51 protein-coding genes, 1 pseudogene and 2 riboswitches (2 of these 54 cut by a window edge) are annotated in these 56,534 nt (G+C 71.6%); of the genes and pseudogenes, 21 read left to right on the top strand and 31 right to left on the bottom strand.

Annotated elements, in window-relative coordinates; all coding sequences use genetic code 11:
• From ABC271_RS15555 to ABC271_RS15565, 3 genes are all read right to left on the bottom strand, one after another.
• Positions 1 to 387: the 5' end (the start) of a cytochrome b/b6 domain-containing protein gene (locus ABC271_RS15555; protein WP_412925743.1), read on the bottom strand. It extends 579 nt beyond the left edge of the window; the window shows 387 of its 966 coding nt (coding positions 1-387); the start codon lies at positions 385 to 387; the stop codon falls past the left edge of the window.
• A 119-nt stretch (positions 388 to 506) separates the two neighbouring features.
• Positions 507 to 1,310, bottom strand: coding sequence for an enoyl-CoA hydratase (locus ABC271_RS15560; protein WP_412925744.1), 804 nt, complete (start codon positions 1,308 to 1,310; stop codon positions 507 to 509).
• A gap of 91 nt (positions 1,311 to 1,401) precedes the next feature.
• Entirely contained in the window at positions 1,402 to 2,124 is a 723-nt protein-coding gene (locus ABC271_RS15565) for a VIT1/CCC1 transporter family protein (RefSeq protein ID WP_412925745.1), read from the bottom strand.
• A gap of 173 nt (positions 2,125 to 2,297) precedes the next feature.
• On the opposite strand from ABC271_RS15565, the gene ABC271_RS15570 reads away from it, so the two are divergent.
• A complete protein-coding gene (locus ABC271_RS15570; protein ID WP_412925746.1) occupies positions 2,298 to 5,789 on the top strand; it encodes a choice-of-anchor I family protein in 3,492 nt (1,163 codons plus the stop codon).
• Between the two features lie 219 nt (positions 5,790 to 6,008).
• Here ABC271_RS15570 and ABC271_RS15575 read toward each other — a convergent pair whose 3' ends face one another.
• On the bottom strand, positions 6,009 to 7,193 hold the full coding sequence (locus ABC271_RS15575; RefSeq protein ID WP_412925747.1) for a thiolase family protein: 1,185 nt from the start codon (positions 7,191 to 7,193) through the stop codon (positions 6,009 to 6,011).
• A gap of 76 nt (positions 7,194 to 7,269) precedes the next feature.
• A protein-coding gene (locus ABC271_RS15580; protein WP_412926097.1) for an IS5 family transposase occupies positions 7,270 to 8,125 on the bottom strand; the annotation gives its coding sequence in 2 pieces (ribosomal slippage) (positions 7,270 to 7,806 and positions 7,808 to 8,125; 855 coding nt in all).
• A 139-nt stretch (positions 8,126 to 8,264) separates the two neighbouring features.
• Between ABC271_RS15580 and ABC271_RS15585 the strand changes: the two are divergent.
• Positions 8,265 to 8,562, top strand: a pseudogene (locus ABC271_RS15585) (YbjQ family protein).
• 315 nt (positions 8,563 to 8,877) lie between these two features.
• Here ABC271_RS15585 and ABC271_RS15590 read toward each other — a convergent pair.
• On the bottom strand, positions 8,878 to 9,456 hold the full coding sequence (locus tag ABC271_RS15590; RefSeq protein ID WP_412925748.1) for a TetR/AcrR family transcriptional regulator: 579 nt from the start codon (positions 9,454 to 9,456) through the stop codon (positions 8,878 to 8,880).
• A 68-nt stretch (positions 9,457 to 9,524) separates the two neighbouring features.
• Here ABC271_RS15590 and ABC271_RS15595 point away from each other — a divergent pair, with 68 nt between their 5' ends.
• Positions 9,525 to 10,499: a zinc-binding dehydrogenase gene (locus ABC271_RS15595; protein ID WP_412925749.1), complete on the top strand. Its 975-nt coding sequence runs from the start codon at positions 9,525 to 9,527 to the stop codon at positions 10,497 to 10,499.
• A gap of 242 nt (positions 10,500 to 10,741) precedes the next feature.
• Here the strand turns inward: ABC271_RS15595 and ABC271_RS15600 are convergent, their stop codons facing one another.
• From ABC271_RS15600 to rlmN, 4 genes are all read right to left on the bottom strand, one after another.
• Positions 10,742 to 11,206 carry an NUDIX hydrolase gene (locus tag ABC271_RS15600; protein ID WP_412925750.1) on the bottom strand — a complete coding sequence of 155 codons (465 nt, stop codon included), beginning with the start codon at positions 11,204 to 11,206 and terminating at the stop codon, positions 10,742 to 10,744.
• Positions 11,206 to 12,870 (bottom strand): DUF4407 domain-containing protein, encoded by a 1,665-nt coding sequence (locus ABC271_RS15605; RefSeq protein ID WP_412925751.1) that lies wholly within the window; start codon positions 12,868 to 12,870, stop codon positions 11,206 to 11,208. The genes ABC271_RS15600 and ABC271_RS15605 overlap by 1 nt, the downstream gene beginning before the upstream one ends.
• 273 nt (positions 12,871 to 13,143) lie before the next feature.
• Positions 13,144 to 14,157 (bottom strand): aldo/keto reductase family protein, encoded by a 1,014-nt coding sequence (locus tag ABC271_RS15610; RefSeq protein WP_412925752.1) that lies wholly within the window; start codon positions 14,155 to 14,157, stop codon positions 13,144 to 13,146.
• A 79-nt stretch (positions 14,158 to 14,236) separates the two neighbouring features.
• Complete coding sequence (rlmN, locus tag ABC271_RS15615) at positions 14,237 to 15,550, bottom strand: dual-specificity RNA methyltransferase RlmN (RefSeq protein ID WP_412925753.1); 1,314 nt, start codon at positions 15,548 to 15,550, stop codon at positions 14,237 to 14,239.
• Positions 15,551 to 15,691: 141 nt separating this feature from the next.
• Between rlmN and ABC271_RS15620 the strand changes: the two genes are divergently transcribed.
• The 4 genes from ABC271_RS15620 (at position 15,692) to ABC271_RS15635 (ending at position 20,979) form a co-directional block, all read left to right on the top strand.
• Positions 15,692 to 16,600 (top strand): PRD domain-containing protein, encoded by a 909-nt coding sequence (locus tag ABC271_RS15620; protein WP_412925754.1) that lies wholly within the window; start codon positions 15,692 to 15,694, stop codon positions 16,598 to 16,600.
• Between the two features lie 189 nt (positions 16,601 to 16,789).
• The gene (locus ABC271_RS15625) at positions 16,790 to 18,640 is read left to right on the top strand and encodes a beta-glucoside-specific PTS transporter subunit IIABC (RefSeq protein ID WP_412925755.1); all 1,851 of its coding nucleotides are present in this window, start codon (positions 16,790 to 16,792) and stop codon (positions 18,638 to 18,640) included.
• A 19-nt stretch (positions 18,641 to 18,659) separates the two neighbouring features.
• Positions 18,660 to 20,075, top strand: coding sequence for a glycoside hydrolase family 1 protein (locus ABC271_RS15630; protein ID WP_412925756.1), 1,416 nt, complete (start codon positions 18,660 to 18,662; stop codon positions 20,073 to 20,075).
• Between the two features lie 58 nt (positions 20,076 to 20,133).
• Complete coding sequence (locus ABC271_RS15635; RefSeq protein ID WP_412925757.1) at positions 20,134 to 20,979, top strand: Cof-type HAD-IIB family hydrolase; 846 nt, start codon at positions 20,134 to 20,136, stop codon at positions 20,977 to 20,979.
• Positions 20,980 to 21,115: 136 nt separating this feature from the next.
• On the opposite strand, the gene ABC271_RS15640 is transcribed toward ABC271_RS15635, so the two are convergent.
• From ABC271_RS15640 to ABC271_RS15655, 4 genes are read right to left on the bottom strand one after another with little or no spacing between them, the layout of a single operon-like run.
• The gene (locus ABC271_RS15640; RefSeq protein WP_412925758.1) at positions 21,116 to 21,946 is read right to left on the bottom strand and encodes an SDR family oxidoreductase; all 831 of its coding nucleotides are present in this window, start codon (positions 21,944 to 21,946) and stop codon (positions 21,116 to 21,118) included.
• The gene (locus tag ABC271_RS15645) at positions 21,943 to 22,719 is read right to left on the bottom strand and encodes an enoyl-CoA hydratase/isomerase family protein (protein WP_412925759.1); all 777 of its coding nucleotides are present in this window, start codon (positions 22,717 to 22,719) and stop codon (positions 21,943 to 21,945) included. The genes ABC271_RS15640 and ABC271_RS15645 overlap by 4 nt, the downstream gene beginning before the upstream one ends.
• Positions 22,716 to 23,477, bottom strand: coding sequence for an SDR family NAD(P)-dependent oxidoreductase (locus ABC271_RS15650; protein ID WP_412925760.1), 762 nt, complete (start codon positions 23,475 to 23,477; stop codon positions 22,716 to 22,718). Before ABC271_RS15650 ends, ABC271_RS15645 begins: the two co-directional genes overlap by 4 nt.
• A gap of 46 nt (positions 23,478 to 23,523) precedes the next feature.
• On the bottom strand, positions 23,524 to 24,468 hold the full coding sequence (locus ABC271_RS15655) for a hypothetical protein (RefSeq protein WP_412925761.1): 945 nt from the start codon (positions 24,466 to 24,468) through the stop codon (positions 23,524 to 23,526).
• Positions 24,469 to 24,633: 165 nt separating this feature from the next.
• Here ABC271_RS15655 and ABC271_RS15660 point away from each other — a divergent pair, with 165 nt between their 5' ends.
• Positions 24,634 to 25,119, top strand: coding sequence for a GNAT family N-acetyltransferase (locus tag ABC271_RS15660; RefSeq protein ID WP_412925762.1), 486 nt, complete (start codon positions 24,634 to 24,636; stop codon positions 25,117 to 25,119).
• A 287-nt stretch (positions 25,120 to 25,406) separates the two neighbouring features.
• Here the strand turns inward: ABC271_RS15660 and ABC271_RS15665 are convergent, their stop codons facing one another.
• The 3 genes from ABC271_RS15665 to ABC271_RS15675 all read right to left on the bottom strand — a co-directional run bounded on the left by ABC271_RS15665 (position 25,407) and on the right by ABC271_RS15675 (position 28,272).
• The gene (locus tag ABC271_RS15665) at positions 25,407 to 26,195 is read right to left on the bottom strand and encodes an energy-coupling factor transporter transmembrane component T family protein (RefSeq protein ID WP_412925763.1); all 789 of its coding nucleotides are present in this window, start codon (positions 26,193 to 26,195) and stop codon (positions 25,407 to 25,409) included.
• Positions 26,192 to 27,643, bottom strand: a complete 1,452-nt coding sequence (locus ABC271_RS15670; RefSeq protein WP_412925764.1) for an ABC transporter ATP-binding protein — start codon at positions 27,641 to 27,643, stop codon at positions 26,192 to 26,194. The genes ABC271_RS15665 and ABC271_RS15670 overlap by 4 nt, the downstream gene beginning before the upstream one ends.
• Positions 27,643 to 28,272: an ECF transporter S component gene (locus ABC271_RS15675; RefSeq protein WP_412925765.1), complete on the bottom strand. Its 630-nt coding sequence runs from the start codon at positions 28,270 to 28,272 to the stop codon at positions 27,643 to 27,645. Before ABC271_RS15675 ends, ABC271_RS15670 begins: the two co-directional genes overlap by 1 nt.
• Positions 28,265 to 28,374: riboswitch (TPP riboswitch) on the bottom strand. Its footprint overlaps the gene before it by 8 nt.
• Positions 28,375 to 28,411: 37 nt before the next feature.
• Between ABC271_RS15675 and ABC271_RS15680 the strand changes: the two genes are divergently transcribed.
• The 6 genes from ABC271_RS15680 (at position 28,412) to thiD (ending at position 35,297) form a co-directional block, all read left to right on the top strand.
• A complete protein-coding gene (locus ABC271_RS15680) occupies positions 28,412 to 30,073 on the top strand; it encodes a D-alanyl-D-alanine carboxypeptidase family protein (protein ID WP_412925766.1) in 1,662 nt (553 codons plus the stop codon).
• Positions 30,074 to 30,220: 147 nt separating this feature from the next.
• Complete coding sequence (locus ABC271_RS15685; protein ID WP_412925767.1) at positions 30,221 to 31,570, top strand: HNH endonuclease signature motif containing protein; 1,350 nt, start codon at positions 30,221 to 30,223, stop codon at positions 31,568 to 31,570.
• Between the two features lie 80 nt (positions 31,571 to 31,650).
• Positions 31,651 to 32,316, top strand: a complete 666-nt coding sequence (locus ABC271_RS15690; protein ID WP_412925768.1) for an SDR family oxidoreductase — start codon at positions 31,651 to 31,653, stop codon at positions 32,314 to 32,316.
• Positions 32,317 to 32,354: 38 nt separating this feature from the next.
• A riboswitch (TPP riboswitch) is annotated at positions 32,355 to 32,446 on the top strand.
• Positions 32,438 to 33,229 (top strand): hydroxyethylthiazole kinase, encoded by a 792-nt coding sequence (gene thiM, locus ABC271_RS15695; protein WP_412925769.1) that lies wholly within the window; start codon positions 32,438 to 32,440, stop codon positions 33,227 to 33,229. (Overlaps the previous riboswitch by 9 nt.)
• Positions 33,226 to 33,867 carry a thiamine phosphate synthase gene (gene thiE / locus ABC271_RS15700; RefSeq protein WP_412925770.1) on the top strand — a complete coding sequence of 214 codons (642 nt, stop codon included), beginning with the start codon at positions 33,226 to 33,228 and terminating at the stop codon, positions 33,865 to 33,867. Before thiM ends, thiE begins: the two co-directional genes overlap by 4 nt.
• Positions 33,864 to 35,297: a bifunctional hydroxymethylpyrimidine kinase/phosphomethylpyrimidine kinase gene (gene thiD / locus ABC271_RS15705; RefSeq protein WP_412925771.1), complete on the top strand. Its 1,434-nt coding sequence runs from the start codon at positions 33,864 to 33,866 to the stop codon at positions 35,295 to 35,297. Before thiE ends, thiD begins: the two co-directional genes overlap by 4 nt.
• 254 nt (positions 35,298 to 35,551) lie before the next feature.
• On the opposite strand, the gene ABC271_RS15710 is transcribed toward thiD, so the two are convergent.
• The 5 genes from ABC271_RS15710 to ABC271_RS15730 form a co-directional block, all read right to left on the bottom strand.
• Positions 35,552 to 35,734 (bottom strand): DUF5302 domain-containing protein, encoded by a 183-nt coding sequence (locus ABC271_RS15710; RefSeq protein ID WP_412925772.1) that lies wholly within the window; start codon positions 35,732 to 35,734, stop codon positions 35,552 to 35,554.
• Between the two features lie 38 nt (positions 35,735 to 35,772).
• Positions 35,773 to 36,696, bottom strand: coding sequence for a DnaJ domain-containing protein (locus tag ABC271_RS15715; RefSeq protein WP_412925773.1), 924 nt, complete (start codon positions 36,694 to 36,696; stop codon positions 35,773 to 35,775).
• Between the two features lie 108 nt (positions 36,697 to 36,804).
• The gene (locus ABC271_RS15720) at positions 36,805 to 37,326 is read right to left on the bottom strand and encodes a hypothetical protein (protein WP_412925774.1); all 522 of its coding nucleotides are present in this window, start codon (positions 37,324 to 37,326) and stop codon (positions 36,805 to 36,807) included.
• Positions 37,323 to 38,189: an LssY C-terminal domain-containing protein gene (locus ABC271_RS15725; protein WP_412925775.1), complete on the bottom strand. Its 867-nt coding sequence runs from the start codon at positions 38,187 to 38,189 to the stop codon at positions 37,323 to 37,325. Before ABC271_RS15725 ends, ABC271_RS15720 begins: the two co-directional genes overlap by 4 nt.
• A gap of 4 nt (positions 38,190 to 38,193) precedes the next feature.
• A complete protein-coding gene (locus ABC271_RS15730) occupies positions 38,194 to 39,258 on the bottom strand; it encodes an enoyl-CoA hydratase/isomerase family protein (RefSeq protein WP_412925776.1) in 1,065 nt (354 codons plus the stop codon).
• Positions 39,259 to 39,345: 87 nt separating this feature from the next.
• On the opposite strand from ABC271_RS15730, the gene ABC271_RS15735 reads away from it, so the two are divergent.
• Together ABC271_RS15735 and ABC271_RS15740 are read left to right on the top strand one after the other, a co-directional pair.
• The gene (locus ABC271_RS15735) at positions 39,346 to 40,605 is read left to right on the top strand and encodes an ABC transporter ATP-binding protein (protein ID WP_412925777.1); all 1,260 of its coding nucleotides are present in this window, start codon (positions 39,346 to 39,348) and stop codon (positions 40,603 to 40,605) included.
• Positions 40,602 to 41,420, top strand: coding sequence for an ABC transporter permease (locus ABC271_RS15740; RefSeq protein WP_412925778.1), 819 nt, complete (start codon positions 40,602 to 40,604; stop codon positions 41,418 to 41,420). Before ABC271_RS15735 ends, ABC271_RS15740 begins: the two co-directional genes overlap by 4 nt.
• Positions 41,421 to 41,635: 215 nt before the next feature.
• Here the strand turns inward: ABC271_RS15740 and ABC271_RS15745 are convergent, their stop codons facing one another.
• A complete protein-coding gene (locus tag ABC271_RS15745) occupies positions 41,636 to 42,025 on the bottom strand; it encodes a hypothetical protein (protein ID WP_412925779.1) in 390 nt (129 codons plus the stop codon).
• Positions 42,026 to 42,582: 557 nt separating this feature from the next.
• Between ABC271_RS15745 and cofG the strand changes: the two genes are divergently transcribed.
• The 4 genes from cofG to cofC all read left to right on the top strand — a co-directional run bounded on the left by cofG (position 42,583) and on the right by cofC (position 48,628).
• Positions 42,583 to 45,285: a 7,8-didemethyl-8-hydroxy-5-deazariboflavin synthase CofG gene (gene cofG, locus ABC271_RS15750; RefSeq protein WP_412925780.1), complete on the top strand. Its 2,703-nt coding sequence runs from the start codon at positions 42,583 to 42,585 to the stop codon at positions 45,283 to 45,285.
• The gene (locus tag ABC271_RS15755) at positions 45,282 to 46,745 is read left to right on the top strand and encodes a flavin-containing monooxygenase (RefSeq protein WP_412925781.1); all 1,464 of its coding nucleotides are present in this window, start codon (positions 45,282 to 45,284) and stop codon (positions 46,743 to 46,745) included. The genes cofG and ABC271_RS15755 overlap by 4 nt, the downstream gene beginning before the upstream one ends.
• Before the next feature lie 39 nt (positions 46,746 to 46,784).
• Positions 46,785 to 47,795 (top strand): glucose-6-phosphate dehydrogenase (coenzyme-F420), encoded by a 1,011-nt coding sequence (gene fgd / locus ABC271_RS15760; RefSeq protein ID WP_412925782.1) that lies wholly within the window; start codon positions 46,785 to 46,787, stop codon positions 47,793 to 47,795.
• A 194-nt stretch (positions 47,796 to 47,989) separates the two neighbouring features.
• Complete coding sequence (cofC, locus tag ABC271_RS15765; RefSeq protein WP_412925783.1) at positions 47,990 to 48,628, top strand: 2-phospho-L-lactate guanylyltransferase; 639 nt, start codon at positions 47,990 to 47,992, stop codon at positions 48,626 to 48,628.
• A 105-nt stretch (positions 48,629 to 48,733) separates the two neighbouring features.
• Here cofC and cofD read toward each other — a convergent pair whose 3' ends face one another.
• The 7 genes from cofD to hemQ form a co-directional block, all read right to left on the bottom strand.
• Positions 48,734 to 49,699 carry a 2-phospho-L-lactate transferase gene (gene cofD / locus ABC271_RS15770; protein ID WP_412925784.1) on the bottom strand — a complete coding sequence of 322 codons (966 nt, stop codon included), beginning with the start codon at positions 49,697 to 49,699 and terminating at the stop codon, positions 48,734 to 48,736.
• Positions 49,700 to 49,737: 38 nt separating this feature from the next.
• Positions 49,738 to 50,220, bottom strand: coding sequence for a DUF2231 domain-containing protein (locus ABC271_RS15775; protein ID WP_412925785.1), 483 nt, complete (start codon positions 50,218 to 50,220; stop codon positions 49,738 to 49,740).
• A 223-nt stretch (positions 50,221 to 50,443) separates the two neighbouring features.
• Positions 50,444 to 51,784 (bottom strand): glutamate-1-semialdehyde 2,1-aminomutase, encoded by a 1,341-nt coding sequence (hemL, locus tag ABC271_RS15780; RefSeq protein ID WP_412925786.1) that lies wholly within the window; start codon positions 51,782 to 51,784, stop codon positions 50,444 to 50,446.
• Positions 51,785 to 51,880: 96 nt separating this feature from the next.
• Entirely contained in the window at positions 51,881 to 52,864 is a 984-nt protein-coding gene (hemB, locus tag ABC271_RS15785) for a porphobilinogen synthase (protein WP_412925787.1), read from the bottom strand.
• The gene (locus ABC271_RS15790) at positions 52,861 to 53,664 is read right to left on the bottom strand and encodes a uroporphyrinogen-III synthase (RefSeq protein ID WP_412925788.1); all 804 of its coding nucleotides are present in this window, start codon (positions 53,662 to 53,664) and stop codon (positions 52,861 to 52,863) included. The genes hemB and ABC271_RS15790 overlap by 4 nt, the downstream gene beginning before the upstream one ends.
• Positions 53,661 to 54,659 carry a hydroxymethylbilane synthase gene (gene hemC / locus ABC271_RS15795; RefSeq protein ID WP_412925789.1) on the bottom strand — a complete coding sequence of 333 codons (999 nt, stop codon included), beginning with the start codon at positions 54,657 to 54,659 and terminating at the stop codon, positions 53,661 to 53,663. The genes ABC271_RS15790 and hemC overlap by 4 nt, the downstream gene beginning before the upstream one ends.
• Positions 54,656 to 55,327, bottom strand: a complete 672-nt coding sequence (hemQ, locus tag ABC271_RS15800) for a hydrogen peroxide-dependent heme synthase (RefSeq protein ID WP_412925790.1) — start codon at positions 55,325 to 55,327, stop codon at positions 54,656 to 54,658. Before hemQ ends, hemC begins: the two co-directional genes overlap by 4 nt.
• Before the next feature lie 139 nt (positions 55,328 to 55,466).
• Between hemQ and ABC271_RS15805 the strand changes: the two genes are divergently transcribed.
• Positions 55,467 to 56,255, top strand: a complete 789-nt coding sequence (locus ABC271_RS15805) for a bestrophin-like domain (protein ID WP_412925791.1) — start codon at positions 55,467 to 55,469, stop codon at positions 56,253 to 56,255.
• 153 nt (positions 56,256 to 56,408) lie between these two features.
• On the opposite strand, the gene ABC271_RS15810 is transcribed toward ABC271_RS15805, so the two are convergent.
• Positions 56,409 to 56,534 carry the 3' portion of a hypothetical protein gene (locus tag ABC271_RS15810; RefSeq protein WP_412925792.1) on the bottom strand. The gene runs 153 nt beyond the window's last position, so only the last 126 of its 279 coding nucleotides appear in the window; its start codon lies off the right edge, out of view — the gene reads right to left on this strand; it ends in the stop codon at positions 56,409 to 56,411.

Consider the following 56,534-nt stretch of genomic DNA (forward strand, 5'->3'; position numbering starts at 1 on the left):
CTGGTGGAACCACAGCGCGAGGCTGATGCGGCGCCGCTTGTTGCCGCGCGGCGACCAGAAGGCATCCGGGCGCTTCTGTCGGCGGAACTGGAGCCCCGAACGGATGACGAGCAGGAGGAACAGGCTGTTCAGGAAGTGCTGCCAGCCGAGCCACGCCGGGATGCCGACGGGTGCGACGTCCGGGAGCGCGTACGTCCCGGGGTAGGCGACGAGGAAGTCGCGGAACGGCCCGAGCGACACGAGCACGCGAGCGATCAGCACGACGAACACCGCGAGCACGAGCGCCGCCGCGCTCAGGAGCACGACGGATCCGATCCATTGCGCGACCGTGAGATCGCCGAGGACGCGCGACGACCCGCGCTGCGGGTTGCGGGGTGTGGAGGCCATCTACTTCTCAGGGCCGGAGCGGGGACTGACCTCCCGACGATACCGAACCCGCCCGTCTCCCGACCGCGCGCGGCGCGGGATTGGTCGCCGAACGCGACGGTGGTAAGCGCCCGTCTCCCTCACCGGTGGGAGAAGTTCGGTCCGCGCTTCTCGCGGAACGCCGCCATGCCTTCCTTCTGGTCGGCGGTGTCGAAGAGGGAGGCGAACGCCTGCCTCTCGAAACGCAGGCCCTCGGCCAGGGTCGACTCCAGCGCCACGTCGAGCGCCGCCTTCGCCGCGTACAGCGCCGGAAGCGACTTCTCGGCGATCGTGCGTGCGACCGCCTCCGCTTCGTCGAGCAGGTCAGCGGCGGGAACGATCCGCGAGACCAGACCCGCGCGTTCGGCCTCGGCGGCGTCGATCATGCGCCCCGTGAGAACCATGTCGGCGGCCTTGTAGGAGCCGATCGCCCGCACGAGGCGCTGCGTGCCGCCCAGTCCCGGGATGACGCCGAGCTGGATCTCGGGCTGCCCGAACTTCGCCCGATCGGACGCCAGGATGATGTCGCACATCATGGCGAGCTCGCACCCGCCGCCGAGGGCGTAGCCCGACACCGCCGCGATGACGGGAGTGCGCACGGCGGCGAAGCGCCGCCACGGCCCGAAGTGGTCGGTCAGGGTCATGTCGAGCCCCGACATCGACTCCATCTCTTTGATGTCGGCTCCCGCCGCGAACGCCTTCTCGGAGCCCGTGACGACGATCGCCCCGATGTCGGGAGCGTCGTCGAACGCCGTGGCCGCCGCGACCACCTCGACCATGGTCTGCGAGTTCAATGCGTTGAGCGCCTCGGGGCGGTCGAGGGTGATCCACCCCACCCGCCCGCGCTGCTCGACCCGGATCGTCTCGTACGCGGCGTTGCGGTCGCCGGCATGCTCGTCGGTCATGTCACTCCCGTCGTGATCGGTGGCCTTCCCTGGCATCGTCGCACGCTCCCCCGACATCGCCGGAGGGCTTCCGCTCACCGTCGACGCGTGATCAACCCGTCGCCACCCCGAAGAGCGCGCCGACCCCGTACGTCGCGCCGAGCGCGAGCGCGCCGCCGATGACGGTGCGCAGGATCGCACGGCCGCGGCGCGCGCCGCCGATCCACGCGGCGAGATAGCCGGTCACCGCGAGCGCGATGAGCACGGCGACGAACGTCAGCGGCACGCGCGCCTCGACCGGGACGAGCAGGATCGTCAGCATCGGCAGGATCGCCCCGATCGTGAACGCCACCGCCGAGGCGAGGGCGGCCGCCCACGGGCTGACCACGTCGTCGACGTCGATGTTGAGCTCGACCGACAGGTGGGCTTTGAGGGCATCGGATGCCGTGAGCTCGGTCGCCACGCGCGTCGCGGTCTCGCGGCTCAGGCCCTGCGCCTCGTACAGCCCGACGAGCTCGGCGAGCTCGGCCTCGGGGTCGTCCGCGAGCTCGCGGCTCTCCTTCTGGATGAGGGCGTGCTCGCTGTCGCGCTGGCTCGACACCGATACGTACTCGCCGAGCGCCATCGAGATCGCGCCACCGACGAGGGCGGCCAGCCCCGCGATGAGGACAGGACCGACCTCGCTCGTCGCGCCGGCGACACCGACGACGACGGCCGCCGTCGACACGATGCCGTCGTTCGCGCCGAGGACTCCCGCGCGCAGCCAGTTCAGGCGCTGCGCGAGTCCCTGGCGGTGCGGTTCATCGGGGTGCGCTCCGGCGGGCGAATCGGTCACGCAATCAGGCTAGTCCCGCGGGGAACCGCGTCGATCCGATCGGTCACATCGCGGCATCCACCCCCGTCCCTTCCCGCCCCGTTCACCGGGATGTCACCCCCACTGGGCACAGTGAAGGCGTTCGGCGCCCCCGCACCGCTCGTTCCACCCCATCCCCGCACCCGAGGACATCCATGCCTTCGACGTTCCTCCGCCGCGCCGTCGCACTGACTGCGACCGCCTCGGCGGTGTGCGCGCTCGCCCTCTCGAGCGCGACGGCGGCTTCGGCCGCCCTCGTCCCCACACCCATCTCGAACAGCGCGTCCGGCGCGGCGATCGGCCTGACCCCGGTCGGCTCCTACGACACCGGCGTCTACAAGGAGTCCGCCGCCGAGATCGTGCAGGCGTACCGCGATCGCCTCTTCGTCGTGAACGCCCAGGCCGGCACCGTGACGGTGCTCGACAACAGCGACCCGAAGAACCCCACGAAGCTGTTCGACATCGCCTCGACCGGTGTCGCCAACTCCGTCGCCGTCCGCGACGACGGCCTGGGCGTCGTCGCCTTCGAGGCCGAGGACAAGACCGCCGCCGGTCACCTCATGTTCTTCGACGCCAACAAGGACGACGCCTCGAGCGCGAAGCTCGGCGAGGTCACCGTCGGCGCCCTCCCCGACATGGTGACGTTCTCCAAGGACGGGACGTCCGTCGTCGTCGCCAACGAGGGCGAGCCGGCCGACGACTTCTCCACCGACCCCGAGGGTTCGGTCAGCGTCGTCGCCGTGGCATCCACCCTCACCGCCCCGGCGCAGTCCGCCGTCAAGACCGCGGGGTTCCGCGCGTTCGAGCCGGGCGGGTCCAAGACGCTCGACCCGAAGGTCCGCATCTTCGGCCCCGACGTCGCCGCGCCCGACCAGGGCACGACGGCGCTGTCGGCGAACCGCGTCTCGCGCAACCTCGAGCCCGAGTACATCACCGTCGATGGCACGGTCGCGTACGTCACGCTGCAGGAGGCGAACGCGGTCGCGACGGTCGACCTGACCAAGGCCGAGGTCACCGGCATCCTGCCACTCGGGTACAAGGACTGGGGCGCCGCCGGGAACGTGCTCGACACGAGCGACAAGGACGGCAAGATCGACATCCGGTCGGTGCCAGGCCTGAAGGGCCTGTACATGCCCGACGGGATCGCCTCGTACTCGGCGAGCGTCGACGGCAAGGCCGCGACCTACCTCGTCACCGCCAACGAGGGCGACGGCCGCGAGTGGGGCGACTTCATCGACGAGGCCCGCATCAAGGACTTCGGCAAGAAGGACCTCGCCGCGATCTGCGAGACCTCCCCGCTGGCCGGCCGCGCGGCCGATGCCGATCTCGGACGCCTCAAGGTCGTCACCGACCTCGGCAAGACCGCCGACGGCTGCTACAGCGAGCTCTACGCCTACGGCGGGCGCTCGTTCTCGATCTGGGACACCAAGGGTGCCCTCGTCTTCGACTCCGGCGACGACTTCGAGCAGAAGCTCAAGGAGGTCGCTCCCGAGCTGTTCAACGTCTCGAACGACAACAACACCGTCGACGACCGCAGCGACGACAAGGGACCGGAGCCCGAGAACGTCGCGATCGGCGTCGTGGACGGCCGCACCTACGCGTTCATCGGTCTCGAGCGCGCGGGCGGCGTCATGGTCTACGACATCACCGACCCGAAGAACGCGACGTACGTGACGTACGTGAACAACCGCGACGCCTCCGCAGACGTGAAGACGGCCGCGGCCGGCGACCTCGGCCCGGAGGGCATCGCCTTCGTCTCCGCGCTGCGCTCGCCCACCGGCATCCCGCTGCTCATCACCGGCAACGAGGTCTCGGGTTCGACCACCGTCTTCGAGGTGCGCCCGACGCAGCCGAAGACCCCCGACCTGCAGATCCTGACGATCAACGACTTCCACGGTCGCCTGCTGCAGGAGACCGGCGGCGTCGCGGGCGCGGGAGTGCTCGCCGGCGCGGTCGAGAAGTACCGCCAGCAGAACCCGAACACGCTGTTCGTCTCGGCCGGTGACAACATCGGCGCGAGCGCGTTCGAGTCGTTCATCGACCAGGACACCCCGACCATCAAGGCCCTGAAGGCTGCGACGCTCGACGTCAGCGTCGTGGGCAACCACGAGTTCGACCGCGGCTTCGCCGACCTGACCGACCGGGTCATCCCTGCCTACGGCGGCAACACCGGCGACTCCAGCGACTTCGCGCTCGGAGCGAACGTGTACGAGAAGGGCACCAAGACCCCCGCCCTGAAGCCGTACACGATCAAGGAGGTCGGCGGCACGAAGGTCGCCTTCGTCGGCACCGTCACCCGCCAGACCGCCGGCATGGTCGACCCCTCGAAGATCACCGAGATCGAGTTCGGCGACCAGGTCGAGGCGGCCAACCGCGAGGCGAAGAACGCCCGCGCGGCCGGCGCCGACGTCGTGATCCTCCTCGCCCACGAGGGATCCGAGGGCACGGATTGCAGCAAGATCGCCACCGAGTCCGGCGACTTCGGCGACCTCGTCCGGGGCGCCTCGAGCGACGTGGATGCCATCGTCTCGGCGCACACGCACCAGAAGTACGCGTGCACCATCGGCGGTCGCTCCGTCATCCAGACGGGCCAGTACGGCACCAACCTCGGCCTGCTCGACATCGACCTCGACGACGCCAGCAAGCTCGTCTCGATCACGCCGGGCGTGCGGGCGCTGAACGACTCCACCGTCTCGCAGTGGATCGCCTACCCGCAGACCCAGGTCGCGAAGATCGTGGCGGATGCCAAGGCCACCGCCGACGTGAAGGGCCAGGTCGAGGTCGGTACCATCACGGGCGACATCACGCGTGCGGTCAACTCCTCGGGCGGCGAGGACCGCGGCGCCTACTCGACGCTCGGCAACACCGTCGCCGACGTGTACCTGTGGGCGACGAGCGAGAACCCCTCGTTCAACGGGGAGGACGCGCAGATCTCGTTCATGAACCCCGGCGGACTCCGCGCCGACCTGCTGTACGGCACCGACAACGGCTCGGTCTCGTACCGCGAGGCCGCGAACGTGCAGCCCTTCGGCAACACGCTCGTGACCCTTTCGCTCACCGGCGCCCAGCTGAAGTCGGTGCTCGAGCAGCAGTGGCAGCCGGCCGGCGCGTCGCGCCCGGTGCTCGCGCTCGGCGTCTCGAAGGGCTTCACCTTCGAGTACGACCCGGCCGCCGCGGCCGGATCGCGCATCCTGTCGATGAAGCTCAACGGCACGCCGATCGACCCGGCCGCGTCGTACCGCGTCGTGACCAACTCGTTCCTCGCGGCGGGCGGCGACAACTTCACCGCCTTCGCTCAGGGCACGGGCAAGGCCGACTCGGGCCAGATCGACCTGCAGGCCACGGCGGACTTCTTCGCCGCCAAGGGCACGGTCGCGCCGTCGCCCCTGGGTCGGGCCTACCTGAAGGGCACGCAGCCGGTCGACGAGGGCACCACGCCGACGCCGACGCCGACTCCCACCCCGACGCCGACCCCCACCCCGACGACGTCCCCGACGCCGACGGCGACGCCGAGCGCCGCTCCCGGGCAGAAGGGCGCGCTGGCCACGACGGGTACCGAGGTTCCGTGGGGTCTGGCCCTCGGGGGCGCGTTCCTCGTGGTTGCGGGTGGTCTGGCCTTCGCCCTGCGCAAGCGCCGCACGGTCTGACGCTCACCGCCGGAACGGCCCTCACCCTTCGGGGTGAGGGCCGTTCCGTCTCGCGTGAGGTGCCACGATTTGTCGCCTCGAGAGGCGCCCAGGCGACAAATCGTGGCGACTCACGCGAAGGCCCGACACCAGGTTGCGGGGCGGTGACCGCTCGCGCGAGGTGCCAGGAATTGTCGCTTCGATCGGTCCCGAGGCGACAAATTCTGGCGATTCACGCGGCTAAAAGCGCCGGAGCAGCGCGGCGAGGGCCTGACCGCCGCCGATGCACATCGTCACGACGGCGTACTCCAGGTCGCGGCGGTGCAGGTCGAGCGCGGCACGCACGGTGAGGATCGCGCCGGTCGCCCCGACCGGGTGCCCGAGCGCGATCGCGCCGCCGTACGGATTGACCTTCTCGGGGTCGAGGCCCGCGTCGCGGATCACCGCGACCGCCTGCGCCGCGAACGCCTCGTTCAGCTCGATCACGTCGACGTCGGCCGACGTGAGACCGGTCTGATCCCACAGCCGTTGGAGCGCCAGCACCGGGGCGTAGCCCATGATCTCGGGGTCGACGCCCGCGGTGGTCACGGCTTCGAGCGTCGCGAGGCCCGTGAGCCCGCGCTCGCGCACGTCCTCGTCCCGCATGAGCACGGTCGCGGCGGCCCCGTCGTTGATCCCCGACGAGTTCCCGGCGGTCACCGTCCCCTCCCGCTCGAAGGCAGGCCGCAGCCCCGCGAGCACGTCGAGCGTCGTTCCGGGCCGCGGATGCTCGTCCACCGCCACCTCGACCTGCCGCTTCCCGCCGGTCGTCACGGGCACGATCTCCTCCGCGAACGCCGCGCGGCTGGCATCCAAGGCCGCCCTGCGCTGGCTCTCGACGGCGAAGGCGTCCTGCTCCTCCCGCGACACCGAGTACCGGGATGCCACGGTCTCGGCGGTCGTGCCCATGTGGCGGCCGCTGAACGGGTCGGTGAGGATCGCCAGCGTGCCGTCGAGGAGCGTCCGGTCGCCCAGGCGCGCGTTTCCGCGGGCACCGTACTCGAGGAACGGGGTGCGCGACATGCTCTCGTCGCCGCCCGCGACGACGACGTCGACGCCGCCCCAACGCAGCTCCTGCGCGCCCGACCAGATCGCCTGAAGTCCCGATCCGCACAGACGGTTCACGGTGAACGCGGGCACCCGGGGCGGCAGCCCCGCGGCGAGCGCGACGCGGCGGGCGTTGTACGCGTCGGGACCGATCTGCGCGATGCAACCCATGACGACCTCGTCCACGGCATCCTTCGACACCCCCGCCCGTTCGAGTGCGGCGGTGACCGCGACGGCCCCGAGTTCGTGGGCGTCGACGCTCGACAGCGCTCCGCCGAAGGAGCCGATCGGAGTGCGCGCCCCCGAGACGAGGACAATGCGGGCGTCGTTCGAAGTCATGCGAACCTCCGGGCGGGGAAGGGGGATGACAGCATTGTGCCCGTCCTCCTCCGCCCCTGCGCGGCGGGAACGTCCCCTAGGCCGTGTTGATCAAGTCTGATTTGATCCAGATCAGCGTGGCGGCGAGGCTGACGGCGGCGCGGTAGGTGCGGACGAGCTTGTCGGAGCGCATCGCGATGCCACGCCACTGCTTGAGCCTGTTGAAGCAGCGCTCGACGACGTTGCGGCCCTTGTATCGCTCCTGCTGCTGGTCGCCGAAGTCGATCGGCCGGCCCGGCTTCTTGCGGCGGTGCGCGATCTGATCGTCGCGCTCCGGGATGGTCGCCGCGATCCCTCGCTCGCGCAGCCATGCCCGGTTCGCCTTCGATGGGTAGCCCTTATCGGCGAGTACCCGGTCGGGGCGGGTGCGGGGCCGGCCCTTCCCGTCGCGGGGCACGCGGATGTCCTCGAGCACGGCGGTCATCATCGTGGTGTCGTTGATGTTCCCGCCGGTGATCATCATCCCCAGCGGCCGGCCGCGACCGTCGCAGACCAGGTGCAGCTTGGTCGTGAGCCCGCCCCGGGAGCGGCCGATCCCGTGATCAGGCGGCTCGAACCACGGATTCTTGTGATTCGGCAGAGCCCCCTGTGTCCCGGGCGAGGGTCGCGCCGTGCTGATGCACACGCGCGATCGTGGAGTCGATCGAGACGACCCAGTCGATCTTCCCGGCAGCGTCAGCCTGCTTCTGCACCTCGGCGAGCAGTCGCTCCCAGGTGCCGTCCTCGGCCCACCGGTTGAACCGCTTGTAGATCGAGTTCCACTTCCCGAACCGATCCGGCACGTCCCGCCACGGCGCCCCGGTGCGGTACTTCCACGCCATCCCCTCAACAGTGAGTCGGTGATCTGTCCACGGCCGCGACCTCCCGGTCGCCGTCGGCATCAACGGCTCCATCACGGCCCACACCTCGTCAGAGATCTCCTGTCGCGTCACCGTTCAAGACTTGCCCACCGAGGAACGAAACCTCTTGATCAACACGGCCTAGCGGGGGCGCGGACGTCGGTGTCACACTGGCCGCATGCTCGTCACCACCATGAACGATGTCCCCGGCCGCCAGATCGTCGAGGTGTACGGCGAGGTCACCGGCCTCACCGTGCGCGCGCAATATCGGCGTCCAGTTCGGAGCCGGTCTCAAGTCGATCTTCGGCGGTGAGCTGGAAGGGCTGACGAAGCAGCTGCAGGAGAGCCGCGACGAGGCGAAGCAGCGCCTCGTCGAGCAGGCGCAGGCGCTCGGTGCCGACGCGGTCATCGCGATGCGCTTCGACACGAGCGAGGTCGCACAGAACTTCCAGGAGGTCGTCGCCTACGGCACGGCCGTCAAGCTCGGCTGATCCGCCCCGGTCGGGGCCGGCCCGGCTCCGTGCACGGGTCGCGTCCCCGGATCCGCCCGGCTCGATCGCCGAGACTTCATCGCGCCGACAACTGCCGCGCACCCCGCGGGGGTTTCGTCAGCGCGATGACGTTTCGCGGAAGCAGACCCGCCGCCGCGGCGCGGACGGCGATCGGGCAGCAGCCCCGAGCCGACGGCGAGCGGAGAGCAGCCCCGAGCCGACGGCGAGCGGGCAGCAGCCCCGAGCCGACGGCGAGCGGAGAGCAGCCCCGAGCCGACGGCGAGCGGGCAGCAGCCCCGAGCCGACGGCCAGGGGTCAGCCCCACGACTCCAGCGTCGCGGGCACGGATGCCAGCGTCGCCACCGCCGCGTCACGGTCGGCGCGGGCGAGAGTCAGCGCCGCCACGACGAGCGACGCACACACCGCGGACAGCGAGTCCACGGCATCCGATCCGAGATCGGGGCGCCGATCGGCGACGGCCGCGCGAATGGCGGCGCGCATCTCGGCGGCGTATCCCGAGACGAGGGCACGCACGTCGGCGTCGTCGGACGCGAGCGGTGACGAGCCGGCGTTGAGCAGCAGGCACCCGAGGCGCGCACGGGGGCTGTCGGCGGCGATCGCCGCGCGCATGTCCTCGACGTAGGCCTCCAGCGCGCCGGGATCGCCGCCGCCGAGGGGCCGCAGCCGCGTGCGCACGACGTCGTCGAGATACCCCGCGAGCACGGCGTCGAAGAGACCCCGCTTGCTGCCGAAGGCGTTGTACAGGCTCGACCGGGTCAGGCCGGTCGCCTCCTCCAGCTCCGTGATCCCCGCTTCGGCGTAGCCGCGCTGCCAGAACACGTCGCGTGCGGCGTCGACGACGGCGCGGCGGTCGAACATCGGCATCCTGCCCATGGGTTTCCTTCTTCCGGGTCCGGGTCTATATTAGACCGGTCGTTACAAAATAACCACGGAGGAGTCCCATGCGCGCGATCGTGCACCCCCAGTTCGGCGAACCGGCCGACGTCCTGAGCGTCGAAGAGGTCGAGACCCCCGAGCCCGGCCCCGGTCAGGTGCGGCTGCGCGTCCTGCTCTCGCCGGTCCACAACCACGACCTGTGGACGATCCGCGGCACCTACGGGTACAAGCCCGAACTCCCCGCCCGCGCGGGCACCGAGGCCGTCGGCGTCATCGACGCGCTCGGTGAGGGCGTCGAGGGTCTGCAGATCGGCCAGCGGGTCGCCACCGGCGGCACCTTCGGCGTGTGGGCCGAGTACGTCGTCGCCCCGGCTGCCGGCCTCATCCCCGTGCCCGACGCCCTGCCCGACGAGATGGCCGCCCAGCTCGTCGCGATGCCCTTCAGCGCCATCAGCCTGCTGCACTCGCTCGACCTGAAGGCCGGCGACTGGCTCGTGCAGAACACCGCCAACGGCGCCGTCGGACGCATGGTCGCGCAGATCGCCAAGGCCCGTGGCATCCATGTCCTCGGCCTGGTCCGCCGCCAGAGCGCCGTCGACGAGCTCGCCCAGCAGGGCATCGAGAACGTCGTGTCCACCGACGCGGACGACTGGCGAGAGAAGGCGCTCGCGATCGTGGACGGCGGGCGCGTCGTCGCCGGTGTCGACTCGGTCGGCGGCTCGTCGGCGAACGACGTGCTGTCGCTGCTGTCCGACAACGGCACGCTCGTGATCTTCGGCTCGATGGGTGCCGGCAAGCTCGAGCTGTCCGCCGGCGACATCATCTTCCGCCAGGCGACCGTGAAGGGCTTCTGGGGCAGCGTCGTCAGCAAGACGATGGATGCCGAAACCCGCGGCGCCCTCTTCGGCGAACTGTCGCGCTACCTCGCCGACGGCACCGTGACGCTTCCCGTGGCCGCGACGTTCGCGCTCGAAGACGTCCGCGACGCCGCGGCCGCGAGCTTCTCGCCGCGCGTGGGCAAGGTGCTGCTGCGCCCGTAATGCTCCTCGCTCGAGTGTCCAGGACACGCCGTTGCTGCCCACCCGCACACGGCGTGTCTTGGACACTCGGCGTTGCGGGCGTGGCGTGCGCCGAGTTCCGATGGCTGACCGACCGGGCCGAAGTCCTGAGAAGTCGCGCCGCCGAACGCTCCCGCCCGCGTCGGCGCGCGGCTGTCGCCGCGGTCGCGCAAGGTTTCTCAGGAGTTCGGCCCGCCCGCGCCGGGTTCCGGCGCCACACAGCCTCAGGCCCGCAGGCGCTCCAGGGCGTCGAGCAGCGGGCGCTGGCCCTTCACGAGCCGTTCGCGCGCGGCATCCAGGCCCGTCCACTCGGCGCGGTCGACCTCGGGGAACGACGCGGTGCGTCCCGAGCGCGGCGGCCATTCCATCTCGAACTCGCCGAAGACGAATCCGGATGCCTCGAACCCGGTGCCGTCGGCGGCGAACACGACGAGCTTCTTGCTCGAGGTGGCCGCGAAGGTGCCGAGTTCGGCCCACTCCCCCGCGGGCGGCTCGACGCCCAGCTCTTCCACGAATTCACGATGCGCGGCGTCCCGAGGCTCTTCGGCACTCGGCTCGAACTCACCCTTCGGGATCGACCAGGCGCCTGCGTCTTTCCGCGCCCAGAACGGGCCGCCCATGTGGGCGACGAGCACCTCGAGCGCGGGATGCCGCCTGTACAGCAGCAGCCCCGCGCTCCACGCGACCATCAGACGCCTGCCGGAACGCGCGCGGCTTCGTCGGCGATCACATCGGCCCGCTTGCGGAACGTGCGGGCCGTGACCCGGTCGAGCGCGATCTGCCCGCGCATGCGCTCGGCCTTCTCGTACAGCGAGGGACCACCGAATCCGGTGAGCACCTTCACGAGCACGGGCAGCAGCTCGATCATGAAGAACAACGCCGCGATGAGCCAGTGCGCCCAGCGCAGCGTCGGCTCACGGTCCGAGAGCCGCTCGAGCGCGGTGATCTGGCTCAGCAGCCCCACCGCCCCCGCGTTGCCGTTCGCCACGGATGCCGCCCGGTCGTTGTACGCCGTCAGCGCTGCCTCGTACTGGGCGCGCGCCGCCGGCAGCTGATCCTGTGCCTGCTGCTTGTTCTGGTCGGCGGAGGCGGCGGCGGCCTCGGCGCCGGCGGAGTTCGCCGTGGCCAGCGACGACTGTGCCTGCTGGAGCTGGGTGGAGAGCGCGTCGTACGCAGACTGCGCCTGCGCGAGCTGCGCCTGCGCGGCCTCGGAGCTGGCGCCGTCGCCGGCGACACCGGTGCAGCCGGGGACCTGCCCCGCACCCTGCCCGGTCAGCTCGCACTGATACACCGCCCGCGCCTGGTCGATGACGGTCTGCTGTGCGGCGAGCTGCTGCGTCAGCTGGTCGACGGTCTGCTGCGCGGCGGCGGCCTCCGCGGACGTCGACGAGGTTCCGGCCACGATGCCCGTCGCGGCCTGGTTCTCGAGCGCTGCGACCTGGGCGCTGGCGGCATCCAGGGCCTGCTTCTCGGGGCCGCTCGTCACGGCATCCTGGTCGCTCAGCGCTTGCGTCACGTTGGTGGAGTTGACCTCGCGGTTGATGTCGTTCTGGAACACCTGCAGCACGAGCGGTTCGGCCACGACGATGCCGATGAGCGCCGCCATGATCACGCGCGGGAACGCCAGACCCAGCAACCGGAAGATGTTCTTCGTCGACCGCATGGTCGAGGTGAGGAAGCGGTCGAGGTTGAAGATGATGAGGCCCCACACCAGCGCGAGCGGAATCGCGAGGAAGATGCTCACCCGCACACCCGTGAGCAGCGCGAACATCATCGACAGCGCCGAGACGAGGGCGGTCCCCGCCAGCACGAGGAACATCTGCACGAAGCGCGGCACCTCTTCGGGCACCTCGTCGAGCACGTCGTTGTCGGCACCACCGAGGACGGCCATGCGCCGCACGAGCGAGAGGCTCGGGCGGCGGGGGTCGGCGCGGCGCAGGCGCGGCGGACGGGGGCCGGATGCCACGGGCGCCGGGAACGGCGCGGCTTCGGGCCGCTCCGGCGCTGAGGCTTGGGGCGCTGGCGCCGGCTCGGGCTCCGGCTCGATGGCTTCCGGCTCGACGGCAGCGGGCTCGCCGACGGGAGCCTCCTCGGCATCCTCGGTCGACGGCTCGACGGCGGCGGGCTCCGGCTCCGGCCACTCGAAGGGAGCGGTGTCGTCGTCACCGGCGGGCGGCGCACCCCACGGCTCGATGGGGTCGTCGGGGGTCACGTCGTCGGCGGCGGAGTCGGGCTCGTCGCGCTGCTGAGCGAGGATGTCGTCGAGGTACTGGGGCTCGCGTTCCTCGTCCGTCGTGAACTCGATGCGGCCATCGGAGCCGAAGCGGCCCGGCCGGTGAGCGGAAAAGGACATTCGCACAGGGTACGACGCCCATCCTGCTTCCGCCTGAGCGGGTCCTGAGGCTACGCCCAGGGGCCGCCGTGCGCGAGATCACTCCCTCTGCGCGAGATCACCCGCGATTGCGCCGAATATCGGGTGACCTCGGGAAGGACGGGTGAGCTCGGCGCACGCGCGCCGCCGCCGCACCGCCGCCACCGGGCCGCCGCCGCCGGGCCGCCGCCGCGCCGGCCCGCGGACACGCGAAGGCGGGCCGGGCGCGACGCCCGACCCGCCTGTTCGCGTGTCTCAGACCAGACGCTGCTTCGGCGACACCTCGTACGTGTTCTCGGGGTCGGAGAACACCGCGTCGCCGAGGGCCGTGTCGATCGCCGCGAGGGTGTCGGCATCGAGCGTCACGCCCGAAGCCTTCACGGTGTCGGCGAGCTGCTCGGGACGCGAGGCGCCCACGAGCGCCGCGGCGATGTTCGGGTTCTGCAGCACCCAGGCGATCGCGAGCTGCGGCATGCTGAGTCCCGCCTCGTCGGCGATCGGCTTCAGTCGCTGGACGGCCTCGAGCACGTCGTCGCGGAGGAACCGCTTGATGAAGTTCGCGCCGCTCTTCTCGTCGGTCGCGCGCGAGCCGTCGGGAACAGGCTGGCCCGGCAGGTACTTGCCGCTGAGCACGCCCTGTGCCATCGGCGACCAGACGATCTGCGAGATACCGAGCTCTTCGCTCGTCGGCACGACCTTGCCCTCGATGACGCGCCACAGCATCGAGTACTGCGGCTGGTTCGAGATGAGCTGGATGCCGAGCTGCTTCGCCAGCGCGTGACCCTCGCGCAGCTGCTCGGCGGTCCACTCGGACACACCGATGTAAAGCGCCTTGCCCTGACGCACGATGTCGGCGAAGGCCTGGAACGTCTCTTCGAGCGGCGTCTCGTAGTCGAAACGGTGCGCCTGGTACAGGTCGACGTAGTCGGTGCCGAGGCGCTTCAGAGACCCGTTGATCGAGTCCATGATGTGCTTCCGGCTGAGGCCGGTGTCGTTGGGGCCCATGGGACCGGTGGGGAAATAGACCTTCGTGAAGATCTCGACCGACTCGCGACGCTGACCCTCGAGGGCCTTGCCGAGCACGACCTCCGCCGCCGTGTTGGCATACGTGTCCGCCGTGTCGAACGTCGTGATGCCGGCGTCGAGGGCCGCGTGCACCGTCTTGATCGCGGCGTCGTCACCGACCTGCGAGCCGTGGGTCACCCAGTTGCCGAGGGTGATCTCCGAGATCTTGAATCCACTGTTGCCGAGGTAGCGATAACCAACCATGGGTCAACGCTATCGGCGGCATCCGACATCGAGGGCCGCGCGGGGGCGTCCGGGTACCGAACGCGACCGGGACGGCGCGTCAGCCGACGGGCGTCTGCGCCGCCGCGACCTCGTCCTCTTCCGTCGCGACGAGCTGACCGCATGCCCCGTCGATCTCTTTGCCACGGGTGTCGCGGAGGGTCGTCGGGATGCCGGCGTCGTTGAGGCGACGGACGAACTCGTTCTGCACGGGCACCTCGGAGGCCGTCCAGATGGACCCCGGCGTCGGGTTCAGCGGGATGGGGTTCACGTGCACCCAGCCGCGCCCGCGGGCGTTGAGCTTCTCGGCCAGCAGATCGGCACGCCAGGCGTGGTCGTTCATGTCTTTGATCAGGGCATACTCGATCGAGACACGGCGTCCGGTCTTGTCGAAGTAGGCGCGGGCGGCATCCAGTGCTTCGTCGACCTTCCAGCGCGAGTTCACCGGGATGAGCTCGTCGCGCAGGTGGTCGTCGGGGGCGTGGAGCGACAGCGCGAAGGTCACCGGGATGTCCTCGTCGGCGAGCTTCTTGATCGCGGGGACGAGCCCCACGGTCGAGACCGTGATGCCGCGCGCGCTCATGCCGAGACCGTGCTCCTTGTCGACCATGACGCGCACGGCCTGCATGACGCGGGCGTAGTTCGCGAGCGGCTCCCCCATGCCCATGAAGACGATGTTCGAGACACGGTCGAGCGAGTGGTCGTCACGCTTCTTGCCGCCCAGGCCGCCCTCGGCGATGAGCCGGTTGGCACGAACGATCTGCTCGATGATCTCGGCCGCCGACATGTTGCGCGTGAGCCCCGCCTGGCCGGTGGCGCAGAACGGGCAGTTCATCCCGCACCCGGCCTGCGACGACACGCACAGCGTGATGCGGCCGGGGTAGCGCATGAGCACCGACTCGACGAGGGCGCCGTCGTGCAGCTTCCACAGGAACTTGATCGTGTCGCCCCGGTCGGTCTCCAGGCGCCGCACCTCGGTCAGCAGCGGCGGGAGCATCCCCGCCACGAGCTCGTCCCGACCGGATGCCGGCAGGTCGGTCATCGCGGCCGCATCGGACGTGTAGTGAGTGAAGTAGTGCTTCTCGAGCTGCTTCGCGCGGAAGCCGGGGAGCCCGAGCTCCTTCACCTTGGCGACGCGCTCCTCGGCCGTGAGGTCGGCCAGGTGCACGGGCGGCTTGCCGCGCTTGGGGCTCGCGAACTGCAGCAGCGGACGACCCGTTTCGTCCTTCGCCTGCTGCCAGCCCTCGGTCTTCGGGCGCACCTGACGGATGCCGGTGTCTTTCGGGCGCGTCTCACGGACCGCGGTGTCGGCCGGGGCCCCCGCGGGACGCACCTGCCGAGGCTCGGTCTCGCGCACGGGGGTCTGATCGGTCATGTCTTCCAGGGTACCGGCGGCCGCCTGCACCCCGGCTGGGCGCTGTCATCCGCGTGAGAGGTCAAGATCTGTCGCCGGGAGCCCCCGACGGCGACAGATCTTGACCCCTCACGCGGCCTGAACGCCCCTAGGATGCATCCCATGCCCGGTGCCGGTGACGTCTCCCTCCCGCCCGGCGGCGTGCAGAAACTCCTGAACAACAACGTCGTCGTGTCGATCGACGCCGACGGCCGCGAACGCGTCCTCATGGGGCGCGGTATCGGCTTCCAGCTCAAGCACGACGGCCGCATCGATCCCGCCAGCGTCGAGAAGACCTTCGTCCTCGATCAGGCGAGCGACACCGCGCACGCGCGGAAGCTCCTCACCGACGCGCCGTACGCCCTCGTGCAGGCGGTGCTGCGCGCGGTCGACGAGGCCGAACGCGAGCTGGGCCGCGACCTCGGCCGCCGATTCCCCCTCGCCGTCATCGACCACGTGCATTACGTCGTGGAACGCCTCGACCAGGGCATCCGGATCCCCGGCACCTCGATGCCCGAGCTGCGGATCCTCCACCCCGACGAGTCGCGCGTCGCCGAGCACATGGCCGCCTCCATCGCGGCGTCCCTCGATCGGGAGCTGCCGCCCGAGGAGGGCGTCTTCCTCACGATGCACCTCCTCAACGCCACGCGCGACGAGCCGAACGGCACCGCGGCCCTGCTGTTCCGCCGCGTGCAGCACGTCGTCCGCACCGTCGAGACGGGTCTCGGCACGGCCCTGGACACGGGGAGTGCCGACTACGCGCGGTTCATCCTGCACGTGCGCTTCCTGCTCCAGCGCCTCGTCGATCGGACGATGCTCGCCAGCGGCGACTCCTCGTTCTTCGAGTTCGCCAAGCACCGCTACCCGCGATCGTTCAGTATCGCCGAGTCGGTGAAGGGGTACGTGCTCGCGGCGACCGGTTCGGCCCTCACCGACGAGGAGGTGCTCTACCTGATCGTCCACGTCGAGCGCCTCGCGACGAGCATGGGCCGTGGAGCCGCGGCTGGCGGGCCCGGAGACCCGGTGCTATAGTCACCACCGCAGGTGCATTCCTGCCGACGATTTCCGGATTGTTACCGCGCGAGCGGGCAAGACCTGAATCCACATCGCTGACGAGCGATGAACGGATTCGGGTCTTTTTTATTGCCCGAAACAGCCCCGGTGCGTCGCCACAGAACATGAGACAGGCCGCATGGATGCGGTGAAAGGCAGGCGGTTCCGATGGCGGATCACGCGAAGACAGCGGCGGGCGTTCTCGCCGGCGTCGGTGGAGAGAACAACGTGCAGTCGCTCGTACACTGCGCGACGAGACTGCGTTTCGTCCTGAAGGACGAGAGCAAGGCGGATGCCGCGGCGATCCGCGCCGTCCCCGGCGTCATCACCACTGCGCAGGCGGGCGGGCAGTACCAGGTCGTGATCGGCAACGACGTCCCCGACGTGTACGCCGCGATCCAGGCGCAGACCAAGGTCGGCGGCGACGCGGGCGCGGAGGACGGCCCCAAGGGAAACCTCTTCAACCGCTTCATCAAGATGATCTCGGCGATCTTCACGCCGATCCTGTGGGCCCTCGCCGGCACCGGTCTGCTCAAGGCGTTCCTCGCCGCGGCGGTCACATTCGGCTGGATGGATGCCACGACCTCCACCTACACGATCCTCAACGCCCTCTCGGACGCGCTGATCAACTTCCTGCCGCTGGCGCTCGCGATCACCGCGGCGCGCTACTTCAAGGCATCCGAGTTCACGTCCTTCGCGATCGCCGGCGCCCTCGTGTACCCGTCGATCACGGCCCTCACCGGCGCCCCGGACGTGACGTTCTTCGGCATCCCGGTGACGATGGTGAGCTACGTCTCCAGCGTCATCCCGGTGATCATCATCGTGTGGCTGCAGAGCCACGCCGAGCGCTTCCTGCTGCGGGTGCTCCCCGGCGCGATCCGCCGCTTCGTGACCCCGATGATCGTGGTCCTCGTCGCCGTACCGCTGGTCTTCGTCGTGATCGGACCGATCTCGGCGCTCATCGGCGGCGGTCTCGCCTCGGGCATCGGCTGGGTCTTCCAGACCGTGCCGTGGCTCGGCGGCGCGATCATGGGCGGCCTGTGGCAGGTCTTCGTGATCTTCGGCCTGCACTGGGGACTCGTGCCGCTGTTCCAGCTCGAGTACCAGACGACCGGGATGATCCTCCTCATCGGCCCCGTCTTCGCCGCCGTGCTCGCGCAGGCCGCGGCCGTCGCGGGCGTCTTCGCGCGGACCCGCAACAAGAACTTGCGATCCCTCGCTGCTCCCGCCACGCTCTCCGGCTTCCTCGCCGGCATCACCGAGCCCGCGATCTACGGCATCAACCTGCCGCTCAAGCGCCCGTTCGCGTTCGGCATCGTCGGCGGTGCCCTCGGTGGCGCGATCATCGCCATGGGCGGGGTGTTCTCGACGGCCTTCGTCGTCCCGTCCGGCCTCGCCCTCCCGGCGCTGCTCGGCAACGGCAACATGGTCATGCTCGGCATCGGCCTGGCCGTCGCGATCCTCGTGCCGTTCCTGCTGACGCTGCTCATCGGCTTCGCTGACCCCGTCGACGACACCGCTGCGACCCCGGCCGCCGCGACCGACACCGTCGTCCTCAACCCCGTCGACGGCTCGGTCGTCGCGCTGAGCGAGGTGCCGGATGCCGCCTTCGCCGACGGTTCGCTCGGCAAGGGCGTCGCCGTCCGGCCGACGTCCGGCGCGGTCTACGCCCCCTTCGACGCCACCGTCGTCGCCGCCTTCCCCACCGGCCACGCGATCGGCCTGCGCGGCGTCGACGGCGTCGAGTTGCTCATCCACGTCGGCCTGGACACCGTCCAGCTCGGCGGTCAGCACTTCTCGTTGAAGGTCTCGTCGGGCCAGGAGGTGAAGGCCGGCGACCTGCTGCTGGAGTTCGACGGCGACGCCATCGAGCGCGCCGGTTACGACCTGATCACCCCGGTCATCGTGACCAACGGCGACCTCTACCCCGACGTCGCCGACGTGGCATCCGGCCCGCTCTCGCACGGCGAGACGCTTTTCCGCGCCGTGTCCGTCGACTCGATGTCCACCGCCCGCTGACCCCCCTGGAGACAGAAGAATGACGAACACCCCCTTCCCCGACGGCTTCCTCTGGGGTGGCGCAACCGCGGCGAACCAGATCGAGGGCGCGTACGACGAGGACGGCAAGGGCCTCTCCGTGCAGGACGTGATGCCCCGCGGCATCTCGGGTCCCCGCAGCGAGCGCCCGACGCCCGACAACCTCAAGCTCGTCGGCATCGACCACTACCACCGCTACGCCGAGGACATCGCGCTGTTCGCCGAGATGGGCTTCTCGGTCTACCGGTTCTCGATCGCGTGGAGCCGGATCTTCCCGAACGGCGATGAGACCGAGCCCAACGAGGCCGGCCTGGCGTTCTACGATCGCGTGCTCGACGAGCTCGAGAAGCACGGCATCGAGCCGCTCGTGACGATCTCGCACTACGAGACGCCGCTGCACCTGGCCGAGGCCTACGGCGGATGGACGAACCGCGCGCTCATCGGCTTCTACGAGCGTTACGCCCGCACGCTCTTCGAGCGGTACGGCAGCCGCGTGAAGTACTGGCTGACGTTCAACGAGATCAACTCGCTCCTGCACGCGCCGTTCATGAGCGGCGGCATCCCGATCCCCGAGGGCGGCGTCCCTCAGAGCGAGCTGTACCAGGCGATGCACCACGAGCTCGTGGCGTCCGCCCGCGCCACGCGCATCGCCCGCGAGGTCGCCCCCGAGGCGAAGGTGGGCTGCATGGTGCTGTCCATGCCCATCTACCCGCTCACCCCGTCGCCGGTCGACGCGGTCGCGGTGATGGATGCCGACCACGGCAACCTCGTCTACGGCGACGTGCACACGCGCGGAGAGTACCCGGGCTACTTCCTGCGCACCCTGCGCGAGAAGGGCATCGCGCTGGACATCACCGACGAAGACCGCGACGACCTCAAGAACACCGTCGACTTCGTCTCGTTCAGCTACTACATGTCGATCGCCGAGACGGGCGACCCGGAGAAGCGGGCCACCGCCGAGGGCAACATCATGGGCGGTGTCCCCAACCCGACCCTGCCCGCCAGCGAGTGGGGCTGGCAGATCGACCCCGTCGGCCTGCGGCTCGTGCTCAACCAGTTCTGGGACCGTTGGCAGAAGCCGCTGTTCATCGTCGAGAACGGATTGGGCGCCCGCGACCAGCTCGTCGAAGTCGACGGCGAGAAGACGGTCGTCGACGACTATCGCATCCAGTACCTCAACGACCACCTCGTGCAGGTCGGCGAAGCGCTGCAGGACGGTGTCGACGTGCTCGGCTACACCTCGTGGGGCTGCATCGACATCGTCAGCGCGAGCACGGCACAGCTCAGCAAGCGATACGGTTTCATCTACGTCGACCGTAACGACGACGGCTCCGGCACCCTCGATCGGTACCGGAAGAAGTCGTTCCACTGGTACGGCGACATCATCCGGACCAACGGCGCGTCCCTGACCCGCTGATCCCCTCGATCGGATCGGCCCCGGGCCCTCACGGCCCGGGGCCGTTCCGCGGAGAACCATGACCCGCATCGCCTTCCTCGACGTCGACGGCACGATCCTCGAGCACGGATCGGTGATCGCCCCCTCGACGGTCGACGCCATCCGCCGCGCCCGCGCGAACGGCCACCTCGTGTGGCTGTGCACCGGCCGCGCCGACGGCGACATCCACCCCGACGTGAAAGCGATCGGCTTCGACGGCGCGATCAGCAACGGCGGCGCCTACGCCACGCGCGACGGCGAGTTCGTCGTGCAGCACCCGATGCGCCGGGACGACGTGGCCGCCATCGAGGACTACTTCGTCGCGCATGGCATCCACTACTTCCTGCAGACGCACGAGGCGGTGTTCGCCTCTCCGGGTATCGAGCCGACGATGCGCGAGTACCTGCGCGAGCGTCTGGCCCGCCGAGCGGCCGAGATCGCCGCCCTCGGGCTGGACATCGAACCGACCACCTCGGTTCCCCGCGCCCGACCCCTCGCCGACATCGACCGCGACCGCGTCGCGAAGGCCGTGTTCATCAGCCCCGCCCCCGACACGGTCGCGCACGCCGGGGTCGAACTGGGCGAGCGCTTCCATGTCATCCCGGGGTCGATTCCGCTGCCCGGCGGGTCGAACGGCGAGATCGGGCTCAGTGGCGTGACGAAGGGCTCGGCGATTCTCGAGGTGCTCGCGCTGCTCGGCCTCGACCCGGCGGATGCCATCGGCATCGGTGACTCGTGGAACGACGTCGAGATGTTCCAGGTCGTCGGCACCCCGGTCGCCATGGGCAACGCGGTGCCGGAACTGCAGGCTCTGGCCGGTCGCGTGACGACCGCCGTGCTCGACGACGGCGTCCACAACGCCTTCGCCGAGCTCGGCCTGATCTGAGGCCGGTGCCGCCCCACCGATAAACGCTTTCTGCACTGAGAAACGTTCGCAGCGAGCGTTTCCGGGTGCAGAGAGCGTTTCTCGGATGCCACCCGAGCGCGGGCGCATCCCGGGCCGCTGCCCGGTGCGAGCGGCGTCAGTCCAGGAAGATGTCGGGGTACAGCGCGGCGTCGGGGGTGCCGGGGACGGCGGCGTAGCCGGAGAAATCCGTCACACCCGCGGCCTCCAGCACATCCTCGACGATCAGCGTCCGGCCGGTGAGCTCGCGTGACGGCTGCGTGAGCACCTCGTACGCGGCATCCGCGTAGATCTCGGGCGTGCGCGAGACCCGCATGAGCCGGTCGCCGCCGATGACGTTCTGCACCGCCGCGGTCGCGATGGTCGTCCGCGGCCACAGGGTGTTCGCGGCGATCCCGTCGCTCGCGAACTCCGACGCGATCCCCAGCGTCGCCATCGTCATGCCGAACTTCGCCAGGCTGTACCCGGTGTGCGCGCCGAGCCATTTCGACGTGACGTTCAGCGGCGGCGAGAGCGACAGGATGTGCGGGTTGGACGCCTCACGAAGCTGCGGGATCGCGGCGCGCGAGAGCAGGAAGGTCCCGCGCACGTTGACGTCCTGCATCAGGTCGTACTTCTTCGTCGCGAGGTCGAGCGACCCCGAAAGGTCGATGACGCTGGCGTTGTTCACCACGATGTCGACGCCGCCGAACTCGCCGACCGTGCGCAGCACGGCCTCGGTGATCGACTCCTCGTCGCGCACGTCGCCGACGATCGGCAGCGCGCGACCGCCCGCGGCGCGGATCGCCTCGGCCGCCGTGTGCACGGTGCCCTCGAGTTTCGGGTGCGGCGTGTCGGTCTTGGCCAGCAACGCGACGTTCGCGCCGTCGCGCGCGGCGCGCAGCGCGATCGCGAGGCCGATGCCCCGGCTCCCGCCCGACATGAGGATGGTCTTTCCGGCAAGGGTCATGAGCGTCCTTTCGCGGAGGCGGCGGCGAAGGCCGCGACCCGCGCCCGCGCCTCGGGGGTGTCGAAGGCGGCGCCGATCGTCGCAGCCTCGTCGGAGAGGTTCTCCGCGAACGAGCGACCCGCGCCGACGCGCACGAGACGCGTCGCCTGGCCGAACGCGGCGGTCGCCCCATCGAGCCAGAACCGCGCGATCCCCTCCACCCGCGAGGCGAGATCCCCGGATGCCACGACCTCGGCGACCAAACCCCACTCGAGGGCTTCGGCGGCATCCAGCATCCGATCCTGCAGCAGCAGCTGCAGCGCACGGCGCTGGCCGATCGCCGCCGGCAGCAGCGTCGACACACCGAGATCGGGCGTGAGGCCGATGTTGGCGTAGCGGCTGACGAAGCGGGCGTTCTCGCTCGCGACGACGTAGTCCGCGGTGAGCATGAGGCCGAGTCCGCCGCCCGCGACCGCCCCCTGCACCGCCGCGACCATCGGCAGCGGCGCCTCGACGAACGTGCGGATGCCGTCGTGGATCGCTTCGGCCGTCTCGGTCACGACGGAGCCCGACGCGCCGGTCGTCGCCATCGCCACGACGTCACCGCCGGCGCAGAACGCGGGGCCTGTGGCATCCAGGATCACGGCTCCGACGGAGGCGTCGGAGGTGACCTCGTGCGCGACCTCGCGCCAGCGGCGGGCCATCGGGAAGTCCATCGCGTTGAGCGAGGCGGGACGGTCGAACGTGACGCGGGCCAGGCCCGCGTCGAGGGAGAGGAGGATGCCGTCGGTCATTTCGGTGCCATCCGGATCGCGCCGTCGAGTCGGATGGTCTCGCCGTTGAGGTAGCCGTTGTCGACGATCGCGAGCACGAGGCGCGCGTACTCGTCGGGGGCGCCGAGCCGCGACGGGTACGGCACCTGCTGGCCGAGGGAGTCCTGCGCGGCCTGCGGCAGGCCCTTGAGCATCGGGGTCTCCATGATCCCGGGCGCGATCGTGACGACCCGGATGCCGTGACGCGCGAGCTCGCGCGCGATCGGCAGGGTCATCGCGTGCACACCGCCCTTGCTCGCCGAGTACGCGGGCTGGCCGATCTGCCCGTCGAAGGCCGCGACGCTCGCGGTGTTCACGATCACGCCGCGGTCGCCGCTCTCGGTCGGGTCCTGCGCCGCCATGAGCGCCGACGTCTGCGCGATGACGTTGTAGGTGCCCACGAGGTTGATCCGGACGAGGCGTTCGAAATCCGCCAGCGGCGTGGGCTTCAGGTCGCGGTCGAGCACCTTGGCCGGCGGGGCGATGCCCGCGCAGTTCACGACGACCCGCAGCGGCCCGGACTCGACGGCGCGGGCCGCGGCGGCGGCGACCTGCTCGGCATCGGTGACGTCGGCCGGGGCGAACGTCCCCCCGAACTCGTCCACCACGCTCGCCCCCGCGGAGGAGGGCAGATCGATGATCGTCACGCGCGCGCCGGCGGCGGCGAGGCGACGCGCCGTGGCGAGGCCGAGGCCCGAGGCCCCTCCGGTGACGAGGGCGGATGCACCCGCGATGTCCATGCGTTCTCCTTCGAAGGCAGAAACTCAGTGTCACTCTACCCGGGACTCAGGTTCGGCGTGGGCGATCGCGGGACCACCCGTGACCGCGGACGGCGTGCGTGCGGATGGCGCCCGTGGACGCGCCGTCCGCGAGGAGGGCGATCTCGTCGGCGCTCCACCCGTACGTCGTGCGCAGACGATCAGCGAGGGCGGCAACCGGGTGGGGAACGGCCACCTCGACGCCCCGCGGAACGTCTCCGGCCTGAGGATCGAGAACCCGCGCGGCCTCGCGCAGGTCGCTCACGAGACCTCGCACGCGGTCCACTCCGTACGCCGCGGAGGCCAGGCTCCAGTCGCCGACCACGACGACCGCACCGGCGGGATGGGGCGCGCGCGACACGCTGACCCGCTCGCGGGCGCGGGCGAGCCGCACGACCGCGACGCCGATCACGGCCACGACGAGCATGCCCACGATGGTGGCGGGGACGAAGGAGAAAGCGAGGTCGTAGCGCGGCGAGCCCCATCCCGTCAGAATCGCGATCACTCCCCGCAGCACCGAGAAGACGGAGTAGGCCGCGGTCGCGAGCGCGATCGTCCGCATCGCGGACCACGGCTCGGCGTCCGAGCGGGCGGCGGCCCACGTGCAGCCCGCGCAGACGACCGCGAGGACCGCGACCTTGACCGGCATCGACACCGTCTCGGGGGCGAGGGTCGTGACCGTGGCAACGGCGATCGAGACCGTGAAGGCGCCCACCGACCACCCCAGGCCCGACCGTCCGTCGAGCACGCGCAGTGCGACGAACAGCAGCAGGGGCGCGAGCACCATGCACATGTCGGCGACGGCGAGCGACGCCCGGCTCCCGCTCCCCCCGTACGCGAGGTAGAGCGCGCTGGCTCCGACGGCGGCCACGGCGGACGCCGCAGCGAAACGCAGGAACAGCGTGAACGGTCCGGGCGAGCCCACGCGCGGGAGGGCGACGAAGAGCACGGAGCCGACCACGGCGATACTCATCGCGAGTAACGCCAACGACAGAGCCACGGCACCCCCACCCCCGTTCCGCCACCCGGAATGGGCGACGGCGAGGACTCAGCGTAGCCGCCGCCGGGGGTCTGTCCACGAGGGATCACGACAACAACTGCGGCGATCGTCCAGGATCCGGCGTTCTAGGCTCGTCGGATGGACTTCACGGTGGAACACGTGGCCGTTGACGATCCCCGGGCCGTCGCCCTGCGCGCCCTGTTGGACCTCGACCTCGACGAGCGGTACCGCGAAGCCGATGCCGACGACCCGCCCGGAATGGCGGAGGAACGGACCGAGGCGCTCGCCGTGCACGCCGAGCAGGTCGTCGCCACGTTCCTGGCCGTGGATGCCGACGGTTCCGCGCTCGGACACGTGCTGCTGCGCCGCCTCGGCGAAGAGTGGGAGCTGAAGCGCCTCATCGTCACCGAGGCCGCGCGCCGGCGCGGTGTCGGTCGCGCGTTGACGGACGCGGTGGTGAGGCGGGCACGCGAGGGTGGCGCCTCCCGCGTGATCCTGCAGAGCGGGCGCATGCAACCGGAATCGCTCGCGCTGTACGCTGCCGCGGGGTTCACCCCGATCCCCGTCTACGAGCCCTACGTCGCCACGATGCCGAAGTCGCTGTGCTTCGAGCGGCCGCTCTGACGCGAAGCCCCTCCACCGTGGGGCGCGTCAGCCCTCGCCGCGGGACGCGTCAGCCCACGCGGTGGCGCGTCAGCCCTCGCCGCGGGACGCGTCAGCCCCCACCGCGCGACGCGTCAGCCCTCGCCCTGTGACGCGTCAGCCCCCACCGCGCGACGCGTCAGCCCCCGCCGCGGGACGCGTCAGCCCACGCGGTGGCGCGTCAGCCCTCGCCGCGGGGCGCGTCAGCCCCCGAGGGGAGACGCGTCAGCCCCCACCGCGCGATGCGTCAGCCCTCATCCTGTGACGCCTCAGCCCCCGACGAAGCGGAAGGCCCCGGACGCCACGGCCACGGCGAGCGCGACGCCGATGAGCGCCACGGCCCCCGCGAGAGCCACGCCGTCGCGCGGGTGCAGGCGCGACGGCCGCGACCACGTGCGCTCAACCTCGGCGCCGAAGCCTCGGGCCTCCATCGCGGTCGCGAGGGTCGTGCCGCGGCGGACGGCGAACACGAGCAGCACGAACGCCATCCCGAGGAACCGGCGCACCGCGCCACGATCGCCGAGGCCGCGCGCGCGGCGGGCGAGGGTCATCGTGCGCCAATCGTCCACGAACAGCCCGACCGTGCGGGCCCCCGCGAGAACGCCGAGCACGAAACGGCTCGGGAGCTTGGCGACCTGCGCGAGCGCATCGGCGAGTTCGGTCGGATCGGTGCGTCCGAACAGCAGGATCGTGGGGAGCCCGAGGGCGAGCACGCGCAGCATCACCGCGAGGGACAGCGCGATCGAGTCGTCGCTGACGGTGGCGAAGAGGAACTGGCCGTACACGGTGCCGCCCGGCTGCGCGTAGAGCAGCATGCTCACGCCCGCGACGGGGGCGAACACGACGACGGGGATGAGACGTCGCAGCACCGTTGCGACCGCGAGTCCGGTGAGGGGCACGCACAGCAGCTCGAGCACGATCGCGACGGACGCGCTCACCGGGTCGAGCGTGGCGAACAACGGCACTGAGAGCACCAGGGCGATGAGGATCTTCGTGACCGGGTTGACCCCGTCCAGCCACGACAGCGCGCGCTCGCTCCGCGCCAGCGTCGCCGTCACGCCGCGCTCCCCAGGGTGATGCGGTGCTGTCCCAGATGCCGCACGACGTCGGCGTCGTGGGTGACGGCGACGACCGTCCGGCCCCGCGCGATCTCGCGCTGGAGCAGGGCGACGACCTCGCTCCAGCCGCGGCGGTCCTGACCGAACGTGGGCTCGTCGAGCACGATCACCGCGGGCGAGGATGCCAGGACTGTCGCGACCGACAGGCGGCGCTTCTGCCCGCCGGAGAGCGTGAAGGGGTGGGCTTCCGCGAGGGATGCCAGGTCCAACCGTTCGAGCAGCTCGTCGACGATCGCGTCGACCTCGGTCGGCGGCATCCGCAGCGCGCGGGGCCCGACGGCGAGTTCGTCGCGGAGCGTGGTGGCGAGGAACTGGTGCTCCGGCTCCTGGAACACCGTGCCGATCCGCGTGAGGAGTTCGGTCGAGCGCCAGCGGGAGGGACGCCGGATGCCGCGGGCGGCCAGCGACGCGGATGCCTCGATCTCTCCCGCGAGCTCGGGCAGCAACCCGGCGAGGGTCAGCGCGAGGGTGGACTTCCCGGCGCCGTTGGGGCCTGTCACGACCGTGCCGCTCCCCTCGGGAATGCGGACGTCGAGTCCCGCAAGGACCGGCGTCCGGCGCTCGCGACCGATCGTCAGCCCGGATGCCGAGAGCACGGCATCCATCGACGGGGGGGCCGGAGCCAGCGCGGGCAGGTCGACCGGACGCCCCGGCACCCACACGCCCGCCGCGGCGAGCGCCGCACCGTGCTCGGCGAACACTCGCGCGGGCGGACCGTCGGCGAGAAGGCCCCCTCCCGGCGCCAGCACGATCACGCGGGTGACGAGGTCGGCCCACACCGCGGTGCGGTGCTCGATGAGCACGAGGGTGGTCTCACCGCCCGCCACCACCCGTTCGACGGCGGAGCGCACCTCGCGCACGCCGTCGGGGTCGAGGTTGGCGGTGGGCTCGTCGAGCAGCAGCAGCCCCGGCTGCATCGCCAGCACGCCGGCGAGCGCGAGCCGCTGCTTCTGCCCTCCCGACAGAGCCTTCGTCGGCCGATCGCGGGGCACGTCCAATCCCACGGATGCCAGCGCTCCGGCCACCCGCAGGGGAATGGCGTCGGCGGGCACCCCGAGGTTCTCGCACCCGAACGCGACGTCGTCGCCGACCTTCGACAGCACGACGCCGGCCTCCGGGTCTTGCAGGACGAGGCCGATGCGCCCGCGCTGGGACTCGGGCGTCTGTCCGTCGACGAGGATGCGACCGTTCGCTTCGCCCTCGTCGCTACCGCCGAGCAGCCCGGCGAGCCCGGCGAGCAACGTCGACTTGCCCGCACCGGAGGCGCCCAGCAGGAGCACCCGCTCACCCGGGTCGATCGTCAGGTCGATGTCACGGGTGGCCGGCAGCCGGCGACCGGCGTAGCGCCATCCCCAGCCATCGACCTCGACCCGGGCCGGATACGGCATCAGACCTCGCGGCGGCGTTCGCGTCCCGCGGCGAAGCGGCTGAGCGCGCCGCTCGCGGCGAGCGCCCGGACCAGCAGCCACCCCACGACGCCGCCCAGCACCGCACCCGAGACGATGAGCGTGCCGAGGTAGAGGAGGTTGAACTCGGCGGTCTTGACGATGTTGCCGGTGAAGAACTCGAGCACCCACGCCCCGACACCGGCGCCCGCGCCGGCGAGCATCGCGACCGGCAACGAGAAGCGCAGGTACAGGAACGCCAGGAAGATCAGCTCCGCGCCGAGGCCCTGCGCCAGGCCCGAGTAGATCGTGCTGATACCCCAGACGTTGCCGATGAGGGCGGACACGACAGCGGCGATGAGCTCGACGAGGAGCGCCGCGCCGGGCTTGCGGATGACGAGCCCGCCGACGACGCCGCCGAGGAGCCAGATTCCGACAGCGATGCCGCCGAGACCGGGCGTGAGCCCATCCATCGCGGCGAACCAGAGGCCGCCGACGGTGTTCCAGGCCCAGAAGATGAGGCCGATCGCGACGCCGAGGACGGCGGCGACGACGATGTCGACGACCCGCCACCGGAACCGGTCGGACGTGGCGACGGCGGGGGCCGTCCGGGTGGACGCGGACGCGTGCATGTGTTCTCCTCCCTGCGCCGGCATGATCCGGATCAGGTTCGACGGTCGAAGCGTGGGTCGCTTCCTCTCAGCCCGGCTCACCGGACTCCCGTGGTTGTGGTTCCCGAGTATAGGCCGGTCGCCGGGGTAGCGTGGGCGAGTGCACGACCAGAACCCGGCCACACGGCGCGAGCTGCGTGACCGGGTCGACGCGTCGGGCGACCGGAGCGGGGATGAGCTCGAGCCCACGGCATTCATCGACGCCCCCTCGGACGCCAAGCGCCCCTCGGACATCGACACCCCCTCGGACACCGACACCCCCACGGACGCCGACACCCCCTCGGACGCCGATACCCCCTCGGACACCGACGCCCCGACCCCCGACGCCCCGACCCCCGACGTCGGCGCAACGGGGCCCGCGCTGGCCCCGGCTCCCGACGTCGGCGCACCGGCGCCCGCGCTGGCCCCGGCACCCGAGCGCATCCTCATCGGCGGACCCATCGCGCTGACCTGGGTCGACCCCGAGGGCGCCGCGGCTCCGCGCCCCGCTCCCGAGTTCGCGCTCACCGCGACTCAGCCGCGCCCGATCGACCTCCTCGCCGGTCGGCGCCGTCGCGCGCTCCGTCCCGGCACGGTGGTGCCGCCGCTGCTCTTGCTGCTGCTGGTCGCGATCTACGCTGCGGTCACGCTGCTGTGGCCGTTGAACGCGGTGCCGCCGCGGGTGACCCCGCTCATCGTGAACGTCGCCGCCGCGCCCGCCGCCGCGCCCGCCTGGCCCGGTCAGGGAGAAGCCGCGATCGCCGTCCAGGGCGTCCCCGGCGTGCTCTCCTCCGCGGAGAACCCCGAGTCGATCGCCAGCATCACCAAGATCGTGACCGCCCTACTGGTGCTGGATCGACTGCCGCTCGCGCCCGGTGAGCAGGGACCCTCGTACGCGTTCACGCAGGCCGACAGCGACGACTACTGGCAATACCGTTTCCGCGGCGAATCCTCCCTCGACGTCCCCGTCGACGGGACCCTCACCGAACTGCAGATGCTGCAGGGCATGCTCATCGCTTCCGCCAACAACTACGCCCAGCGGCTGGCATCCGAGATCTGGCCGTCGAACGCCGACTTCGCCGCGGCGGCGGACCAGTACCTGACCGACCGGGGCATCTCGGGCATCACCATCGTCAACCCGACGGGGATCGAGGCGGGGAACACCGCGACCCCCGCGGCGCTCATCGCGCTCGCGCAGAAGGCGCTGCAGAACCCGGTGATCGCCGACATCGTCCAGACCCGGGAGCTGTCCCTCCCGGGGGCCGGGTCGTTCCGCAACGGCAACCCGCTGCTGGCCGACCCCGGCGTCGTCGGCATCAAGACCGGGACCCTGGATGCCTGGAACCTGCTGTCGGCGAAGGATCTGACGGTCGGCGACGTCACGGTGCGCACGTACGCGGCGGTGCTCGGACAGCCCGGCCCGGACGCCCGTGATCAGGCCAGCCGCGACCTGTACGCGCGCCTGGCCGAGGAGATCCAGGTGCGCACCTCCGTGCCCGCGGGGACCGTGGTCGGCCGGGTCTCGACGCTGTGGGGCGAGGACGTCGCGCTCTCCACCGCGGAGGACGCGCAGAACGTGCTGTGGAACGGTGCGAGCGCCACCCCGGACGTGTCCTTCACGCTGGGCGAGTCGCGCGACGCGGGCGACACCGCGGGCGAACTGATCACCACCGGGCCGCTCGACGCCGCCACGGTCGATGTGCGCCTGCAGGACGACGTCGACCCGCCGAGCCCGTGGTGGCGGCTGACGCATCCCCTCGACCTCCTGGGTCTCAACGACTGACGGGCGTCCGCTCGTCGCGGTGCCGCCGGCCGGCATCCGACTGCGGGCTCCGGCGCTGCTCCTCCACAACCCGCGTGCGATGGCATCCATCCCCGGGATGCCGCGCGGGCGGGGTTCGATGTCGGAAGCCCTCGCTAGCATGCACACATGTCTTCCGATCCCCCTCCCGACACTCCCTCCGCGGCCACGGCGGGCCATCCGGCCGGGCTGTCCGCGGTCCTCGACGACGCGCTCCGCGCCGGGTCCGAGCTCGCCGCTGCCGAGGTGGCGCGAACCCGCGCCCTGGCGGCGGCCGGGCACCTCGCCCTTGACGTGATGGCCGACCGGCGGGCGACCGCCCGAGCCTCCGAGATGGCGCTGCGGGAGGTCGCCTCCGAGCTCGCGGCGGCCGAGGGTCTTTCCGATCGCAGCGTGCAGTCGCAGATCGGCCGCGCCATGACGCTGGTCGACGACTATCCGCAGACCCTCGCCGCGTGGGAGGCGGGGGTCATCACGCGTGCCCACGTGCACGCGATCGCCGATGTCGGGGCGCCTCTCCCCGTCGACGCGCGCGCCGAGTACGACCTGCTCGCCGTCGCGACCGCCGACGGCCTCAGCCCCGGCCGGCTGCGCTCGCGTCTTGCTGTGCTCGCCGAACGTCTGCAACCGGCCACTCTGACGGAGCGTCACCAGCGCGGACGTGACACACGGTGTGTTCGGGTCATCACCGGGGTCGACGGCATGTCCGACCTCATCGCGACGCTGCCGACCGTGCTCGCGGTCGGGATCTACGACCGTCTGAGCCGGCAGGCCCACGCTCTTGTCGACGCGAGGGACGCGACGACCGAATCAGGCACGGATGACCGCACCACCGCGCAGCTTCGCGCAGACATCCTCGCCGACCTTCTGCTGACCGCCGCGCCCGATGCCGATCCCACCCGCACCGACGACGGCCCCGGCGCCCTCGGAAGCATCCGCGCGCGGGTCCAGGTCGTCGTGCCCGCGCTGACCATGCTGCGACCTGCGGAGGAGAACCTCGACCCCGCCGAACTCGTCGGACACGGCCCCGTCGATGCCGGCACCGCGCGCGCTCTCGCCGAGACGACCTCGCTCCCTTGGGATCGGGTCGTCACCCACCCCATCACCGGCGCGGTGCTGTACACCGACACCTACCACCGCGGCAGCGCGATCGACCGGTTCCTCCGTGCCCGCGACCGCCACTGCCGGTGGCCCGGCTGCACGGTTCCGGCGGTCCGTGCCGAGGTGGATCACACGCACGACTACGCGCTGGGCGGCCCGACCGACGTCGCGAACCTCGCGCACCTCTGCCAACGGCACCACACGCAGAAACAGTTCACCCGCTGGAGAGTGACCCCGCTCCCCGGCGGAGTCCTCCGCTGGACCAGCCCCACCGGGCGCACGTACACCGATGAGCCCCTGCCCTACTCTCCCGCTGTCCGCTTCGTTCCGGACGACCCCTCCCCACCCGAACCGGACGTGCCAGCGGCCCCCTTCTGACGCTGCGCCTGTGTGTCGGAGTGCCCGACGCGTTGCAGAGCGCGCAGCATCCGGTTTCGCTTGCACCGTAGCCTCGCTTCATGCCCTTGGCCCTCGTCACCGGCGCCGCGCGCGCCAACAGCATCGCCGCCGCGATCATCCCCCGCCTCGAAGCCGACGGGTGGGACGTCGTGACCAGCGAACTCGAGACCGGTGACTACCCCTGCGACCTCGCCGACCCGACCGCTCCGACGCACCTCGTCGAACGCGTCTCCCGCGAGCGCGGCCCGCTCCACGCGCTCGTCCTCAGCCACGCGCACGGTGTCGAATCCGGCATCCTGGACACCACCGCCGAGAGCTTCGACCATCACGTCGCCGTCAACGCCCGCGCGAGTCTTCTCCTGATCGCGGCGTTCGCGCGGCAGGTCGACGAGACCGGTGGTGCGATCGTGGCGTTCACGAGCGACCACACCACCGGCAATCTCCCGTACGGCGCTTCGAAGGGCGCGCTCGACAGAATCGTCGTCTCCGCTGCTCGGGAGCTGGGACCACGAGGCATCTCCGCGAACGTCGTGAACCCGGGACCGATCGACACCGGCTGGATGGATGCCGCAACGCGCGACGCCGTGATCGCACACCAGCCGCTCGGCCGGCTCGGCGTCCCCCGCGATATCGCCGCCATCACGGCGTTCCTTCTGTCGGACGAGGGTCGCTGGGTCAGTGGTCAGCTTCTGCACACCGACGGCGGCTTCTCCGCGCGGTACTGACCGGCCGACGCGACGACCTCCGTCGTGCTAGCGTCGCCCGCAGTGACACGGGGTGCCCCACGGGGCTGAGAACACACCCGTCGAACCTGATCTAGTTCGTACTAGCGAAGGGATGTCGCGAATGGTCGTTCGCACGTCGCCGTCTCCGTCCACCGCCGTTGAGGCTCTCGCCGCTCTCCGCGGCTCCCCACCGCTCGTGCAATGCATCACGAACGCCGTGGTCACCAACTTCACGGCCAACGCGCTCCTCGCCCTCGGCGCGTCGCCCGCAATGTGCGACATCCCGGGCGAGGCCGGATTCTTCGCCGGCGTCGCCGGTGGGGTCCTGGTCAACCTCGGCACCCCGACCGCGGAACAGCGCGACGCCGCCCGGGAGGCCGTGGCCGCCGGGACTCCCTGGGTGCTCGACCCGGTCGCCGTCGGGGCGCTGCCGGTGCGCACGGCCCTCGCCCACGAGCTGCTCGAGGCGCGGCCGGCCATCGTGCGCGGCAACGCGTCGGAGATCCTCGCCCTGGCCGGGGCGGGAGCGGGCGGGCGTGGCGTGGACTCCACGGACACCCCCGATGCCGCACTCGACGCCGCGCGCACCCTCGCGCAGCGCACCGGCGGGACGGTCGCCGTTTCGGGCGCGGTGGACCTCATCGTCGATGCCGACCGCACCGCGCGCGTCCCGGGCGGGAGCGTGCTGCTCACCCGCGTGACCGGCGGCGGCTGCGCCCTCGGCGCGGCGATGGCGGCGCTGCTGGCAACGTCGGCGCCGTTCGACGCCGCGGTCGCGGCGAGCGCCATCTGGGCCGTGGCCTCGGAGCGGGCGGAGGCGGCCTCGAGCGGACCGGGGTCGTTCGCGGTCGCGTTCCTCGACGCCCTCGCCGCGATCGAACCGGATGACCTCGACGGGCGGGTCGAGGCGTGAGCGCGACCGACCTGTCGCTGCACCTCGTCACCGATGACCGGATGCCGTTCGCCCACGTCGTCGACGTCGTCGACGCGGCCGCGAGCTCCGGTGTCACCGTCGTGCAGTTCCGCGACAAGACGGCGACCGGGCGCGACCTGTTCGACCGCGTCACGGCGCTCTCCGACGTCATCGCCGGACGCGTGATGTTCGTGGTCGACGACCGCGTCGACGTCGTGCTCGCCGCCCGCGCAGCGGGCGCACGCGTCGACGGCGTGCATCTCGGCCAGACGGATCTGCCGGTCTTCGCCGCGCGCCGGCTCCTCGGAGCCGATGCCCTCATCGGCTGGACCGCGAACACCCCGGCGCACTTCGCCGCCGCCGCCGCGCTGCCCCCCGACACCGTGGACTACCTCGGCGTCGGTGTCATCCGCGCCACCGCGACGAAGCCCGATCACCCGGAGCCGCTCGGGGTGGACGGCTTCGCCGAACTGGTGGCATCCGCCCCTCTGCCGTGTGTCGCGATCGGAGGGATCCAGACGCACGATGTGGCCCCGCTGCGTCGAGCCGGAGCGGCCGGGGTCGCCGTCGTGTCGGCCGTGAGCGCGGCGGAGGATCCTGCGGCGGCAACGCGAGCGCTCCGCGAGGCGTGGTCATGATCCCGCGCGTCCTCAGCATCGCGGGGACCGACCCGACCGGGGGTGCGGGCGTTCAGGCCGACCTCAAGTCGATCTCGGCATTCGGCGGGTACGGGATGGCCGCCGTGACCGCGCTCGTCGCGCAGAACACCCTCGGGGTGCGCGAGGTGCACGTGCCGCCGACGGCGTTCTTGGCGGCGCAGCTGCGCGCCGTCAGCGACGACGTCGACATCGATGCCGTGAAGATCGGGATGCTCGGGTCGGCCGAGGTGGTCGCGGTGGTGTCCGCGTGGCTCACCGAGGTGCGGCCGCCGGTGGTCGTGCTCGACCCCGTGATGATCGCCACGAGCGGCGACCGACTGCTCGACGCCGACGCCGAGGCGGCCGTGCGCGAGCTGTGCCACCTCGTCGATCTCGTGACCCCCAACCTGCCCGAACTCGCCGTGCTCGTCGGTGAGCCGGTCGCGGCCGACTGGGACGCCGCGATCGCGCAGGCCCGGACCCTCGCCTCCCGCACCGACACGTCCGTGCTGCTCAAGGGCGGGCATCTGTCGGGCCCCGACAGCCCGGATGCCATCGTCGACACCGACGGCATCCACCCGGTGTCGGGCCCGCGCGTCCACACCCGGCACACGCACGGGACAGGGTGCTCGCTGTCATCCGCGATGGCGACGCTCGCCGCGCACGGTCTCGCGTGGCCCGCCGCGCTCGAGCGGGCGAAGCCCTGGCTCACCGGCGCTCTGGAGCATGCCGCCGACCTCCGTGTGGGACGCGGCAACGGTCCCATCGATCACTTCCACGCGCTGCGGCCGCACCTCGACCTCGGACCGGCGTGGAGCGTCGAGCGGTGGGATGCCACGGCCTCGGTGCGCGCCGACGTCGACGCCAGCGCCTTCGTGCGGGGGCTGGCATCCGGCGACCTGGATCGCGCGGCTTTCACCTGGTACCTGGGGCAGGATCTGCTGTACCTGCGCGAGTACGCCCGCGTGCTCGCCCGGGCGGCGGCGCTCGCCCCGACGACGGAAGAACAGCGGTTCTGGGCGGCCGCGTCGGCCTCGTGCCTCGCCGAGGAAGCGCGCCTGCACGAGAGCCACGTGGATGCCACCGACCTCGAGCCCGCGCCGGACACCACCGCGTACACCGACCATCTGCACGCCGTCTCGGCGGGCGGCTCGTACGCGGTGCTGGTCGCGGCGGTGCTGCCCTGCTTCGTGCTGTACACCGACATCGGCGCGCGCTGGCGCGGCACGTTCGACCCCGACCACGCCTACGCCGACTGGCTCACGGCCTACGGCGACGAGGTGTTCGCCGCGTCGTCCGCCGAGGCCTCGCGGATCGCGGACACCGCCGCGCGAGCGGCATCCCCTGCCGTCCGGGCCGCGATGTCGGCGGCCTACGACCGGTCGATGCGGCAGGAGCTGGCCTTCTTCCAGGCTCCGCTGCGCGGGTGAGTCCGCGCCGGACCGGCCGGCCCGCGGCACGCGTTCGCGGGGGTGAGGCGGGCCGACGCCGCGGCGCGGCGGGCGTTCGCGGCGGTGCGGCGGGCCGACGCCGCGGCGCGGCGGGCGTTCTCGGCGGCGCGGCGGGCCGAACTCCTGAGTTTTCGGCATCCCGCGCGTGCTCGACGCATCGAGAAACCCGCGAACGCCCAGAACTCAGGAGTTCGGACCGCCCACACGTCGGCGAGTGACACCGGACGGTCGGATCAGCCGCTCTTGCGGCGGAACTCCCGCTTCGTGACGGCTCCATGCGTGCCCTGCACGGCCGAGTGACCGTCCAGGTGAGCCTGACCCGACCGCTGCTGTCCGTTCTTCTTCGCCAGGGCTTCCTTGAACTTTCGCTTCATCTCGTCGGATGCCGTGGCATCCGGGGTCTCGTCGGTACTCATGTGCCCACCCTAGGCATGTCCGGCTGACCCGTGCGCCGTCAGACGTGACGGACGCGCTGCTGCAGCCGGGTGCGGATGTCGAACAGCTCGGTGCCGCCGACCTCGCGGGCACCGGGGATGCCGCGACGCAAGAGCGTCGTGAGGGCGCTCCGCTGCACCAGTACGACCGGCGTTCCGCGGACCTTGCCGAGGTCGGTGACGGCGTCGAGGATCGCGTCGTCGGGCAGCACGACCATCGCGCCGCTGAATCGGACGCCCGCGGCGCGCGCGATCACGCGGGCGCGCGAGACGAGCTGCGTGACGGGCGAACCGATCACGTGGGGCCCGGTGATCTCGCCGCGACGCACGCCCACCGGACCGCCGAAGTCCTCGCTGAGCATCGCGTACAGGCCGCTGGGGCCGAGCACGAGGTGGTCGAGCTTCTGCTCCGGATCGAGGCCGTCGCGGTCGGCGAAGACGTCGTGCCACACGGTGTACCCCATGCCGAGTTCGGCCACGAGGCGCGCGGTCTCCTCCTCGGCGAGCGCGTCGGCGAGGATGTGCCGGATCTCGGGGGGCGCCGACCGCACGAGCGCGGGGTCGTAGGGGTCGGCGACGTCGACGCCGCGGCCCACCCACTCACGAATGAGCGACAGGTACCGCTCGCGCCGCCATCCGCCGGGCTGCCCGTAGGCGCGGGCGCGGGGTCGGGTGTCCGGACGCGGAGGGGTGGATGCCGCCGTCCCGCCGCCCCACTCGGCCGACGCGTGTCCACGGCCGCGGTCATAGGCGGCGCGGGCCTCGGGTGTGCCGACGAGCTCCCACGCGCGCTGCACCTGCACGAACAGGGCGGCATCGCCACCGGTGTCGGGGTGGGTCTCGCGCAGCCGCACGCGGTAGGCACGGCGCAGCCCGTCGTCGTCGATGTCGACATCGACGCGGAGCACCTCGTACGCCGAGAGCGACATGGGACTGTCGAACACGTCCGTCATCCGTTCCGCCGCCCGGGTGCGGCACCCTCCAGGCTATCGGCCGCCGTCTGTGCAACCCCCGGGATGCGCCCGAGGTTTCGCTGACGGCGGCACCCCGCGTCAGCGCCGCTCGTTCCGGCGGGCGTATGCGGCGGCATCCCGGCTCGAGAGGGCGAGCAGCACCAGGATGTCGAGGCTCAGTGTGACGAGTGTGGTCCCCACCGTGATCTCCTGCCCGAGCTCCCACCAGCCGACGAACGCCGTCACGATCGAGACCGTCGACACGAGCATCACGATCACGCGGGCGACGTTGCTGCCACGCAGCAACAGGATGCCGAACACCACCTGGACGAGTGCGATGCCGCCCAGGATGCCGAAGAACACACCGGCGCCGACTCCGACGTCCGAGAGGGTCAACGTCGGTTCGGCACCGGAACCGTCAGCCGCGCCGGCGACCACCTGCAGCCAGGGCGGCAGGTCGAACGCGACCGCGAGGCCCCACACGATCCCCGCCACAGCGCGGAGGAGGACGAGCACTCCCCCGGCGACGGTCGCGGCCGGGCGGCGCATCGCCGGGTCGTGCGCGACCGGGGCGGCGAGCGGCTCGAACGCCGCCCTCTTCTGCGGATGCCTCTCGCTCACGGCCGGCCTCCCGCTTCGGCGGCGTGCGTCCCGGCATCCGTCCACCGTTCGAGGGCGACCGGGTCGACGCCGCGGACGTCGAGGATCGGCAGATCGCCGTCCGTGGTGATGCTGTCGCCGCCGCCGTTGCGCGAGTGGTAGCCGGTCGAGAAGTCGCGGATGACGTCGACCACGACGCCGGGCAACGTCTGCACGGTCGCGACGATGTGGTCGCGCTCGATGTCGGTGTCGGCGTCGATGCGATGCGTCACCTGGAGGGTGAACAGCGAGAGCCCGACGGCGCGGTCGAACGTGCCGGCGGCGAGCCAGTCGACCCGCCGACCACCGGGGAGCAGCCAGCCGTCGGGGCAGCGCCAGAGGCGGACGTGGTGCCGTTGCGCGGGGGATCCGGAGACCTCCTGCTGGTACGCGAGGTCCTGCATCCGCCCGAACAGGAACAGCGGGCTGACGGGCGCCGTCGGGTAGCTCTGACGGCGCAGCGTCGAGGCCACGATGCGCCACGACGAGCCGAGACTCACCGGGTCGGCCGGGATCCATCCGGCGGCCGCCATGGTCGCCTCGACCTGGGCGCGGTCCCCCTGGAACGCCAGGTTCACCGGGTCGCCCAGCAGGCCGTCGGACGTGCGCGTGCGTCCCATGAAGTAGTCGGGAACGTAGACCGCGGTCAGGATGCGATGCAGCCGCGGCAGCACGAGGTAGGCGAGGAGCCCCCAGAACACGATCGCCATGACGATCCCGCCCCAGCCGATCGTGAAGGTCTGGGTGAAGCTGAGGTACGCGAGCCAGACGGCGGCGAGACCGCCGAAGATGAAGAAGAACCCGTCGAGCAGCCGCCCGATCGACCAGCGCCGCCGCCTCTCCATGGCGTTACCAGAGCGCCGGTTCGGGCTGATGGGCGAACGCCTCGGCGACGCGGTGCGGCGGAAGGTCGAAGCGGTGGGCCGGCGACCACGACGGCGAGCGGTCCTTGTCGACGAGCTGCGCGCGGATGCCCTCGGCGAGGTCGGGCTGGGTCGTCGCGAACCACATGACGAGCCCGTATTCCTGCGCGAGCGCGGCCCGCAGCGACGGCAGCGCCCGCGCTCGTCGGACGGCTTCCAGCGTCACGCTCACGGCGGTGGGAGCCGACGCCTCGAGCAGGTCGGCGGTGGCGTGCGCCTCCGGCTCCCAGCGCTGACGGAGCCGGTGCAGGATGCCATCGAGGTCATCGGCCGAGAAGGCGTCGTCGATCCACGGACGCCAGGTCTCGAGGTTCGATCGCTCGGGGCTCTCGTCGAACAGCAGCACCAGCTCGGTGGGGCTCGACGGGTCGGCGCGGTACTCCAGGGCCTCGTGCAGGGCCGGGAGGTGGGCGACCGGGACGAGGTGGTCGGCGAAGCCGGCGTACATCGCGTCGGCGGCATCCATCGTCGCACCGGTGAGACCCAGGTACTCGCCCAGGCGGCCGGGCGCGCGCCCGAGCAGCCACGATCCGCCGACGTCGGGGGTGAAGCCGATCCGGGTCTCGGGCATGGCCAGCTGCGAGCGTTCGGTGACGATGCGGATGCGCGCGTGGCCGGCCAGGCCGATCCCGCCGCCCATCGTCACGCCGTCGGCGATCGCGACGATCGGCTTCGGGTAGGTCGCGATCCGGTGGTTGAGGGCGTACTCCTCGCGGAAGAAGGTGTGCACCTCGTCGATGCGTCCGTCGACCACGAAGTCGTACAAGGCCCGCACGTCGCCGCCCGCGCAGAAGCCGCGGTCGCCCGCGCCGTCGAGGAGCACGAGGTCGACATCGGAGTCGCGCTCCCACCGGTCCAGCGCGGCGGACAGGAGGCGGATCATCCCGAGGTCGACCGCATTGATCGCGCGAGGGCGGTTGAGGGTGAGGTGGCCGACCCCGCGCCAGGCTCGCGCGATGACCGCGTCGTCGTCGGATCGCTGTGCGTTCACGCTGCCACGTTACACAGCCCGCGAGATGGGTTTTCGGCCTCGGATCGGGGAAGATGGGGAGAACGCCCGCCGAACGAGAGGTACTCGATGCCCCAAGGACAGGTGCTGGAATTCTCCGGGCTGACCAAGCGCTTCGGCGCGGTGTCGGCCGTCGACGGCCTGACCGCCCGCGTGGAGCCGGGCCTGGTGACGGGATTCCTCGGCCCCAACGGTGCGGGCAAGACCACGTCGCTGCGAATGCTGCTGGGACTCGTGCGCCCCACCGCCGGATCCGCGACGATCGGCGGCCGTCGCTACGCCGAGATCGAGCGACCGCTGCAGACCGTGGGCGCCGCGCTCGAGGCATCCAGTTTCCATCCGGGACGCTCGGCGGCGAACCACCTGAAGGCGTACGCGCGCGCCGCGAGCCTGCCGCTCTCCCGCGTCGACGAGGTGCTCGGGCTGGTGGGCCTCGCCGATGTCGCCGGGCGCCGCGTGGGCGGCTACTCCCTCGGCATGCGGCAACGGCTGGGCCTTGCGACGGCGCTGCTCGGAGACCCGGGCGTCCTGGTGCTCGACGAGCCCTCGAACGGCCTCGACCCGGAAGGCATCCGGTGGATGCGATCGCTCCTGCGCCACCTCGCCGAAGAGGGTCGGACGGTGCTGATCTCCTCGCATCTCCTGGCCGAGGTTCAGCAGACCGTCGACGCGCTGCTGATCATCTCGCGCGGGCGCCTGGTGTTCCAGGGCGGCACGGAGGATCTCGCCGACCCGGACGAGTACTCCACCGTCGTGGATTCACCCGATCGCGAGGCACTGTCCCGTCTGCTCGACGAGCGGGGCATCGAGTTCCAGCTGCTGCGGAACGGCTTCACGATCCGGCACGTCGAGCCGCTCGAGATCGGCACGCTCGCCGCCGGCGCCGGCATCGTGCTGTCGAACCTGCAGAGCAAGGGCGCGAGCCTCGAAGACATCTTCCTCGAACTGGTCAGCGGCGTCCGCACGCACGCGAGCGCGGCGGCCCCGGTGGGCGGGTCGGCGGGGGATGCCACGACCCCGGTGGGCGGACCCGCCGGGGATGCCACGACCTCGGTGGGCGGACCCGCCGGGGATGCCACGGCCCCGACGCCCGAGCCGGAGCCCGCACCCGTGCCCGCGCACGCGGAATCGCCCACCGCACCCGCGGCACCGGAGCCCGCTCCGTCGACCGACCTCGTCGCGATCGTCCCCGCCCCGCGGAGCGCCGCGACACCGGCGGCGCCCGAAGACGATCCGGGCCCTCGACGCTCGTACGCGGTGGCCGCGACCGGAGTGATCGACATCGTGCCGGTCGAGTCCCGCACCGACGACACGGAGGAGCAACGATGAGCCTGGTGGCGTCCACTCGCTCCGAGTACACGAAGCAGTTCAGCACCGCGGGATGGTGGGTCCTGGGCATCGTGCTCATCGTCTACGTCGGCTTCACCGCGGGCGTCCTGGCGCTGGCTTTCGGGGGTGTGGCGTCGGGCAGACTCCCGGGCGCATCGGGGCCCGTCCCCTCGACGGACGGCCTCGCCGGACTCGTCTACAGCTCGGCGAGCGCGGTGGGATACGTGTTCCCGCTGCTCGCGGGGACGCTCATGGTCACGACCGAGTTCCGGCACAAGACCCTCACCCCGACGTTCCTCGCGACACCCCGCCGCGGCGTCGTGCTCATCGGGAAGTTCGCGATCGGCATCCTCGTGGGCCTGCTCTACGGAGTGCTCGGGTCGATCGCCGCGATCGGCGCCGGGGCCGGCGTGTTCGCCCTGTTCGGTCTCGACACCGAACTCGGCTCCTCCGACACGTGGGTGCTGGTCGGACGGATGCTCCTGGCTTTCGCCCTGTGGGCCGTGGTCGGAATCGGCGTCGGGACGGTCGTGCGCAATCAGGTCGCGGCGATCGTGATCGTGCTGGCCGTGACGCTCTTCATCGAACCGATCGTGCGGACGATCGCCGGTATCGTCGACGGGCTCGGCGAGGTCGCGCGCTGGTTCCCGAGCGCCGCGAGCGATGCCCTGGTCGGCAAGACGATCTTCGGCGCCGTGGGCGCCGGCGGCGCCGAACCGCTGGAGTGGTGGCTCGGGGGCCTCGTGCTGCTCGGCTACGCGGTGGTGCTCGTCGCGATCGGTCTCGTCACGACCTGGCGCCGCGACGTCGACTGACACCGCCTGCGGCGGGCGCCGGCGTGCGTGGCGTGCGCGGCGCGGGGTGTCGTGCCGCGCCGTGCCGTGCGCTGCGCTGGCGTGCGCGCGGCGCGCGCGCCCGGCGAGCGCACACGATCGGGTCGACCGCACACGTTCCGGTCGACCGCATCGTGTGGTCTGGGCCGGATCGTGTGATCTCGACCGCCGGCAGACCGCGGGCGCCCCGCGACGCGTCAGGACACCAGGTCGGCGACGTCCTCGGGTTCGGATGCCACGTCCAAGCGCAGCGCCTTGAGCAGGGCCACGCCGTGCTTGGTGGTGAGGACGAGACGCTCGAACTCGTCGTGGCCGCTCAGGTCGATCACGACGCTGGACTTGCGGCGCCGGATGATGACGAAGTCATTGCCCCCGGCCGACTTCCACGTGCCCATCGCGACCGCGACGGGGAGGTTGGTGCCGGGGTTGGGGACGCCGCGCAGCCACGTCCATGCGTCGTCGGTCAACTGCACACGGTCGATGGTCGTGCGCGGCACCACGATGTTGCGCTTGCGGAACGAGAGGGCACGCTCGGTCGGCGAGAGCACGACCTCGAGCTGCGTCGAATCGAGCAGCAGGGTCACCATGGCATCCATCCTGCCAGCGCCACCGAGCGGGCACCGTCCCCTTCGCTTACGAGAGCGCAACGATCCGCGGCTGCGCGGTCGCGGCAATGTGCGCGCAAGCGCTTTGGGTCGCGCAACATGACGCGACCCAACCCGGCGAACCGCGCGCAGCAGTTCGGTCGCGGCGACCTGCGCGCGGCGGCTCGGTCGCGGCGAAGTGCACGCGCGCGCGTTGAGTCGCGCAACATGGCACGACCCAACCCACGGCCCCACGCCCCACGGCACCCCGGTCGCGGCAAAACGCACGCAACGCGGCTCCATCGCGCAACATGGCACGACCCAACGCCCCACCCCCGCGCAACACCCCGACGGCTCCACGCCCCGCGGCACCCCGGTCGCGGCAAAACGCACGCAACGCGGCTCCGTAGCGCAACATGGCGCGACCCAACGCCCCACCCCCGCGCAACTCCCCGACGGCCCCACGCCCCGCTCAGCCCCGAGCCCCGCGCAGCCCCACGCCCCGATGCCCCCGAGCCCAGCGCGGCCCGGATTTCGGAGGGGAGGGATAGCCTGGAGCGATGAGTACGGGCAGCGCTGCGCCGCAGGCCGCACCGGCCCGCGGCGACTCGATCGACGACCTCCTCGAGCGCGTGCGCGATGGGCACCGGCCCGACGTCGACGAGACCGAGCTTCTGCTTCATGCCCCACTCGATGTGCTGTCCCGCGCCGCCTCGAAGACGCGCGACGAGGGACTGGAGCGCGCCGGACGTCCGCGCGTCATCACGTATTCGCGCAAGGTGTTCGTGCCACTCACCACGCTGTGCCGTGACCGCTGCCACTACTGCATCTTCGTCGACACCCCCGGTCAGCTGAACCTGCTGCGAAAGCCCGCCTACATGAGCCCCGAGCAGGTGCTCACCGTCGTGCGGCAGGGGCAGGAGCTCGGCTGCAAAGAGGCGCTGCTGACCCTCGGCGACCGCCCCGAAGAGCGCTGGCCCGAGGCCCGAGCCTGGCTCGATGAGCACGGCTTCGCCTCGACGATCGACTACGTCGCGCACATCGCGCAGCTCATCACCGCCGAGACCGGCATGCTCGTGCACGCAAACCCCGGCGTGATGCACCCCGATGAACTGTCGACCCTGCGTCCCGTCTCGCCGTCGATGGGCATGATGCTCGAGACCACCTCGCGCCGCCTCTACGAAGAGCCGGGTCAGGTGCATTTCGGCTCGCCCGACAAAGACCCCGATCTGCGTCTGCGCGTCATCGACGACGCCGGGGCCGCCGGCATCCCGTTCACGACCGGCATTCTGGTCGGCATCGGAGAGACCGTCCGCGATCGCGCGGAGTCGCTCATCGCGCTGCGCGACCTCGACGACCGGCACGGACACGTGCAAGAGGTCATCGTGCAGAACTTCCGCGCGAAGCCCCGCACGGCCATGCAGTCAGCCCCGGATGCCGACATGCACGAATACCTCGTCACGGTCGCCGTCGCACGACTCGTATTCGGACCCGACATGCGCATCCAGGTGCCGCCGAACCTGTCCGACCCGCGTGAGCTCGGGCTGCTGATCGAGGCGGGGATCGATGACTGGGGCGGCGTATCGCCGCTCACCGCGGACCACGTCAACCCCGAGCGCCCCTGGCCCCACATCGACGACCTCGCCGCGCACACCGCCGCACGCGGCTTCACGCTCCGCGAACGGCTGACCGCGCACCCCGAGTACGTCAGCGACGCCGCGACGTGGATCGACCCGGCGCTGCACGCCCCGCTGCGGGCATTGGCGGATGCCACGGGCCTCGCGGCCGACGTGATCCCCGCCGCGGCGGGTTCAGGCACTGCCGCGCGCGTGACCGCGGGAGGATCAGGGACGGAGGGAGGACCCGCAGCCCCCGTTTCGCCCTCCGCTCGTCCCATCCCCTCCGCTCGTCCCGCCGAGGCCACGGACCCTGCGGCCGACGCGACCCCCGCGGCCGTGGCGACGCCCGAGGCCCCAGCCACCCCGGACGGCGCCGCGCGCGTGACCGCGGGAGGATCAGGGACGGAGGGAGGACCCGCAGCCCCCGTTTCGCCCTCCGCTCCTCCCCTCCCCTCCGCTCGTCCCGCGGGCGACGCGGCCGCGACGTCGGCCCCGGCGGCAGCGCGCAGCGCCGACCCCGGAGTGCTCCGCCTCGCCGAGGCCGCAGCCGACCCCCTCGCGCTCGACGACGCGGACTGGACGCGGCTCCTCCACGCCACCGGCGCCGAGCTCGACGCCCTGACCGCCGCGGCCGACGATGCGCGCCGGTACACCGTCGGCGAGCCGGTGACCCTCGTCCGCAACCGCAACCTCACCTCGACCGGCTTCCGCCGCGCGGGCCGCTCCGGGGCGGGCGAGTTCGACCTCGAGGATGCCGAGGCGATCGCCGCGGATGCCGCCGACCTCGGCGCCACCGAGATCTGCATCCAGGGCGCCCTCCCGCCCGAGGAAGACCCCTCGGGCTACCTCGACCTCGTGCGGGCCGTGAAGCGCGGGGCTCCTGGCATCCACGTCCATGCGTTCCGTCCGCTCGACGTGCGCGATCTCGCCGACCGCGGCGGGCTCGGGCTCGACGGGGCGCTCGCGGCGATGCGTGAGGCCGGCGTCGACACCGTGCCGGGCACCGGAGTGAAGGTGCTGAGCGAGCGCGTCCGCAGGCTCGTCGCCCCGGGCGATCTCGAGATCGACCGCTGGGTCGAGGGCATCACTGCCGCGCATCGCGCCGGATTCCGCTCCACCTCGGTGCTGTTCTACGGCCACGTCGAGACCGCGGAGGAACGCATCGCACACCTGCGGATGCTGCGCGGCATCCAGGCCGAGACGAAGGGCTTCGCCGAGTTCGTGCCGATCCCGCTGCCCGGCGGCGACGTTCCGCTCGTCGCGGGGCGCTCCCCGCTCGACGAGCACCGCGCGATGGTCGCGGTCTCGCGGTTGCTGTTGTCGGGGGCGATCCCGCACGTGCAGATCCCGTGGACCCGCGTCGGCCGCGACGGCGCCGCCGTCCTGCTCCAGTCGGGTGGCGACGACCTCGGCGGCACGCTCTTCGACGGACGCGTCCTGCCCGACACCGGCATCGAGCAGGGTCTCGAGCTGCCCGTCGCGGTGGCCGAGCGCCTGGCGCGGAGCCTGATGCGCCCGTTCCGCCTGCGCACCACCGACTACGGGGTCGAGCGCACGCCCGTCGAACCGGCCGCGCCGTACGTCGTGACCAGCGGGGGCACGCGGTTCCCGATCGTCCGCCCCGTCGACGGAACTCCCGCGTGAGCGTCGTCGACGTCGTCGTGGTCGGCGCGGGTTTCGCCGGGCTCGGCATGGCAGGCGCCCTTCGGCGCGCGGGACGCGACGACGTCGTGGTCATCGAGCGCGCGGGCGACGTGGGCGGCACGTGGCGCGACAACACGTATCCGGGCGTCGCGTGCGACGTCCCCGCGCACCTCTACAGCTACGCCGCGCACCCGCACGCGGGCTGGTCACGGACGTTCGCCGAGGGCCCCGAGATCCAGGCGTACCTGCGCGACGTCGCCGCGGGCGTGAGCGATCGTATCCGGCTGCACACTCCGCTCGCTGGGGCGGAGTGGGATGCCGAGACCTCGGTGTGGCGCATCGACACCGGCGCCGAGATCCTCCGGGCGCGCTCGCTCGTGCTCGCCTGCGGACGGCTCACCGAACCGCACGTCCCCGCAATCGACGGCCTCGAGACGTTCCGCGGTCCCCTGTTCCACTCCGCGCGCTGGGACCACGACGTCGACCTCACCGGCAAGCGGGTCGCCGTCGTCGGCACCGGCGCGAGCGCCGTGCAACTCGTACCCGAACTCGCCCAGACCGCCGCCCACGTCACGCTGTTCCAGCGCACCCCGGCATGGATCGTGCCCCGCGGCGGCGGCGAGATCCCCGCCGAAGAGCGCGAGCACCTGGCCGAGAACCCCGGAGCCCTCGCGCGCCTGCGCGCCGAGCTGTACGCCGAGGGCGAGGCGCGCTTCGCGTCCCGCTCGGGCGACGCCGCGGCCTCCGCCGCCGCCCGTGACGCCGCCCTCGCGCACCTGCACACCCAGGTCGCCGACCCCGCGCTGCGCGCCGCGCTCACCCCCGACTACGCCTTCGGGTGCAAGCGGGTGCTGCTCTCGGACGCGTTCTACCCGGCCGTGGCATCCGATCGTGTCACCCTCGAACCGACCGCCCTCGACCGTGTCGACGGGTCGACCCTCACCGCCGCGAGCGGACGCCGTCACGAGGCCGACGTCCTCGTGCTGGCGACGGGCTTCGCCTCGACGCAGCAGCCGTACGCCGACCTCGTGCGCGGCGAGGACGAGACGCTCGCCGAACACTGGAGCACGGGGATGACGTCCTTCGGCTCCACGGTGGTCGCGGGGTTCCCGAACCTCTTCGTGCTCAACGGCCCCAACGCGAGCCTCGGCCACAACTCGGCGGTCCTCATGATCGAGGAGCAGGCCGCGTACGTCGTCCGCGCCCTCGCCGAGCGCGACCGCCGCCCCGATCGCGTGCTGCGCGTCCGCCCCGAGGCCGAGGCCGCGTACACCGACGAGATCGCCGCCGCCGCGGCATCCACGCCCTGGATGACCGGCGGATGCCGCAACTGGTACGTCGATGAGCGATCGGGGCGGCTGACGCTGCTGTGGCCGGGCACCGTGCAGGCGTTCCACGAGAGACTGACCGGTACCGACGGGTCGGAGTTCGAACCCGCGCACACCCCCGTGCGCGGCTGACGCATCGCCCGCGTGCGCGGGTCACGGAGAGGGAGAGTCATGAGCATTCCGCTGCGATTCGGATACAAGGCCTCGAGCGAGCAGTTCGGACCGAACGAGCTGCTCGACTTCGGCGTGCTCGCCGAGGAGATGGGCTTCGACTCGGTGTTCCTCTCCGACCACCTGCAGCCGTGGCGTCACGAGGGCGGGCACGCCCCCAATGCCCTGCCCTGGCTCGGCGCGCTCGGCGCCCGCACGTCCCGCGTGCTGCTCGGGACCTCGGTGCTCACGCCGACGTTCCGCTACCACCCGGGCGTCATCGCGCAGGTGTTCGCGACGCTCGGTGTGATGTTCCCGGGCCGCGTCGCCCTCGGCGTCGGCACGGGTGAAGCGCTGAACGAGGTGACCCTCGGCCTCGAGTGGCCCGAGCCGCCCGAGCGCTTCCAGCGCCTAAAAGAGGCGATCACCCTCATCGACAAGCTGTGGACCGAAGACCGGGTCACTTTCGAGGGCACCTACTACTCGGTGAAGGATGCCACGATCTACGACCGCCCCGAGCAGAAGGTGCCGATCTACATCGGCGCCTCGGGTCCCGCGGCGACGCGACTCGCCGGCCGCATCGCCGAGGGGTACATCACCACGAGCGGCAAGGACCCGGAGCTGTACACGGAGAAGCTGCTGCCGGCGCTCGACGACGGTCTGGAAAAGGCCGGTCGCACGCGCGACGACATCGACACGCTCATGGAGGTCAAGGTCTCGTACCACCCCGACCGTGAGACCGCGCTCGAGAAGACCCGGTTCTGGGCGCCCCTGGCGCTGTCGGCGGAAGAGAAGATGAGCGTCCACGACCCGCTCGAGATGGCGCGTCTCGCCGACGAACTGCCGATCGAGCGGGCGGCATCCCGCTTCATCGTCTCGACCGACATCGACGAGCACGTCGACAGCATCGCCCGCTACGTCGACCTGGGCTTCCGCCACCTCGTGTTCCACGACCCGGGTCACGACCAGGAGGAGTTCCTGCGCACGTACGGCGCCGAGGTTCTGCCGCGGCTGCGGGCGCGGTTCGCCTGACGGGGCGCGGGGCGGCCGCGAGATGACCCGCGATTCGCGAGCGGACCCGCCGCTCGCCGGCATCCACGGTCATCTCGACGATCGCGGGTGATCTCGATGGGCGCCGTCGTCTCCCCATGCCTCCGCAGCACGAATCGCGGGCGCACCGCTACCCCCGTCCGGAAATGTCCGGAGTCCAGCACACAATGGAGCCGATGAGCATTCCTGAGATCCGCGAGGGCTGGACGGTCGTCGTGCCGGTGAAGCCCGCCGCCGTGGGCAAGACGCGGCTCACCGCCGTGACGGCCGACCGCGAGGCCCTCGCGCGCGCCATCGCGCTCGACACGATCGCGGCCGCCGCAGCGACCCCGCGCGTTTCGCGCGTGCTGGTCGTGACCGACGACGCCGAGGTATCGGCCCTCGTGTCGACCTGGCCCGCGGTCGACGTGATCACCGAGGGCGACGTGCGCGGCCTCGACGCCGCCATCGCCCTCGGCACCGACGCCGCGGGTCAGGGCGCGCCGCGGGCGGCGCTGCTGGGCGACGTGCCGGCCCTGACGCCGCACGATCTCGATGCCGCTCTCGAACTCGCCGGAGCCGTCGAGCGGGGCCTGGTCCCGGATGCCGAGGGCACCGGCTCCACCCTCGTCACCGCCCGCCCGGGCGCGGTGTGGGTGTCAGCCTTCGGCGCCGACTCCGCGGCCCGCCACCGCCTGCTGGGCTGCACCGACCTCGCGGTTCCGCGCGGGTCGTCGCTGCGCCGTGACGTCGACACCGCCGCGCAGCTCGCAGAGGCCGTGGCGCTCGGCGTGGGGCCGCGGACGGCGGCTGTTCTGGCAGCTGCGGCAGCCTGAGGCGCGCCCGGTTCGGCGCGGCGCGCGTGCCTGGTCGCCGGGGCCCGCGCCCGGTCTGGCGCGGCGCGCCTGCCTGGTCGCCGGGGCTCGGCGGCAGCGCCCGACCTACGCCCCCAGCGCAACCTCGGCAATGGCAGCCGACGCGTCTTCGTCGCGCATCCACAGGGGCGCGACCACCGCGCGGATCCCCGCCGCCTCCACATCGGCCGCCGCGGCCGCATCCTCCTCGGCCAGCAGCCAGGCGTCAAGCAGCCCGTCCGCCGACCGCGCGCCGTAGTGCCGCGCGACGGCAGCGGCCGACGTTTCGACCCCGATCGCCGTCAGGCACACGTCGGCCATACCGCGCACGACACGCCCACCGATGATCGGTGAGACACCGACGACCCGCGCTGTCGTGGACCGCAGCGCCTCCCGGATGCCCGGCACCGCAAGGATCGGCCCGATCGAGACGACCGGGTTCGACGGGGCCAGCAGCACCACGTCGGCCTGCGCGATCGCCTCGATGACGCCGGGTGCGGGTGTGGCATCCACGATTCCGGGGTTCTCGAACCGGGTCGGAGTCAGCGCGGCGCGGTACCGCGTCCACCACTCCTGGAAGTGCAGACGCCGACCGTCCTCGACGTGCACGTGCGTGTCGACCTCGCTGTCGGTCATCGGGAGCAGATGGATGCCGAGCGGCCACCGCTCCGCCATCCGACCGAGCACCTCGGTCGGGCTGAGACCCTCGCGCAGCCAACCGGTGCGCGCGAGGTGGGTTCCGAGGTCGAGGTCGCCCAGCGTGAACCACGGCCAGCCAGCGCCCCACGCCTGCAACTCCTCGTTGACGCGCTCCGAGTCGCCCGCGCGGCCCCAGCCGCGGACGGTGTCGTTGACCCCCGCGAGCGCGTACGTGATCGAGTCGACGTCGGGCTGCAACCGCACGCCCGAGAGCCAGAGGTCGTCACCGGTGTTGACCACGACCGTCGCCTCGGGTGCCCCGAGTCGCCGCAGAGCCGCACGGACGCCGAGGGTGAATTTCGATCCGCCGACACCGCCGGCGAGGACGACGACGCGGGGCTGAGGGTTTGGCATCCGTCCAGTCTTCCACCGTCGCGAGGCGGCGCGACGGGTCAGGCGCCCGAAGCCCCGAGGGCGGACCACACGGCACGGGCGCCGCTGTCGCCGACGAGCACGAGGTCGACGGTCGTGCCGATCGACACCACGATCGCGACCACGGCGATGGCCGTCGTGAGGATCCGACCGGCGGTGGTCGGCGTCTCCGCGCGCCGTGCGCGCCACCAGAACCAGGCCCACTGTCCGACCGCGACGACGATCAGGAAGAACGCCCAGATGACCGGACCGTCGCCCAGCGCCGTGTGCGCTTCGACCAGCGCCGACGACGGCACCTGGCGCTCGAGCGCCTCACCCGCCTGCTTCGCCAGCAGCGCGAACCCGCCGCCGACGATCGCAACGATCGGAGTCAGGATGCCGAGCCGCCGACGCGCCGCGGGCCACACGCTGCCGACGATGAGCATGAGCGCCGCGAGCGGCAGCAGCACGACGGCGGCGTGAACGAGAAGAGGATGGAGCGGGAGGCCCGCGAACTGCCACATGCGCTGATCACAGCACACGGCAGGGTTGCAATCCAGGCAGGTAATGCTGCCCTTCCGCCCTGGCAAGATGCGGCGGGTCGTGCGCCCGCGCACAACTCCTGCAAACCGGGGGCCGCCGCCCGAAACCCCCGCGGAATCACGCGGCCAGACGGCAGCCCAGCCGCGGTTCCTCAGGAGTTCTGCACGACACCGGCCCGCAGCGCCCCGCGGGCCGCCCGCCGCCCTACTGCGCGAGCAGCGTCGGATCCGCCGCACCCGCCGCGGCACGCGCAGCCCCCGGCAGCGCCTCCAGCACACGTTCCAGCGCCTCGTCGTCGTGAGCGGCGGTGAGGAACCACGCCTCGAACACGCTCGGGGGCAGGGAGATCCCGGCATCCAGCATCGCGTGGAAGAACGGGGCGTACCGCCACGACTGCTGCGTCAGCGCCGTGGCGTAGTCGAGCGGCACCTCGGGGAGGAACGCGACGCCGAACAGCGACCCGGCGCGCGGCACGGTGTGCACGACGCCCTCCGCGGTCAGCGCCGCGTCGAGAGCGTCGGCGACGCGGGATGCCGACGCGTCGACCGCGGCGTACACCTCGGGTGTCGCCAGGCGCAGGGTCGCGAGGCCCGCCGCGACCGACAGCGGGTTCCCCGAAAGCGTGCCGGCTTGGTAAACGGGGCCGAGCGGCGCGAGCTGGTCCATGACGTCGGCGCGGCCGCCGAGGGCGGCGAGCGGCATCCCTCCGCCGACGACCTTGCCGAACGTGAGGATGTCGGGCAGATACGTCTCGCCCTGCGATGCCTGCAGGCCCCAGAACCCGGCGGGGTGCACGCGGAAGCCGGTGAGCACCTCGTCCATGATGAGCAGCGCGCCGTGGCTGTGCGCGATGTCGGCGAGCGCGGCGTTGAAGCCGGGCAGCGGCGGGACGACACCCATGTTCGCGGATGCCGCCTCGACGATGATCGCGGCGATGTTCTCGCCGTGCACCGCGAACGCCTCGCGGACGGCGTCGAGGTCGTTGTAGGGAAGGACGAGCGTCTGCGCGGCGATCGGCGCGGGGACGCCCGCAGAACCGGGGAGCGCCAGCGTCGCGACGCCCGACCCGGCGGCGGCGAGCAGCCCGTCGGAGTGGCCGTGATAGTGGCCCGCGAACTTGATCAGCAGGTCGCGGCCGGTCGCGCCGCGCGCGAGACGGATCGCCGTCATCGTCGCCTCGGTGCCCGTCGACACCAGGCGCACCTTCTCGACCGGGGCCAGATCCCCGACGCGCACGCGGTGGGCGATCAGGTCGGCGAGTTCGACCTCGGCCCCCGTCGGCGCACCGAAGGACAGACCCTTGGATGCCGCCGACTGCACGGCCCCGACGACCTCGGGGTGCGCGTGACCGAGGAGGGCCGGACCCCACGAGGCGACGAGGTCGACGTACTCGCGACCCGTGGCATCCGTGATCCGGGCACCCGCGGCGGACTGGACGAACCGCGGCGTCCCGCCGACCGATCCGTAGGCCCGCACGGGCGAGTTCACGCCGCCCGGGATGACGTCTTTCGCGCGCGCGAACCACTGGTCGTTGAGGTCTGTCATGCGTCCCATTCTCCCGGGCACCCCCGCGTGAGGGGTCAAGAATCGTCGCCGTCGAGGGAATCAGGCGACAGCTCTTGACCCCTCACGCGAAGAAGATCAGAGGTCGGCGCGCAGCCAGTGCGCGGCCTCGAGGGCCCAGTACGTCAGGATCGCGTCGGCACCGGCGCGACGGATGCCGAGCAGGCTTTCGAGCACGGCACCGCGGCGGTCGATCCAGCCATGGGCCGCGGCGGCCTCGACCATCGCGTACTCCCCCGACACCTGGTACGCCCACACCGGAACATCGACGGATGCCTTCACGTCGGCGAGCACGTCGAGGTACGGCAGCGCGGGCTTCACCATCACCACGTCGGCGCCCTCTTCGACGTCGAGCAACGCTTCGCGCACACCCTCGCGGCCGTTGCCGGGGTCGAGCTGGTAGGAGCGGCGATCGCCCTTCAGCTGCGAGTCCACGGCCTCGCGGAACGGACCGTAGAACGCCCCCGCGTACTTCGCGGAGTATGCCAGCAGCAGCGTGTCGGTGAACCCCTCGGCATCCAGCGCCTCGCGGACCGCGCCGACCTGGCCGTCCATCATGCCGGAGAGGCCGAGCATCGCCGAGCCCGCGCGAGCCTGCGCGAGACCCATCGCCATGTATCGCTCGAGGGTCGCGTCATTGTCGACCTCGCCGTCGGCGCGCAGCACGCCGCAGTGACCGTGGTCGGTGAACTCGTCGAGGCACAGGTCGGTCTGCACGACGAGCGCGTCGCCGACCTCGGACACCACGGCCTCGGTCGCGACATTCAGGATGCCGTCCGGGTCGTCGGCCCCCGAGCCGACCGCGTCGCGGTGCTCGGGCACGCCGAACAGCATGACGCCGCCGATGCGGGCGGCCGCGGCCTCGGCGACGGCACGGCGCAGCGAGTCGAGCGAGTGCTGGACGACACCCGGCATGGAGCCGATGGGCACCTGCTCGGTGATGCCCTCGCGGACGAACAGCGGTAGCACGAGCTGCGACGGGACGAGGTGCGTCTCACGCGCGAGGCGTCGGAGGGCGGGGGTGCGGCGCAGACGCCGCGGACGGTACTCGGGGAAGCTCATTCGGTGTTCTCGGACTCCGGGGGGACGGTGAATCGGGCGACGGCCTCGATCAACGAGTCGACCGTCTGCGTTTCGGCGATGACATCTACGTTCAAGCCCGCGCGCTTGGCATCCTTCGCGGTGCGCGGTCCGATCGCGGCGATGACGGTGGATGCCGGGATCTCGGGGAACTGCTCGACCACCTGCTCAGCGACCGAGCCGCTGGTCACGAGGATGGCGTTGATCCGGCCCGAGTGCACGTCGGCGGCGATCTTGTCGGTGACGGGGACACCGACCGTGCGGTACGCCACGACGCTGCGGACGTGGTGCCCGGCCTCGATGAGGAGACGGGTGAGCACGGGCTTGGCGATCTCGCTGCGGAGCGTCAGCACCGCGCGGGGTTCGGTCTCGAGTGCGATCATCTGCTCGGCCATGCCCTGCGCCGAGTTGTCGCGGTCGGGGACGAGATCGACGTGGTACCCGACGGCCTGCATGGCCGCGGCGGTGGTCTCACCGACGGCGGCGACCTTCGTCGACGTGGGGATCTCTGCACGGTACGCGTAGAGAACGTCGACGGTGGTCGCGCTGGTAAGAGTGAGCCAGTCGAACTGCCCTGCGGCCAGGTCGGCGAGCGCCTGCTCGAGGGTCGCCTGATCGTTGGTCGGCGCGAAGTTGATCAGCGGAGCGATCACGGGGACGGCTCCGCGCTGACGGAGGCTCGCGGCGACGCCGTCGCCCCACGGGCCGCCGCGCGGCACGAGGACGCGCCGGCCGGCGAGCGGCTTGTCTGGGGTCGGCGTGCGCCGATGGCCTTCATTCATGTGGTCGACTCTCGTGGTACCAGGTCGGCCGCCCCGCGTTCGAGCAACCGACGCGCGGCTTCTTGGCCCGCACGCGTCGCACGCGCGATGGGTCCCCCGTCGTCGGCAGCATTCGCTCCGTTGCCACTGCCAGGTTCCCCACCATACCCCGGCTCCACGCGCACGGTTCGATCGATACCGATCCGATGCGAGCCGTCGAGGGCGTACACGATCGCGCGGAGGCGGAGATCACCCTCGGTGAGGGCGGCGTGCGTGGCGACGGGGGCGTGGCATCCGGCATCCAGGACCGACAGCACCGTGCGCTCGGCCGTGATCGCAATGCGGGTGGCGGGGTCGTCGAGCGCCGCGAGGGCGCTGAGGATCTCGGGATCGATGTCGGTACGGGTCTCGATGGCCAGCGAGCCCTGGCCGGGCGCTGTGGGCCATTCGGCGAGCCCGAGGTACTCGGCCTGCAGACCACCGAGGTCTCCGCCCAGGCGCGAGATGCCCGCGGCGGCGAGGATCACGGCATCCAGGTCTCCCTCGCGGACACGCGCCAGCCGCGAGTCGACGTTGCCCCGGATGTCGAGGATCTCCACCCCCGGGTTGTGCCGCAGTACCTGGGCGATACGACGCGGCGAGCCGGTGCCCACACGCGCCCCCGCGGGCAGCGACGAAAGGGGCGTGCCGTCGCGGGTCACGACGACGTCGCGGGCATCCTCGCGCGACGGGGTCGCCGCGATGATGAGCCCCTCGGGCTGCAGCGTCGGCAGGTCCTTCAGGGAATGGACGAGGAAGTCGCAGCGGTCGGCCGCGAGCGCCTCCCGCAGACCGTTCGCGAACACGCCACGGCCACCGAGCTGGGACAGGGACGCCCGGTTGACGTCGCCCTCGGACACGATCGGGACGAGCTCGACCTCGCGACCGGATGCCTCGGCCACCGCGTCGGCGATCATCTGCGACTGCGCCATCGCGAGCGCACTGCGCCGCGTGCCCAGGCGCAGGGCGGCGCTCACTGGAGGATCTCGGGGATCTCGTCGAGGGTGACGCGACGCCCGGTGTAGAACGGCACCTCTTCGCGCACGTGACGGCGGGCCTCGGTGTAGCGGAGGTCGCGCATCATGTCGACGAGGTCGGTGAGGTCGTCGGCCTCCATCGGGAGGAGCCACTCGTAATCGCCGAGAGCGAAGGATGCCACGGTGTTGGCGATCACTCCCGTGTACTGCGAGCCCTTCTTGCCGTGCTCGATGAGCATCTCGCGGCGCTCGGCCTCGGGCAGCAGGTACCACTCGTAGCTGCGGACGAACGGGTACAGGCAGAGCCAGTCCTTCGCGTCGATGCCGCGGAGGAAGCCGGGCACGTGCGAACGGTTGAACTCGGCGTCGCGGTGCACGCCCATCGCGTTCCACGTGGGCAGGAGGTTCTTCAGCAGCTCGGTGCGGCGGAGGCGACGCAGGTCGCGCTGGAGCGCCTGAGGGTCGGCGCCGTGCAGCCAGACCATCAGGTCGGCGTCGGCGCGGAGCCCGCTGACGTCGTAGAACCCGCGGATGGTGACGCCGTCCGCCTCGATGAGATCGACGAGGTCGGCGAGCTCGGTGGCATCGACCGCGGTGACGGGGTTCTCGGGGTCGCGGCGGAGCACCGCCCACAGGGTGTAGATGGAAGAAGAGTCGTCGTGGGCCATGCGTCAAGTCTCGCCCCGCGGGCGCGGGCGGCCAAACCGGTTGACTCGCCGATGGATCACCGGCGTCCGTCGGGCCGCGCGGGCCGTTGGTACTGTGCGACGACGGCATCGGGGGATGCCGGTCGGAAGGGTGTGACCCATGTGGCTCTACCAACTCCCCATGTCGGTGGGGCTGCCGCTGTTCATCGTGATCGTCGTGGGCGGATCCTGCGCGATCCTGCTCGTCCTGCGCCGCTGGGTGCGCCGCGTCGGGGGCCAGGGCGAGGAGTGGGATCGCGTGCTCAGCTACGCCGTCGGCGCGTACGGCGTCTTCTACGGCGTGACGCTCGCCCTCATCGCCGCCGCGGCGTACGGCAACTTCACCGAGGTCGACGGCGTCGTGCTCCAGGAGTCGTCGTCACTGGCATCCCTCTACCGCACGGCGGCACTCCTGCCCGAGCCGCAATCCACCGAACTGCAGAACCAGATCATCCAGTACACGCGCAACGTCATCGACGTCGACTGGCCGCTCCAGGCGCGACTGCAGATCCCCTCGGAGACGGATGCCAACGTCACGGCCATGCAGCAGGCGATCGCCGCCGTGCAGCCGACGAGCCCCGCCGAGATCCTGTACGTGGAGCAGTCGCTGGATCAGTTCCAGCTGCTCGTCGAGAACCGGCGCGACCGCATCGCGCTGACGCACCTCGCGCTGCCGAACGTGCTGTGGATCGTCCTCACCGTCGGCGCGGTGCTCAACGCCGTGCTGATCGCGCTCATCGAGGTGCGCAACCTCCGGGTGCACCTGCTGATGGCGAGCATGCTCGCGCTGTTCGTCGCGCTCCTGCTCTATGCGATCGCGGGCTTCGACCATGCGTACGCCGGTCCGATCGCCGTGACGCCCGAGTACTTCCACGACCTCCTGGACGGCCTGTTCGCGAACGAGCCCTGACGCCCGCGGCGTCCCAGTCGGCCCGCACGCACGCACGCCGAACGCCGAACGCCCACGATCCGGCCGAGAGCACACGGTCCGGACGACCGGAACGTGGGCTCTCGCGCGGAACGTGGGCGTTCGACGGACGAGGGGATGCCGCGGGCGCGCGGGTCAGCGCGCGTAGGCGCGGACCAGGGCCCAGACGGTGAGCCCGACCGCGGCGGCGACACCGGCGACCACCGCGGCGGCGGCCGCCGGGTTGCGGCGAGCGGACTCGCGCACCTCGGCGACGCGCAC

This window comes from Microbacterium canaveralium (assembly GCF_047238045.1).
GTDB lineage: Bacteria > Actinomycetota > Actinomycetes > Actinomycetales > Microbacteriaceae > Microbacterium.

Coding starts and splice junctions, on each gene's coding strand:
- ABC271_RS15560 (WP_412925744.1), bottom strand. CDS start 1,310: ATGACCGACGAGCATGCCGGCGACCGCAACGCCGCGTACGAGACGATC.
- ABC271_RS15570 (WP_412925746.1), top strand. CDS start 2,298: ATGCCTTCGACGTTCCTCCGCCGCGCCGTCGCACTGACTGCGACCGCC.
- ABC271_RS15575 (WP_412925747.1), bottom strand. CDS start 7,193: ATGACTTCGAACGACGCCCGCATTGTCCTCGTCTCGGGGGCGCGCACT.
- ABC271_RS15590 (WP_412925748.1), bottom strand. CDS start 9,456: ATGGGCAGGATGCCGATGTTCGACCGCCGCGCCGTCGTCGACGCCGCA.
- ABC271_RS15595 (WP_412925749.1), top strand. CDS start 9,525: ATGCGCGCGATCGTGCACCCCCAGTTCGGCGAACCGGCCGACGTCCTG.
- ABC271_RS15600 (WP_412925750.1), bottom strand. CDS start 11,206: ATGGTCGCGTGGAGCGCGGGGCTGCTGCTGTACAGGCGGCATCCCGCG.
- ABC271_RS15605 (WP_412925751.1), bottom strand. CDS start 12,870: ATGTCCTTTTCCGCTCACCGGCCGGGCCGCTTCGGCTCCGATGGCCGC.
- ABC271_RS15610 (WP_412925752.1), bottom strand. CDS start 14,157: ATGGTTGGTTATCGCTACCTCGGCAACAGTGGATTCAAGATCTCGGAG.
- rlmN (WP_412925753.1), bottom strand. CDS start 15,550: ATGACCGATCAGACCCCCGTGCGCGAGACCGAGCCTCGGCAGGTGCGT.
- ABC271_RS15620 (WP_412925754.1), top strand. CDS start 15,692: ATGCCCGGTGCCGGTGACGTCTCCCTCCCGCCCGGCGGCGTGCAGAAA.
- ABC271_RS15625 (WP_412925755.1), top strand. CDS start 16,790: ATGGCGGATCACGCGAAGACAGCGGCGGGCGTTCTCGCCGGCGTCGGT.
- ABC271_RS15630 (WP_412925756.1), top strand. CDS start 18,660: ATGACGAACACCCCCTTCCCCGACGGCTTCCTCTGGGGTGGCGCAACC.
- ABC271_RS15635 (WP_412925757.1), top strand. CDS start 20,134: ATGACCCGCATCGCCTTCCTCGACGTCGACGGCACGATCCTCGAGCAC.
- ABC271_RS15640 (WP_412925758.1), bottom strand. CDS start 21,946: ATGACCCTTGCCGGAAAGACCATCCTCATGTCGGGCGGGAGCCGGGGC.
- ABC271_RS15645 (WP_412925759.1), bottom strand. CDS start 22,719: ATGACCGACGGCATCCTCCTCTCCCTCGACGCGGGCCTGGCCCGCGTC.
- ABC271_RS15650 (WP_412925760.1), bottom strand. CDS start 23,477: ATGGACATCGCGGGTGCATCCGCCCTCGTCACCGGAGGGGCCTCGGGC.
- ABC271_RS15655 (WP_412925761.1), bottom strand. CDS start 24,468: ATGAGTATCGCCGTGGTCGGCTCCGTGCTCTTCGTCGCCCTCCCGCGC.
- ABC271_RS15660 (WP_412925762.1), top strand. CDS start 24,634: ATGGACTTCACGGTGGAACACGTGGCCGTTGACGATCCCCGGGCCGTC.
- ABC271_RS15670 (WP_412925764.1), bottom strand. CDS start 27,643: ATGCCGTATCCGGCCCGGGTCGAGGTCGATGGCTGGGGATGGCGCTAC.
- ABC271_RS15675 (WP_412925765.1), bottom strand. CDS start 28,272: ATGCACGCGTCCGCGTCCACCCGGACGGCCCCCGCCGTCGCCACGTCC.
- ABC271_RS15685 (WP_412925767.1), top strand. CDS start 30,221: ATGTCTTCCGATCCCCCTCCCGACACTCCCTCCGCGGCCACGGCGGGC.
- ABC271_RS15690 (WP_412925768.1), top strand. CDS start 31,651: ATGCCCTTGGCCCTCGTCACCGGCGCCGCGCGCGCCAACAGCATCGCC.
- thiM (WP_412925769.1), top strand. CDS start 32,438: ATGGTCGTTCGCACGTCGCCGTCTCCGTCCACCGCCGTTGAGGCTCTC.
- thiD (WP_412925771.1), top strand. CDS start 33,864: ATGATCCCGCGCGTCCTCAGCATCGCGGGGACCGACCCGACCGGGGGT.
- ABC271_RS15710 (WP_412925772.1), bottom strand. CDS start 35,734: ATGAGTACCGACGAGACCCCGGATGCCACGGCATCCGACGAGATGAAG.
- ABC271_RS15725 (WP_412925775.1), bottom strand. CDS start 38,189: ATGGAGAGGCGGCGGCGCTGGTCGATCGGGCGGCTGCTCGACGGGTTC.
- ABC271_RS15735 (WP_412925777.1), top strand. CDS start 39,346: ATGCCCCAAGGACAGGTGCTGGAATTCTCCGGGCTGACCAAGCGCTTC.
- ABC271_RS15740 (WP_412925778.1), top strand. CDS start 40,602: ATGAGCCTGGTGGCGTCCACTCGCTCCGAGTACACGAAGCAGTTCAGC.
- ABC271_RS15745 (WP_412925779.1), bottom strand. CDS start 42,025: ATGGTGACCCTGCTGCTCGATTCGACGCAGCTCGAGGTCGTGCTCTCG.
- cofG (WP_412925780.1), top strand. CDS start 42,583: ATGAGTACGGGCAGCGCTGCGCCGCAGGCCGCACCGGCCCGCGGCGAC.
- fgd (WP_412925782.1), top strand. CDS start 46,785: ATGAGCATTCCGCTGCGATTCGGATACAAGGCCTCGAGCGAGCAGTTC.
- cofC (WP_412925783.1), top strand. CDS start 47,990: ATGAGCATTCCTGAGATCCGCGAGGGCTGGACGGTCGTCGTGCCGGTG.
- cofD (WP_412925784.1), bottom strand. CDS start 49,699: ATGCCAAACCCTCAGCCCCGCGTCGTCGTCCTCGCCGGCGGTGTCGGC.
- ABC271_RS15775 (WP_412925785.1), bottom strand. CDS start 50,220: ATGTGGCAGTTCGCGGGCCTCCCGCTCCATCCTCTTCTCGTTCACGCC.
- hemL (WP_412925786.1), bottom strand. CDS start 51,784: ATGACAGACCTCAACGACCAGTGGTTCGCGCGCGCGAAAGACGTCATC.
- hemB (WP_412925787.1), bottom strand. CDS start 52,864: ATGAGCTTCCCCGAGTACCGTCCGCGGCGTCTGCGCCGCACCCCCGCC.
- ABC271_RS15790 (WP_412925788.1), bottom strand. CDS start 53,664: ATGAATGAAGGCCATCGGCGCACGCCGACCCCAGACAAGCCGCTCGCC.
- hemQ (WP_412925790.1), bottom strand. CDS start 55,327: ATGGCCCACGACGACTCTTCTTCCATCTACACCCTGTGGGCGGTGCTC.
- ABC271_RS15805 (WP_412925791.1), top strand. CDS start 55,467: ATGTGGCTCTACCAACTCCCCATGTCGGTGGGGCTGCCGCTGTTCATC.